This window comes from Flavihumibacter fluminis, assembly GCF_021491375.1.
GTDB classification, from domain to species: domain Bacteria; phylum Bacteroidota; class Bacteroidia; order Chitinophagales; family Chitinophagaceae; genus Flavihumibacter; species Flavihumibacter fluminis.
Genome location: NZ_JAKEVY010000001.1, coordinates 1,094,384 through 1,151,101 on the forward strand (window position 1 = coordinate 1,094,384; position 56,718 = coordinate 1,151,101).

The 56,718-nt window shown below is 45.2% G+C and carries 60 protein-coding genes, 1 tRNA gene and 1 riboswitch (2 of these 62 only partly in view); of the genes, 19 read left to right on the forward strand and 42 right to left on the reverse strand.

Translation table 11 applies throughout. The annotated features are described in order from the left end of the window. A protein-coding gene (locus L0U88_RS04840; RefSeq protein ID WP_234864483.1) for a sensor histidine kinase crosses the window boundary here: on the forward strand, positions 1-664 show its end. Its footprint begins 1,277 nt before the window's first position; 664 of the gene's 1,941 nt are visible here — the last part of the coding sequence; the start codon falls outside the window, past its left edge; its stop codon occupies positions 662-664. On the opposite strand, the gene L0U88_RS04845 is transcribed toward L0U88_RS04840, so the two are convergent. From L0U88_RS04845 to L0U88_RS04875, 7 genes are read right to left on the reverse strand one after another with little or no spacing between them, the layout of a single operon-like run. After that, complete coding sequence (locus L0U88_RS04845; RefSeq protein WP_234864484.1) at positions 644-1,036, reverse strand: DUF423 domain-containing protein; 393 nt, start codon at positions 1,034-1,036, stop codon at positions 644-646. The genes L0U88_RS04840 and L0U88_RS04845 overlap by 21 nt on opposite strands. Further along, positions 1,029-1,550 (reverse strand): shikimate kinase, encoded by a 522-nt coding sequence (locus tag L0U88_RS04850; RefSeq protein WP_234864485.1) that lies wholly within the window; start codon positions 1,548-1,550, stop codon positions 1,029-1,031. Before L0U88_RS04850 ends, L0U88_RS04845 begins: the two co-directional genes overlap by 8 nt. Beyond that, positions 1,537-2,715, reverse strand: coding sequence for an acyl-CoA dehydrogenase family protein (locus L0U88_RS04855; RefSeq protein WP_234864486.1), 1,179 nt, complete (start codon positions 2,713-2,715; stop codon positions 1,537-1,539). Before L0U88_RS04855 ends, L0U88_RS04850 begins: the two co-directional genes overlap by 14 nt. Before the next feature lie 35 nt (positions 2,716-2,750). Beyond that, entirely contained in the window at positions 2,751-3,554 is an 804-nt protein-coding gene (gene pyrF / locus L0U88_RS04860) for an orotidine-5'-phosphate decarboxylase (protein WP_234864487.1), read from the reverse strand. Between the two features lie 20 nt (positions 3,555-3,574). Continuing rightward, positions 3,575-4,831 (reverse strand): kynureninase, encoded by a 1,257-nt coding sequence (kynU, locus tag L0U88_RS04865; protein WP_234864488.1) that lies wholly within the window; start codon positions 4,829-4,831, stop codon positions 3,575-3,577. Positions 4,832-4,856: 25 nt separating this feature from the next. Further along, on the reverse strand, positions 4,857-5,642 hold the full coding sequence (locus tag L0U88_RS04870; protein ID WP_234864489.1) for an SDR family oxidoreductase: 786 nt from the start codon (positions 5,640-5,642) through the stop codon (positions 4,857-4,859). A gap of 9 nt (positions 5,643-5,651) precedes the next feature. Further along, a complete protein-coding gene (locus L0U88_RS04875; protein WP_234864490.1) occupies positions 5,652-6,746 on the reverse strand; it encodes an Mrp/NBP35 family ATP-binding protein in 1,095 nt (364 codons plus the stop codon). A gap of 96 nt (positions 6,747-6,842) precedes the next feature. Between L0U88_RS04875 and L0U88_RS04880 the strand changes: the two genes are divergently transcribed. The 3 genes from L0U88_RS04880 (at position 6,843) to L0U88_RS04890 (ending at position 8,720) form a co-directional block, all read left to right on the forward strand. Further along, positions 6,843-7,484 carry a carboxypeptidase-like regulatory domain-containing protein gene (locus tag L0U88_RS04880; RefSeq protein WP_234864491.1) on the forward strand — a complete coding sequence of 214 codons (642 nt, stop codon included), beginning with the start codon at positions 6,843-6,845 and terminating at the stop codon, positions 7,482-7,484. Positions 7,485-7,489: 5 nt separating this feature from the next. After that, on the forward strand, positions 7,490-8,383 hold the full coding sequence (locus tag L0U88_RS04885; RefSeq protein WP_234864492.1) for a 3-hydroxyacyl-CoA dehydrogenase family protein: 894 nt from the start codon (positions 7,490-7,492) through the stop codon (positions 8,381-8,383). Between the two features lie 157 nt (positions 8,384-8,540). Further along, the gene (locus L0U88_RS04890) at positions 8,541-8,720 is read left to right on the forward strand and encodes a hypothetical protein (protein WP_234864493.1); all 180 of its coding nucleotides are present in this window, start codon (positions 8,541-8,543) and stop codon (positions 8,718-8,720) included. On the opposite strand, the gene L0U88_RS04895 is transcribed toward L0U88_RS04890, so the two are convergent. The 4 genes from L0U88_RS04895 to L0U88_RS04910 are packed head-to-tail and all read right to left on the reverse strand — an operon-like array spanning position 8,717 to position 12,256. Next, a complete protein-coding gene (locus L0U88_RS04895) occupies positions 8,717-9,370 on the reverse strand; it encodes a hypothetical protein (RefSeq protein WP_234864494.1) in 654 nt (217 codons plus the stop codon). The two genes, L0U88_RS04890 and L0U88_RS04895, sit on opposite strands and share 4 nt — an antisense overlap. Further along, complete coding sequence (locus L0U88_RS04900) at positions 9,367-9,918, reverse strand: RNA polymerase sigma factor (RefSeq protein WP_234864495.1); 552 nt, start codon at positions 9,916-9,918, stop codon at positions 9,367-9,369. The genes L0U88_RS04895 and L0U88_RS04900 overlap by 4 nt, the downstream gene beginning before the upstream one ends. Next, a complete protein-coding gene (locus L0U88_RS04905) occupies positions 9,915-10,718 on the reverse strand; it encodes a hypothetical protein (protein ID WP_234864496.1) in 804 nt (267 codons plus the stop codon). Before L0U88_RS04905 ends, L0U88_RS04900 begins: the two co-directional genes overlap by 4 nt. Positions 10,719-10,738: 20 nt before the next feature. Further along, complete coding sequence (locus L0U88_RS04910; RefSeq protein WP_234864497.1) at positions 10,739-12,256, reverse strand: hypothetical protein; 1,518 nt, start codon at positions 12,254-12,256, stop codon at positions 10,739-10,741. A gap of 102 nt (positions 12,257-12,358) precedes the next feature. Between L0U88_RS04910 and L0U88_RS04915 the strand changes: the two genes are divergently transcribed. Continuing rightward, complete coding sequence (locus tag L0U88_RS04915; protein WP_234864498.1) at positions 12,359-13,099, forward strand: YdcF family protein; 741 nt, start codon at positions 12,359-12,361, stop codon at positions 13,097-13,099. Here L0U88_RS04915 and L0U88_RS04920 read toward each other — a convergent pair. From L0U88_RS04920 to L0U88_RS04940, 5 genes are read right to left on the reverse strand one after another with little or no spacing between them, the layout of a single operon-like run. After that, complete coding sequence (locus tag L0U88_RS04920) at positions 13,086-13,691, reverse strand: IMPACT family protein (RefSeq protein WP_234864499.1); 606 nt, start codon at positions 13,689-13,691, stop codon at positions 13,086-13,088. The genes L0U88_RS04915 and L0U88_RS04920 overlap by 14 nt on opposite strands. Before the next feature lie 47 nt (positions 13,692-13,738). After that, positions 13,739-14,776 carry a bifunctional diaminohydroxyphosphoribosylaminopyrimidine deaminase/5-amino-6-(5-phosphoribosylamino)uracil reductase RibD gene (ribD, locus tag L0U88_RS04925; RefSeq protein WP_255722961.1) on the reverse strand — a complete coding sequence of 346 codons (1,038 nt, stop codon included), beginning with the start codon at positions 14,774-14,776 and terminating at the stop codon, positions 13,739-13,741. A gap of 12 nt (positions 14,777-14,788) precedes the next feature. Then, entirely contained in the window at positions 14,789-15,505 is a 717-nt protein-coding gene (locus L0U88_RS04930) for an EcsC family protein (protein ID WP_234864501.1), read from the reverse strand. A gap of 12 nt (positions 15,506-15,517) precedes the next feature. After that, a complete protein-coding gene (locus tag L0U88_RS04935) occupies positions 15,518-17,233 on the reverse strand; it encodes a GMC oxidoreductase (protein ID WP_234864502.1) in 1,716 nt (571 codons plus the stop codon). Between the two features lie 2 nt (positions 17,234-17,235). After that, positions 17,236-17,733 carry a gluconate 2-dehydrogenase subunit 3 family protein gene (locus L0U88_RS04940; RefSeq protein ID WP_234864503.1) on the reverse strand — a complete coding sequence of 166 codons (498 nt, stop codon included), beginning with the start codon at positions 17,731-17,733 and terminating at the stop codon, positions 17,236-17,238. A gap of 106 nt (positions 17,734-17,839) precedes the next feature. Between L0U88_RS04940 and L0U88_RS04945 the strand changes: the two genes are divergently transcribed. Then, a complete protein-coding gene (locus L0U88_RS04945; protein ID WP_234864504.1) occupies positions 17,840-18,943 on the forward strand; it encodes a redoxin domain-containing protein in 1,104 nt (367 codons plus the stop codon). Between the two features lie 43 nt (positions 18,944-18,986). Continuing rightward, complete coding sequence (locus tag L0U88_RS04950) at positions 18,987-21,182, forward strand: B12-binding domain-containing radical SAM protein (RefSeq protein WP_234864505.1); 2,196 nt, start codon at positions 18,987-18,989, stop codon at positions 21,180-21,182. A gap of 4 nt (positions 21,183-21,186) precedes the next feature. Here L0U88_RS04950 and L0U88_RS04955 read toward each other — a convergent pair whose 3' ends face one another. The 8 genes from L0U88_RS04955 to L0U88_RS04990 all read right to left on the reverse strand — a co-directional run bounded on the left by L0U88_RS04955 (position 21,187) and on the right by L0U88_RS04990 (position 25,594). Further along, entirely contained in the window at positions 21,187-21,942 is a 756-nt protein-coding gene (locus tag L0U88_RS04955) for a Bax inhibitor-1/YccA family protein (protein WP_234864506.1), read from the reverse strand. 325 nt (positions 21,943-22,267) lie between these two features. Beyond that, positions 22,268-22,690 carry a VOC family protein gene (locus L0U88_RS04960; RefSeq protein ID WP_234864507.1) on the reverse strand — a complete coding sequence of 141 codons (423 nt, stop codon included), beginning with the start codon at positions 22,688-22,690 and terminating at the stop codon, positions 22,268-22,270. A 32-nt stretch (positions 22,691-22,722) separates the two neighbouring features. After that, entirely contained in the window at positions 22,723-23,025 is a 303-nt protein-coding gene (locus tag L0U88_RS04965) for a type II toxin-antitoxin system RelE/ParE family toxin (protein ID WP_234864508.1), read from the reverse strand. Beyond that, entirely contained in the window at positions 23,010-23,246 is a 237-nt protein-coding gene (locus L0U88_RS04970; protein WP_234864509.1) for a hypothetical protein, read from the reverse strand. The genes L0U88_RS04965 and L0U88_RS04970 overlap by 16 nt, the downstream gene beginning before the upstream one ends. A gap of 88 nt (positions 23,247-23,334) precedes the next feature. Beyond that, a complete protein-coding gene (locus L0U88_RS04975; RefSeq protein ID WP_234864510.1) occupies positions 23,335-23,652 on the reverse strand; it encodes a hypothetical protein in 318 nt (105 codons plus the stop codon). 27 nt (positions 23,653-23,679) lie between these two features. Further along, positions 23,680-24,279: an HPP family protein gene (locus L0U88_RS04980; protein ID WP_234864511.1), complete on the reverse strand. Its 600-nt coding sequence runs from the start codon at positions 24,277-24,279 to the stop codon at positions 23,680-23,682. Between the two features lie 16 nt (positions 24,280-24,295). Further along, positions 24,296-24,751, reverse strand: a complete 456-nt coding sequence (locus L0U88_RS04985) for a cold-shock protein (RefSeq protein ID WP_234864512.1) — start codon at positions 24,749-24,751, stop codon at positions 24,296-24,298. Between the two features lie 36 nt (positions 24,752-24,787). Next, positions 24,788-25,594: an SDR family oxidoreductase gene (locus tag L0U88_RS04990; protein ID WP_234864513.1), complete on the reverse strand. Its 807-nt coding sequence runs from the start codon at positions 25,592-25,594 to the stop codon at positions 24,788-24,790. A 62-nt stretch (positions 25,595-25,656) separates the two neighbouring features. Here L0U88_RS04990 and prmC point away from each other — a divergent pair, with 62 nt between their 5' ends. Beyond that, positions 25,657-26,502: a peptide chain release factor N(5)-glutamine methyltransferase gene (gene prmC, locus L0U88_RS04995; protein ID WP_234864514.1), complete on the forward strand. Its 846-nt coding sequence runs from the start codon at positions 25,657-25,659 to the stop codon at positions 26,500-26,502. A 3-nt stretch (positions 26,503-26,505) separates the two neighbouring features. On the opposite strand, the gene L0U88_RS05000 is transcribed toward prmC, so the two are convergent. The 4 genes from L0U88_RS05000 to pepT form a co-directional block, all read right to left on the reverse strand. After that, a complete protein-coding gene (locus tag L0U88_RS05000; RefSeq protein WP_234864515.1) occupies positions 26,506-26,910 on the reverse strand; it encodes an ExbD/TolR family protein in 405 nt (134 codons plus the stop codon). Between the two features lie 6 nt (positions 26,911-26,916). After that, positions 26,917-27,615, reverse strand: a complete 699-nt coding sequence (locus L0U88_RS05005) for a MotA/TolQ/ExbB proton channel family protein (protein WP_234864516.1) — start codon at positions 27,613-27,615, stop codon at positions 26,917-26,919. An 81-nt stretch (positions 27,616-27,696) separates the two neighbouring features. Continuing rightward, complete coding sequence (locus L0U88_RS05010; RefSeq protein WP_234864517.1) at positions 27,697-28,626, reverse strand: SPFH domain-containing protein; 930 nt, start codon at positions 28,624-28,626, stop codon at positions 27,697-27,699. A gap of 24 nt (positions 28,627-28,650) precedes the next feature. Then, positions 28,651-29,895 (reverse strand): peptidase T, encoded by a 1,245-nt coding sequence (gene pepT, locus L0U88_RS05015; protein ID WP_234864518.1) that lies wholly within the window; start codon positions 29,893-29,895, stop codon positions 28,651-28,653. A 43-nt stretch (positions 29,896-29,938) separates the two neighbouring features. Here pepT and L0U88_RS05020 point away from each other — a divergent pair, with 43 nt between their 5' ends. After that, complete coding sequence (locus tag L0U88_RS05020) at positions 29,939-30,739, forward strand: CPBP family intramembrane glutamic endopeptidase (protein WP_234864519.1); 801 nt, start codon at positions 29,939-29,941, stop codon at positions 30,737-30,739. Between the two features lie 36 nt (positions 30,740-30,775). Here the strand turns inward: L0U88_RS05020 and L0U88_RS05025 are convergent, their stop codons facing one another. After that, a complete protein-coding gene (locus L0U88_RS05025; RefSeq protein ID WP_234864520.1) occupies positions 30,776-31,231 on the reverse strand; it encodes an FKBP-type peptidyl-prolyl cis-trans isomerase in 456 nt (151 codons plus the stop codon). An 85-nt stretch (positions 31,232-31,316) separates the two neighbouring features. Here L0U88_RS05025 and L0U88_RS05030 point away from each other — a divergent pair, with 85 nt between their 5' ends. From L0U88_RS05030 to L0U88_RS05045, 4 genes are read left to right on the forward strand one after another with little or no spacing between them, the layout of a single operon-like run. Continuing rightward, positions 31,317-32,519 (forward strand): exo-beta-N-acetylmuramidase NamZ family protein, encoded by a 1,203-nt coding sequence (locus L0U88_RS05030; RefSeq protein WP_234864521.1) that lies wholly within the window; start codon positions 31,317-31,319, stop codon positions 32,517-32,519. A 22-nt stretch (positions 32,520-32,541) separates the two neighbouring features. Beyond that, positions 32,542-33,492, forward strand: coding sequence for a methionyl-tRNA formyltransferase (gene fmt, locus L0U88_RS05035; protein WP_234864522.1), 951 nt, complete (start codon positions 32,542-32,544; stop codon positions 33,490-33,492). A gap of 3 nt (positions 33,493-33,495) precedes the next feature. Further along, complete coding sequence (locus L0U88_RS05040) at positions 33,496-34,371, forward strand: bestrophin family protein (protein WP_234864523.1); 876 nt, start codon at positions 33,496-33,498, stop codon at positions 34,369-34,371. An 8-nt stretch (positions 34,372-34,379) separates the two neighbouring features. Continuing rightward, positions 34,380-35,798 carry a DUF4403 family protein gene (locus L0U88_RS05045; protein ID WP_234864524.1) on the forward strand — a complete coding sequence of 473 codons (1,419 nt, stop codon included), beginning with the start codon at positions 34,380-34,382 and terminating at the stop codon, positions 35,796-35,798. On the opposite strand, the gene L0U88_RS05050 is transcribed toward L0U88_RS05045, so the two are convergent. Further along, positions 35,799-36,182, reverse strand: coding sequence for an SET domain-containing protein (locus L0U88_RS05050; RefSeq protein WP_234864525.1), 384 nt, complete (start codon positions 36,180-36,182; stop codon positions 35,799-35,801). A 29-nt stretch (positions 36,183-36,211) separates the two neighbouring features. Here L0U88_RS05050 and mgtE point away from each other — a divergent pair, with 29 nt between their 5' ends. The 3 genes from mgtE (at position 36,212) to L0U88_RS05065 (ending at position 41,735) form a co-directional block, all read left to right on the forward strand. Beyond that, on the forward strand, positions 36,212-37,606 hold the full coding sequence (gene mgtE, locus L0U88_RS05055; RefSeq protein WP_234864526.1) for a magnesium transporter: 1,395 nt from the start codon (positions 36,212-36,214) through the stop codon (positions 37,604-37,606). A gap of 94 nt (positions 37,607-37,700) precedes the next feature. Beyond that, complete coding sequence (gene glmS / locus L0U88_RS05060; protein ID WP_234864527.1) at positions 37,701-39,536, forward strand: glutamine--fructose-6-phosphate transaminase (isomerizing); 1,836 nt, start codon at positions 37,701-37,703, stop codon at positions 39,534-39,536. Positions 39,537-39,545: 9 nt separating this feature from the next. Next, positions 39,546-41,735, forward strand: coding sequence for a DUF4954 family protein (locus L0U88_RS05065; protein ID WP_234864528.1), 2,190 nt, complete (start codon positions 39,546-39,548; stop codon positions 41,733-41,735). Positions 41,736-41,741: 6 nt separating this feature from the next. On the opposite strand, the gene L0U88_RS05070 is transcribed toward L0U88_RS05065, so the two are convergent. The 7 genes from L0U88_RS05070 to L0U88_RS05100 all read right to left on the reverse strand — a co-directional run bounded on the left by L0U88_RS05070 (position 41,742) and on the right by L0U88_RS05100 (position 48,174). Beyond that, the gene (locus L0U88_RS05070; RefSeq protein ID WP_234864529.1) at positions 41,742-43,823 is read right to left on the reverse strand and encodes a hypothetical protein; all 2,082 of its coding nucleotides are present in this window, start codon (positions 43,821-43,823) and stop codon (positions 41,742-41,744) included. 90 nt (positions 43,824-43,913) lie between these two features. Further along, positions 43,914-44,123 carry a hypothetical protein gene (locus L0U88_RS05075; protein ID WP_234864530.1) on the reverse strand — a complete coding sequence of 70 codons (210 nt, stop codon included), beginning with the start codon at positions 44,121-44,123 and terminating at the stop codon, positions 43,914-43,916. Positions 44,124-44,133: 10 nt separating this feature from the next. Then, positions 44,134-45,447, reverse strand: coding sequence for a ribosome biogenesis GTPase Der (gene der / locus L0U88_RS05080; protein ID WP_234864531.1), 1,314 nt, complete (start codon positions 45,445-45,447; stop codon positions 44,134-44,136). 146 nt (positions 45,448-45,593) lie between these two features. Continuing rightward, positions 45,594-46,463 carry a GTPase Era gene (era, locus tag L0U88_RS05085; RefSeq protein ID WP_234864532.1) on the reverse strand — a complete coding sequence of 290 codons (870 nt, stop codon included), beginning with the start codon at positions 46,461-46,463 and terminating at the stop codon, positions 45,594-45,596. A gap of 134 nt (positions 46,464-46,597) precedes the next feature. Beyond that, positions 46,598-46,672: transfer RNA gene (locus L0U88_RS05090), tRNA-Met, on the reverse strand. A gap of 55 nt (positions 46,673-46,727) precedes the next feature. After that, the gene (locus tag L0U88_RS05095) at positions 46,728-47,447 is read right to left on the reverse strand and encodes a head GIN domain-containing protein (RefSeq protein WP_234864533.1); all 720 of its coding nucleotides are present in this window, start codon (positions 47,445-47,447) and stop codon (positions 46,728-46,730) included. Positions 47,448-47,451: 4 nt separating this feature from the next. Further along, positions 47,452-48,174, reverse strand: a complete 723-nt coding sequence (locus L0U88_RS05100; protein ID WP_234864534.1) for a head GIN domain-containing protein — start codon at positions 48,172-48,174, stop codon at positions 47,452-47,454. A 102-nt stretch (positions 48,175-48,276) separates the two neighbouring features. Further along, a riboswitch (TPP riboswitch) is annotated at positions 48,277-48,380 on the forward strand. A gap of 62 nt (positions 48,381-48,442) precedes the next feature. On the opposite strand from L0U88_RS05100, the gene L0U88_RS05105 reads away from it, so the two are divergent. Then, positions 48,443-50,794, forward strand: coding sequence for a TonB-dependent receptor (locus L0U88_RS05105; protein WP_234864535.1), 2,352 nt, complete (start codon positions 48,443-48,445; stop codon positions 50,792-50,794). Positions 50,795-50,975: 181 nt separating this feature from the next. On the opposite strand, the gene L0U88_RS05110 is transcribed toward L0U88_RS05105, so the two are convergent. From L0U88_RS05110 to L0U88_RS05125, 4 genes are all read right to left on the reverse strand, one after another. Further along, positions 50,976-51,284 carry a rhodanese-like domain-containing protein gene (locus tag L0U88_RS05110; RefSeq protein WP_234864536.1) on the reverse strand — a complete coding sequence of 103 codons (309 nt, stop codon included), beginning with the start codon at positions 51,282-51,284 and terminating at the stop codon, positions 50,976-50,978. An 11-nt stretch (positions 51,285-51,295) separates the two neighbouring features. Continuing rightward, entirely contained in the window at positions 51,296-52,126 is an 831-nt protein-coding gene (locus L0U88_RS05115; protein ID WP_234864537.1) for a PASTA domain-containing protein, read from the reverse strand. A 45-nt stretch (positions 52,127-52,171) separates the two neighbouring features. Continuing rightward, positions 52,172-53,164, reverse strand: coding sequence for a D-alanine--D-alanine ligase (locus tag L0U88_RS05120; protein ID WP_234864538.1), 993 nt, complete (start codon positions 53,162-53,164; stop codon positions 52,172-52,174). A gap of 156 nt (positions 53,165-53,320) precedes the next feature. Then, entirely contained in the window at positions 53,321-53,668 is a 348-nt protein-coding gene (locus tag L0U88_RS05125) for a 4Fe-4S dicluster domain-containing protein (RefSeq protein WP_234864539.1), read from the reverse strand. A gap of 57 nt (positions 53,669-53,725) precedes the next feature. On the opposite strand from L0U88_RS05125, the gene L0U88_RS05130 reads away from it, so the two are divergent. After that, positions 53,726-54,727, forward strand: coding sequence for an acyl-CoA reductase (locus tag L0U88_RS05130; protein ID WP_234864540.1), 1,002 nt, complete (start codon positions 53,726-53,728; stop codon positions 54,725-54,727). Between the two features lie 152 nt (positions 54,728-54,879). Further along, positions 54,880-56,364: a trypsin-like peptidase domain-containing protein gene (locus L0U88_RS05135; protein WP_234864541.1), complete on the forward strand. Its 1,485-nt coding sequence runs from the start codon at positions 54,880-54,882 to the stop codon at positions 56,362-56,364. A 77-nt stretch (positions 56,365-56,441) separates the two neighbouring features. Here L0U88_RS05135 and L0U88_RS05140 read toward each other — a convergent pair whose 3' ends face one another. Beyond that, a protein-coding gene (locus L0U88_RS05140) for an alpha-amylase family glycosyl hydrolase (RefSeq protein WP_234864542.1) crosses the window boundary here: on the reverse strand, positions 56,442-56,718 show its end. Its footprint extends 1,013 nt past the window's final position; only the last 277 of its 1,290 coding nucleotides appear in the window; its start codon lies off the right edge, out of view; its stop codon occupies positions 56,442-56,444.

Here is a 56,718-nt window from a genome sequence, read left to right on the forward strand (position 1 = left end):
TGAAAAAGAAAGGCTGTTGCTGGAGTATGAAAAAAGTGCGATTGAACGAAAAATGGCCGTGCTTGCTGCCAAACAGGAAGAGAGAAACCGGATCTCTGCAGATATGCACGATGAACTAGGATCCGGCGTTACGGCGATCCGGCTGATGAGTGAACTGGCAAAAACCAAATTGAAAGATCATTCCCTTCCCGAACTGGAACGGATCTCCAACTCAGCCAATGACCTGATCAGTAAAATGAACACCATCATCTGGACCATGAAAAGTTCCAATGATACGGTAGACAATATGATCGCATATGTCAGATCCTATGCTGCAGAGTTTTTTGACACTACTGAAATCCGTTGTATAGTAGAATATCCTGAACAATTACCTGCTATTGAAATGAGCGGGGAAAAGAGGAGGAATGTCTTTCTATGCATCAAAGAATCACTTAATAATGCACTGAAACATTCCAGTGCCACAGAGGTACGAATCCTCTTTAAAATTGGCCCTCACCTGGTAATTCAAATTATTGACAATGGTGTTGGTGTGAAATCGATTAACATATCCGAATTCAGCAATGGACTAACGAATATGCGCAAACGAATGGAGTCCATTGATGGTCACTTCTCCATCCGAAATGAGAATGGAACCACTGTTACGTTAAGCATTCCGCTTCAATAAGGCAAGGAAGAGAAAAATCCAGCCGACTACCAGGAATACGCCGCCAATGGGAGTGATCAGTCCCAACTTCGAAAGGCCGACAGTATCAGTAGCTTTCAGCAGCGTTAACAGGTAAAGAGATCCACTGAACAGGAGGATGCCGACCAAAAAACACTGCGCGGCCCTTCTTAAATGGGCAGACTGAACATGCATTGCAATCAATCCGGTAGCAAGCAATGCAAACACATGATAAAAATGATAGCGCACACCGGTATCGAAGGTGGTTACAGTTTCCGGTGGTACAAGTTGCTTGAGTCCATGTGCTCCGAATGCGCCAAGAATAACTGCAAGTGCACCCAGCAGGGCAGCGCTGGATAGTATTGATTTACTCATGAATTATTGCTGCTTTAATCTGATCAAGAGAAAGTTCTTCTTCGTGCAAGGCGAGATGCGCCTGCTCATAATACATTTTACGGTCGTGCAGTTTCTTGATGATAAAGGATTTCATCTCCTCATCAGGAATATCTTTCAGTAAGGGGCGATGTTTTTTCTCTTTAAGCAATCTGTCAATCAATACCGGTGTAGCAGTATTCAGCCAGATCACTTTACCATGCTCCTTCATGTAATCAATATTTCCAAAGAAACAGGGAGTACCTCCGCCACTCGAGATCACAAAATCATCATGGTTTTCGGTCAGGTTGATCAGTGTGTCTTTTTCAAGCAGGCGAAAATACTCCTCTCCTTTTTCTGCAAATATTTCGGTGATGGGTTTGCCTTCTCTGAAAACAATCACATCATCCAGATCAAAGAATGGAATGTTCAGGGAATCTGACAGTTTTCTTCCCCAATGCGATTTTCCGCTCCCCATAAAACCAATCAGATAGATTTTCATATTAACTGAATGCATTCAGTCCGGTTACATCCATACCGGTTATTAATAAATGAATATCATGCGTGCCTTCGTAGGTGATCACACTTTCCAGGTTCATCATATGACGCATCACACTGTATTCTCCTGTAATACCCATTCCACCGAGCATTTGACGGGCATCTCTGCAAACATTGTGAGCTACTTCACAACCGTTGCGTTTTGCCATACTTACCTGGGCAGGTGTAACCTTGCCTTCGTTCATCAGCACTGCAACTCTCCAATTCAATAATTGTGCCTTGGAAATTTCAGTGATCATTTCAGCCAGTTTCTTTTGCTGCAACTGAAAACCTGCGATCGGCCGGTCAAATTGAACCCGTTCTTTTGCATAACGAAGAGCAGTATCATAACAATCCATTGCTGCTCCTACAGTACCCCAGGCAATCCCGAAACGCGCTTTTGTCAAACAACTCAGCGGACCTCTCATTCCTTTCACATTGGGAAGAATATTCGCCTTTGGAACTTTTACATTATCAAACACCAGTTCCCCGGTGGCAGAGGCCCGGAGGCTCCACTTACCATGCGTAGTGGGAGTGCTGAATCCTTCCATGCCTCTTTCAACAACCAATCCATGTACAACGCCCTCTTCATTTTTTGCCCATACCACTGCGATATCAGCAAAAGGGGCATTCGAGATCCACATTTTTGCTCCATTCAGGATCACATGATCACCCGCATCTTTGAAATTGGTCAGCATGCCAGCAGGATTACTACCATGATTGGGTTCTGTTAATCCAAAACATCCTAACCATTCACCACTTCCAAGTTTAGGCAGGTATTTTTTACGCTGCTCTTCATTTCCATATTCATAAATCGGGAACATCACCAATGAACCCTGTACAGAGGCAGTAGAACGAACGCCACTATCTCCTCTTTCCAGTTCCTGCATCATCAACCCGTAGGAGATATAATCCAGTCCGCCTCCTCCATATTCCGCCGGAATAGTGGGACCAAAAACACCCAGTTCTCCCATCTGCTTAACAATTTGGCGGGGAAACTCAGCTTTCTGTGCATACTCTTCAATGATCGGAGAAATCTCCTGTTTCACATAATTGCGGACAGCATCTCGGATCATTTTGTGTTCTTCGGTCAACAAATCATCCAGCTGCAAATAATCGGGAGATTGAAATAGGTCCTGGGCCATGGCATCGTTTTTTTTATCGTACTAATGTAATCAGTTTACTGTAAATAGTTGCTCATCTCTGCCTGGTACTGGCTTGCGATGATGCGGGCTTCTTCTGCGAAATCTTCTTTTTCGGAAGCATATATAATGGCTCTGCTGGCATTCACCAACAGTCCTGCATCTTTATTCAGCGCTTTCTCTGAAATCTCACGCAAACTTCCTCCCTGTGCACCAACTCCGGGTACCAGGAAAAAATGATCCGGCAACCAGGATCTGATTGCACTGAATGCTTCTGCCTGGGTAGCTCCCACCACAAACATCAGGTTACCCGGATTTCCCCAGGAAGCAACCGTCTTCATTACTTTTTCATAGAGGTATTCTTCACCCATCTTTTGCAATTCAAAATCGGCAGCACCTTTATTGCTGGTTAATCCCAGCACGATGGTCCATTTGTTGTCATATTCCAAAAATGGCTGTACACTGTCGGCACCCATGTAAGGCGCTACAGTGATCGCATCAAAAGGAAGTGCTTCAAAAAATGCTTTTGCGTATTGTGAACTGGTGTTCCCAATATCACCTCTTTTGGCATCCGCAATTTTCAGATGTGTGGAAGGGATGTAGTGCACCGTTTCTTCCATGATCTCCCAGCCGCGGGGTCCCATTGCTTCGTAAAATGCAGTATTGATTTTATAGCTAACGCAAGCGTCGAGCGTAGCATCAATGATGGCTTTATTGAATGCCAGTACAGCATCCGGCCTTTGTTTTAAATGCGCTGGAATTTTATCCGGGTCCGTATCCAATCCAACACAGAGATAGGATTTTTTCTTTTTTATCTGCTCAACCAGTGATTGCCTGTTCATGAGCACGAAGATAAGAAGGATTAGCCGCCCAGCACCTGAGCAAAGCGCCAGATTTCTTCATATCGGTTATATAAAGGCACTGGTGCCAGCCTGATTACATCTGGTTCCCGCCAGTCGACAAAAAATCCTTTCCGGGTTAATTCATCGAATAATTCCTTGCCTCCCTGTTTTACCAACAGCGATACCTGGCAACCCCGCGCTGTGGCAGCTGCAGGTGTCAGTATGTGGAACTTTCCCGGATTTGCTTCACTGATCTGCTCTAACAGAAACCGGAGATAAGCAGCCATCTGTTTTGCTTTTTGCAAACAGGAATCAAATCCGGCAGTTTCAAAAATTTCAAGAGAAGCGCGAAGGGATGCATACAAAATTGGCGAAGGGGTGCTGAGTTGCCAGCCCTCTGCAGACTCCATGGCCACAAAGCCTTTTTCCATTTTGAAACGCGTATTCTTTTCATAGCCCCACCATCCTGCAAAGCGATGCAGGGATTTATCCTGGTGATAACGTTCATGAATAAACGCAGCGCCAATAGCACCCGGACCGCCATTCAGGTATTTGTAATTGCACCAACAGGCGAAATCAACGTTCCATACATGAAGATGGAGTTCAATATTACCAGCTGCATGTGCCAGATCGAATCCCACTTTTGCTCCCACTGCATGGCCTGCGCGGGTGATGGCTTCCATGTCAAAAAGTTGACCGGTATAATAGTTCACACCGCCCCAGAGAACGAGGGCCAACTCCTCTCCTGTCTGCTGAATGGCAGCCAGTATATCTTCCTGATGAATGGTAACTTCTCCAGCACGCGGACTCACTTCAATCAACACATCTTCAGGATCATAGCCCAATGCTTTGATATGTGTTTCAAACATGTACTGATCACTTGGAAAAGCTTTGGCTTCACAAATAATCTTTACGCGTTTGTCTGCAGGCCGGTAAAAACTAACCATCAGGAGGTGCAGGTTTACAGTAAGCTGGTTCATCACCACCACTTCAGCAGAATGCGCACCCACGATCTTTGCAAGAGGGCCCACCAGGTGATCGTGGTAATTCAGCCAGGGATCCTCCCCCATGAAAAAACTCTCCACACCATATTTTGCCCATTGGTCGAGCACTTTCTGTATATATGGTCCGGTATTCTTTGGTTGCAGTCCCAAAGAGTTGCCAAGAAAATAAACCTGTTGCTGTCCGTGTTCTTCCGGAATGATAAACTGCTCGCGAAAACCCGCCAGTGAATCAGCAGCATCAAGGGATTGGGCATATGATAATTCCAAGTTCATAATTCATAATTCATACTTCTCACTTCTAAAGGCTTCCCGTTCGGCCACCATCCACCGGAATGCTTGTACCAGTTATATAGGCTGCTGCAGGACTAGCCAAAAACGCCACCAACGCAGCAGTTTCCTCTGCTTTTCCAAAACGCTTGAGCGGAACCTCTGCTGCCATGGAACGTTCCTGTTCTTCAACAGTTATGCCTTTGTCAGCAGCCAGGCTTTGGGCCAAACTTTTCAATCTTGCGGTGGAAGTAAATCCTGGCAATACATTGTTCACCGTAATTCCAAATGGTCCCAGTTCATTCGCCATGGTCTTTGACCAGGAAGCAACCGCACCCCGAATCGTATTGGAAACTCCCAGGTTATTCAGGGGAATCTTAACAGAGGTGGACACGATATTGATGATTCTGCCATAGCCCAGTCTTTTCATTCTAGGTACAACTGCCTGGGTTAACAACTGGTTGACGATTACATGTTGCTGAAAAGCATTCAGAAACTGGTCGGTATCCGCATCGATTATTGGTCCGGGTTTTGGCCCGCCGGTGTTATTTACCAGGATGCTGATGGTGTGCTTCAACAGAATTTCTTCAATCGATTTCTTAACTGCATCCGGACTGGAAAAATCAGCCACAGCAAAACTGTGCTGTTGCCCTTTGGATGTATCGAGTGAATTGACGGCAGTCTGCAAAGAGCCTTCATTGCGTGCCAGTAAAATACAATTAGCACCCAACAGGGCGAGTTCCCTGGCTGCAGCCAAACCAATGCCCTGGGTGCTTCCGCAAACCAGGGCAGTTTTATTTTCAAGAGATAATTGCATGATTTTTTTTTAGGCTACCACTTCAATCACGCGGGTGGCTTCCAGGCTGGCATTGCGCATCGCGATGCTGCGTGCTGCCAATCCGGCAAAATCAGAAAATGCTGACTTGGTAATTTCATCATCCGTCATCATGATCGGCATTCCTTTATCACCACCTTCGCGGATGGATTGCACCAGCGGAATCTGTCCCAGGAAGGGAATATCATATTCCTCGGCCAGCTTTTTACCACCTTCCTTACCAAAAATATAATACTTGTTATTAGGCAATTCTGCAGGCGTGAAATAGCTCATGTTTTCAACAATACCAATGATCGGTACTTTGATCTGCGCCTGGCCAAACATGGCGATTCCTTTTTTCGCATCTGCAAGGGCAACATCCTGCGGAGTGGTAACTACAATTACACCTGTAACGGGCACCGTTTGCATCAGTGTCAGGTGAATATCGCCGGTTCCGGGAGGCATGTCAATGACCAGGTAATCCAGTTCATCCCAGAAAACATCTGTAACAAATTGTTTGATGGCACTGCTGGCCATTGGTCCGCGCCAAACCACTGCATTTTTCTCATCCACCAATAAACCAATTGACATCAGTTTAATACCATAGCGCTCCAGAGGTACAATCAATCCTTTCTCTCCGCCTGCCATCATTTTCGGGCGTTCACCACGAACCCCGAACATAATGGGAACACTTGGTCCGTATATATCTGCATCCATCAGTCCAACTTTGGCGCCTCCCTGAGCTAGTGCCAGAGCCAGGTTAGCAGAAACGGTACTTTTTCCTACCCCGCCTTTACCACTGACAACTGCAATAATATTTTTTACTTTAGGTAAAATCTGGCCGGGATCTGTTCTCTTACTGTTGGTATTGGCAGTAAAATTCACCTGCACATTGGCTTCTTTATTCACGAGCAAACGAACCGCATTAATGGCTGCATTTCGCATCAGATCCTTCATCGGACAAGCCGGGGTGGTGAGTACGATAGTAAAACTCACGTCATTTCCATTGATCTGCACATCTTTAACCATGTTCAGGCTCACGATATCACTGCCCAGATCAGGCTCCTGCACATTTCCAAGCGCTTTTAATATGTCTTCTTGCGTCATTATTTATATGTATTGATTGGGAATTTTAGTGCAAAATTAACCAATGCGGTCGGTAAATTGTTGAAGCTGATATATTGATATCCTATATTTGGCATAATGAAGCGAATTCTACCACTTGTCATAATAAGTTTTTTTTGCATCTGTAAGCAGGCTTCCGCGCAGTTTGAAACGATGAAAGACTCTGTAGTGATGCTGTATGGAGTTGTGATGACGGCTGATAGCCTGGATGGTATACCGGCGGTAAGTGTCAGCATCAAAGGAAGCGGTCGTGGTACCATCACCAATGACCAGGGTGTGTTTTCCATCGTTGCATTAAAAGGAAATATAATTGAATTCACCAGTGTGGGATACAAGCCTAAAATAGTTGAGATTCCAAGAAACCTGGAAGGCAATCAATTTAGCATAGTGCAGTTAATGGTGGTTGATACGCAATACCTTCCTGCTACAATCATCCGGCCCAGACCTACCCGTGAACAATTTGAAAGAGATTTCGTCAATATGCAGGTGCCGGATGACGATCTGGAGATCGCGCGGAAAAATACTAATGAGCAAACCCGCAGGGCTTTGATGAACATATTACCCGCAGATGGTAAAGAAGCCGCGAACTACGCCCTGCGTCAGCAGGCAACCCGCTATTCCTACCAGGGAACTACACCTCCCATCAACCTGATGAACCCGATGGCCTGGGCAGAGTTTATCAAGTCCTGGAAAAGAGGTGATTTCAAACGTAAAAACTAGCGTGTATGTTTAATCAGATTGCTGTCATCGGTGCGGGCACCATGGGAAATGGTATTGCACATATTTTCGCTCAACATGGTTATAAAGTAAACCTGGTAGATCTGAATCCAGAGCAGTTGGAAAAAGCAATAGCAACGATCCGTAAAAATCTCGAAAGGCAGGTAGCCAAAGGAATTCTTTCAGCAGCAGAGAGCCAGCAGGCAATTGATAACATCACTACTACATCCGGATTGGGAGAAGGTGTAAACAGGGCAGATCTTATCATTGAAGCTGCCACTGAAAATACACAGTTGAAACTATCCATCTTCAGCGAGATTGATAAACTGGCTCCCGCGAATGCAGTATTGGCCACCAACACATCTTCAATTTCCATTACCCAAATAGCAAGTGCCACCCAAAGACCCGAAAAGGTGATAGGTATGCATTTCATGAATCCTGTTCCGGTTATGAAACTGGTGGAGGTAATCAATGGGTATTCAACCGAAAAGCAGATCACCCAACAAATTGTGGAGCTCAGCAAAAAGCTGGGAAAGGTTCCGGCTGTGGTAAATGATTACCCCGGATTTATTGCCAACCGGATTCTGATGCCCATGATCAATGAAGCTATCTACAGTTTATATGAAGGCGTAGCCGGCGTGGAAGAAATTGACACCATCATGAAGCTGGGTATGGCGCATCCCATGGGGCCTCTGCAACTGGCAGACTTTATCGGACTGGATACCTGCCACAGCATTTTGCAGGTGCTGCACGAGGGCCTCGGAAATCCCAAATATGCGCCCTGTCCACTGCTGACCAATATGGTTACGGCTAAAAAACTGGGGGTGAAGTCCGGAGAAGGATTTTATCTCTACACAGCCGGTTCCAAAGAACTGGTAGTTCATCCACGATTCAGACCCTGACTTACACAGTTTACTGATTCCTGTTGCGATTTAACCGCGCTTTCTGCTGTTTCATGCGGGAATTTAAGCGGTTAGTCGGATTTGTCTTGTTTACAGGCAGGATTAGGAGCATTTTTACATCCTAATTATTTACCAGGATATCATTAAACCTTTGATCATGAAACCGGTTACCGCTGTAAGTCTTCTACTAACAATCCTTCTGGCTACTGGAGTTACAGCCGGGGTCAAGTCGGATTGTTCTGGTAACCAGCGTTGCATATCTAAAACGTCCAAAGCCATCCAGCCGAAAGAAGTTGAAATGCTTGAACTTTCTGCATTGAGTGTGTTGGTGTATTAAGTACTATCCTTTTTCTCTTTTGGCGGTACAATCCGGTAGTCATCGGGACGAATTCCTTTGATACCGGATGGACGTTTTCTACCACCTACTGAATCAGGGCGCAGGTTATCAGGTTGCTTTATTGTAGGTTCTGCAATTGACTCCGGCGTGGTAGCTTTCACTTCAGGTGCAGCAGCATCCACCACTGGTGGTTGTAAAACAGCAGCAGAATCTGGTAAGGGGCCTGGTTCAGCACCAGGAACCGGACTGGAATCCTTAGTACTGTCATTTAGTACGGGAGACGATGACCCGGGAGAAGAGGGCCCGGGAGGAGATAGTCCCGGTGCAGTTGGTAACAATTCAACAGAATCAACCGGCTGGTTAATAACCGGAACAGTTTGATCCACAGGAAGATCAGATTTCTTTAACAGGTAAATCAATAGCGCGGCAATGCCTGCCAGCAACAGGAGCCAGCTCCAGCCTTTCCAGCCTGCAACCGGACTACCACCATGCGGACCAGGATCACCACCAAAATCATTGTCATCCGTAGGCAGTTCTCTGTCAAGCTCTGTGCTAATGCGCTGCCAGATGGAATCAGCCATTTCCGGTAAAGGAGGAAGTTCACCAAGTTTACGGGCGATCAGGTCTTCGTATGGAAAGGAAGCATTCATGAAAGATGCACCTGCTGTAATTTTTGAATGAGGAATTTTCTTGCTTCGCTGAGGTGCCATTTACTGGTACCCTCGCTGATAGCTAATTTTTCAGCTATCTCCCGATGGTTATAACCATCCACTGCGTATAAGACAAAAACCGCATGCGTAGCTGGTGGCAACTGCTGAATCATGGTCATCAGTTCCTTTGCATTCAATTGCTCTATCGCGGCATTATTGATATTGGGGGCGGCAACCGTTTCAAATTCCAGCTCCATTTCCTGGCTGAACTTTGATCTCGCCTTAATATGATCCAGGCCTTCGTTAATGGCGATTCTGCGCAACCAGGTTTGGAAGCTGGCAATGGAAGAATCAAAGGATTTTATACTCTTGAATACTTTAACGAAGGCCTGGCTCACAATATCAGCGGCGTCTGCATCATCCCTGGAGTACCGTTGTGCAATCACCATCGCATAGGAATAGTATTGCCTGTACAGGTATTCCTGTGCTTTCCGGTTGTTGGCGATACAACCATCAATTACAACCTGTATGTCCAGGGTTTCCGTCAACGATTGCTTAAATCTTTTTTCTGCTTTAAAAGTAAGGAAGCCGAAGCAGCTGCCAATATCATCTTGTAAGCCGGATACAACTCATTGACCATCCACACCTGGTTGTCCAGCATATCTACCACACCAACCACGCCATCTTCAAAACGAATTTCATATCCGGCAAAACTGGGACCGCCCAGCACTTTCATCTCCTTTCCTTTTTTATTGGTATAGGAACCAATTCTTAAGGTCTCAATGGTAAACTGAACATCTCCATTGGTAAGGTATCCCTGCTCCTCAACCATTTCAGCTCTTCCCTCTTTGTGTACCATAACCAGTTGCCAGGGCTCGGGTTGTTTTTCAGATACCAGCATGATAGCTGCAGAAAAAGCATATTGCAAATTGGTAGTAGCTGCCAACTCGCCCCAGCGTGGATTCCGGTTTTTAAATACGAGTTGTTTTTCACTGAGTTTTTCAAGTGCAAATACAGCTGCTTTTTCTTTTCCATTTTCAATGGTGAACTGCAGTTTGCTTTTCTCTGTGAGGCTGCGATTGTCGGTATTGATATCAAACACTTTCAGGATCTGGTCTTCCGGGCGAAAACTGATCCGGCTGGCCTGCCAAACCGAACTGAAATCCCAGCCCCGCTTAACGGGACTGGTTTCATATTCGCCAATTGTCAGGGTCTGATTGATCATCCATCCGTTGACACCTTTCACTTTCATAGCAGTTGCACCCTTTTCAAACTCACCGGGCACAGCAACTTTCGCTGCACTGCAGGATAACAGCAACACCCAACCGAACAGTATCAGATATTTCATAAAAGAGATTATTAAAGATATTAATTACTATAGGTATAAACAGTTTTCATGCGGTACATATCAGCGTCGCTTACATAAGATTTGTAATAGGTATACAATACTACCGGATATCCGTCTGCATTGTACTCATACTCATATTTGTAGGGAACAGAGGAAGGAATAGCACCGGAATAACCTGAATTTCTTCCTGCCACATTATTCTTCGAAACGTGCGACAGATACATATCCGGGAAGAGCTTGTTGGTAAACCTGGGGTTGATCATCTGATCATACTGAAATTTACCACCTTCACGACCGCCTGTTGAAGTAGCAGCAGTATAACTCACTTTGTTACCACCGGAGAAAGTTGCTGCATAATGAACTGTATGTCCATTGTCCAGAATCATGTATACATCTGTTACGCCACCTTCAGTTGAAATACCATTTTCAATTACACTGGTTGTGGTTCGATCATACATTTTCTCTATGATATGAGTAACCTGGCCATTGGCGTCCAGCTCATAGCGGGTTTCACCTACTCTTTTGTTAGCCGGATCGATACGATCTACTCCAATCAGTGTTGCTCCCTGGTAAACTCCCTTGTCAGAGAAAATATACTGCAAATCCTGGCTCTGCGGCTTCTTCTGGTAGTAGTTGACTTCCTTCAACTTACCATCGGCTCTTTGCTGATAAATAGTGATGGATTGTTTCTGCCAGTTACCCATGATTTCTAAAAAGGTTTCTTCCTGCTGCAACCATTTACGGTTCTTCTGTCCTTCCAGGATGATCAAATTGTCGCCCTCCACTTCTTCACGAGTCACAACTTTTTTCACAGGTGTATTCCAGACGTTTCCAGTAATATCATACTTAACAGCTTTCTCACTGAAACGAATCTCTTCTTCCAGACTGCTGCGCTCAATGGTACGGGTTACAGTTTCTCCATTGCTTAAGGTGGAAGTAAGGTTGAATTTTAAAACCGGTGCATCATACACAACACCACCGATGGTGATTGCTGCCTGCACATTTACCAGGATGCCATTCCGCTGAAATGCACCTTTGGAGTAGCCGAAATCTTGCGGACCAACTGTTTCATCTGTAATCAGCAACTGCGGACGAAAAACAGTAACTACATTGGTCAGAGCCTGCTGTTGTGGCAATCCGATCTGGATGTTCTGAGCCAATCGGGAAGTAGACAGCGGGGTAGCATAAAGCGCTTTATTCTCCTTTTTAACTACTAACTGCGTCATGGAGTAAGTTCCTTTATCAAGAACTATCTCCTGTGATCTCCACTGGTAGGCCTGCGGACCAATTTTTCCAATCCTGATAGGTTTGTTCTGCATTACAGGCTGGCGTTTATCATTCACCACTGTTATATAGGCATCCAGGCTATCTTCTGCATGCAATTCCTGCAATCCCAGCTCCAGCTGGAAAATGCCGGAATCTTTTACTGCAACGGGGTCTGTAGGTCCAGGTTTGGAAGGAATAATTACCTCATCGTCTTTCTGACAAGCGGTGAGAAAAAGAATACTCAAAAGGAAAAGGTTTAAGATCTGTTTCATGATTGTATATTGTTTTATTTAAAGACTATACCCCTGGTGGTTTCAAAACCGTTGGGTAGGGTTCTTGTGTTTTGAATAACTTTAACAATTATTGATTTTTTCATGCTTCCACTGCTTTCAAAAATTGTCACGTTTTTTCTTTCTCCCGCCAACTGGATATGGATTCTGGTTATACTGTTTTTAATAGGGAAACCCGGAAAATGGAAACGTCGCTATGGGATAGCCCTGATCACGATAACATTGCTCTTCACCAATCCTGCCCTTTTTTATTTCTGTCTCCAATCCTGGCAACCAGCTTTTGTGCCGGCTACTGGAAAATTTGAGGCAGTTATTCTGCCAGGCGGACTTTCCAGCTATGATAAAAATGGACAGGGATATTTCGGACAGGCTGCGGATCGATTCATTCAGGCCGCAAAGCTGGTGCATAGCGGTGTGGCAGAAAAGGTAATTGTGACCGGTGGAAATGGTTTTCTGAACCGGAAACTCCCGCCAGAAGCGGATTTTGTTAAAGCAGAATTAATCCATAATGGAATTTCACCGGTCCTCATTTTTGCGGAAAATAAAAGTCGAAATACAAAGGAAAACGCAGTCTTTACTAAGTCATTGATTGACAGCCTGGGAATGAAGGGACCTTTTATTTTGGTGACCTCTGCCATGCATATGCGTAGGTGTGAAGCTGAATTTAACAAAGTTGGAATCAAGACAACCAGGCATTGCGCCAACTATGAAGTGATCAACGGTTTTCAGCAATGGTACGACTGGTTATGGCCAGACTTTTCATTGCTTGATAAATGGAATCGTTTGAATAAAGAAGTGGTTGGCTATTTGGTCAGCAGGCTTTGACTTCCACTGTATGCAATTGCTTCAACCTATATAATACTTCCTCTTCGCGGTTGAGGGGAACTCCGATTTTATACAAACAGAATAATTGTACTTCCTGCTGCAGCAAGGTGCAATTGCATTGTTTGATGATCATCATTATCTCATTGATCATGGTATAATCAAACTGCAGTTGATAGGAACGTTCAATCGTTTTTTGAACAAAGGGGATGGTCTGCAATACCACGCTGGCGGTGGTCTTATACGCATTGATCAAACCCGGAACGCCCAGCATGGTTCCTCCGAAATACCGAACTACAACAACTCCCACATTTACCAGTTCCTTGGTGTCGATCTGTCCAAGGATGGGCTTACCTGCAGACCCCGAGGGTTCTCCATCATCGTTCACCCGGAAACTGTTTCCATCCAGGCCGATCCGGTAGGCAAAACAGTGATGTGTGGCTTTGGGATGTTCTTTTTTAATCTGTTCCAGTTCTTTTTTGAATTGCTCTACCGAAGCAGCCGGAAATGCATAACCGATAAAGCGGCTGCCTCTGTCGCGGAATTCGGCCGTACCTGATTTTTCAATTGTAGTATAAAAAGTCTTATTGTCCATAGTGTACACTGGAAACAGCGCGCAAAGGTACAGCTTTACGGGGGAGATCAGGGGCGATAATAAATCAACTGGTCGGTTCCCAGGGAGCAGGACTTCAGCTCTCTGGCATCCGTAATAACAGGGGCGGGATAGCCTCCCTCCAGCACCACCGACCTGGATTGAATCCTGCGGATCTCATCCCAGTAGCCTGCAGTCATAAATTCCTGGTGGGTTTTGGCACCTCCTTCCACCAGAATGGAAAGGAGTTTGCGCTTGTACACATCCTCCAGTAACTGGTCGAGTAAAGGTGTTTGTCTGTCCAGTTGTACCCATTCAATCCCTTCCTCCTTCCCGGATTGATGGTAATTAAATATAATAGTAGGTGCTTCAGCAGAAAACAAACGATTGGTGCGTGGCACTCTTAATTCAGGATCTATGAGTAGGCGAACCGGATTTTTTCCAGCAACCAACCGTACCGTTAATGATGGGTCATCCATAAGCGCAGTAGTGGCGCCTACCAGGATGGCAGCTTCTTCCGCCCGCCACTGGTGAACCAGCCGGTTGGTTTGGGCAGAACTGATCGCAGCCGGCTTTTTTTCATTCGTGGCTATTGCCCCATTTACAGATTCCGCCCATTTTAAAATAATATAAGGGCGATGGGTTTCATGAAACTGTAAAAAACGTTTGTTGACTTCCCGGGCCGCCTCCTGTTCCACACCTAATATCACTTCTACTCCCGACTCCTGTAATTTTTCAATTCCTTTTCCATCTACCGCATCAAATGGATCCCGGATAGCAACTACCACTTTTTTGATCCCGCTTCGAATGATCAGGTCTGCACAGGGCGGTGTTTTCCCAAAATGCGCACAGGGCTCCAGTGAAACATACAGGGTACTTTCAGGGATGAGTAACCGATCTTCTTCTTTAACAGCAGCAAGACAATTTACTTCCGCATGTGCCTGTCCGTATTGTTCATGATATCCTTCTCCTATGATCCGGTTCTGGTACACCAATACAGATCCTACCATTGGATTGGGTGCCACCTTGCCCGCACCTAATGCTGCGAGTTGCAGGCAACGTTTCATATATAGATTATCCTTGTGCATGGGGATGCTAAATTAAGGCAGAATGCGCATGCGGTAGGCATTCATGGCAGTTACTCCCAGTTTGCGAACCAGCCGATAATTCACAACCAGGCCTACCGGTGCGCCAATGATAGGGATCAGTTGAGCCAATTTGGCAAGATCCAGGTAATCGCGGTATTCCTGCTGGAACCGGCGCCAGTCGAATTGATGAATATCATCCGGCAGCAAAGCTGCTTTTTCTTTCCAGTTTACCATTTTCTGATATACCTGGTTACGGTGTTCCTGGCTGGAAAAGGCAAGCTCGAGAATGTGCAGTATATACACCCGCTCCTTGTAGTCTTTTACATCAAAGCCATACAAACTGGCGATATCAAAAAGCAGTTTCAGTTTTAATCCCAATAAAATAGGAAAATCAGCCAGCCCGAGTAATAAGCCGCCGGCACCTGTTACGGCGCCTTCTACAGAAGCAGTTTTCTGATAGAATTCAATGCGTTCTTTCACTGCCATTTCTCTTGCCCAGAAAGATTCCGATTGCAATGGAGGGGCGCTGGTGTATTTCGCGCCAAACAATACCGCGCGAATCATTTGTTTGATCGTAGTCGTAACTACCTGGTGTACTTTTTCAGGTATCCAGGAGTTTACTTTGTTCTGCCAGGATTTGGAGAGACGATTAAAGAAACCTGGTGAGGACTGCATTTCCTGCTGCCATACCCATAGTTCTCTTGTGATATCCTGCTCATATCCCTGCATGCAGGCAATTTCCTACAAATCTCCGGTTTTTAGTGCTTTGAATGCATAATCAGCTGCCCGGGCAGTTAACGCCATATAGGTCAAACTGGGATTCTGCGTTGCCGTAGAGGTCATACAGGCGCCGTCTGTTACAAATACATTTTTACAATGATGCAATTGATTCCATTTATTCAGCAGTGATGTTTTAGGATCATGCCCCATGCGAACGCCCCCCATTTCGTGAATATCAAGTCCGGGTGCCTGCTTGGAATCCACTGTTTCAATATTCTTGAATCCAGCAACAGTAAACATCTCCGTCAGTTGCTCCAGGTAATCCTTCACCATTTTTTCATCATTGTCGTCATAGTCCACGTTGACATGCAGTAAAGGAATGCCCCATTCATCTTTGTTGCTGGCATCCAGGCTTACCTGTCCGCTTTCTTTGGGGATGGTTTCTCCCATCATGTGAGAGCCTACATACCAGGGACCCAGGGTTGGATTCAACAGGCTTTTTTTCAGGTCCTCACCCCAGCCTTCTGCACCCTGGTTGTACCGGGAGGCACCAAAGCCGGCAGCATAACCACGTAAGAAATCTGTATCCTGCTTTTTGACATTCCGGAACCTTGGAATATATCCACTGTTGGGTCTTCTTCCACCGGAGCTGGTTTTATCCAGGTGCCCTTCGTATACAGCGGATACCCTAGCCCGGTAGTTGTGGAAGGCTACATATTTACCCAGCAATCCATTATCATTCCCCAGCCCATTCGGAAACCGGGAGGAGGTGGAGTTTAATAAAATCAAATTGGTATTGAGAGCCGCTGCATTTACAAAAATCACTTTGGCAAAATACTCAGTAGCCTGCTTGCTAACGGCATCGATCACCCGAACACCGGTTGCTTTCTGTTTGGCATCATCATAAATAACGGAATGCACTACAGAATTGGGTTTCAGTGTCAGCTTCCCGGTTTTCATAGCCCAGGGAATGGTGGAGGAGTTACTGCTGAAATAACCTCCAAAAGGGCAACCACGCTGACACAAATTTCGATTCTGACATTGTGCCCTGCCCTGGTCGAGATGAATCTGTTGTGGCGAAGTTATATGAGCAGCTCTGCCTATAATAACTGGCCTGTTTCCGTTATAGGAAGCTGCCATCTTTTTGGAGAAATAATCTTCCACACAATTCATTTCCATCGGCGGAAGAAACTCTCCATCAGGGAGAATATCCAAGCCATCTTTATTTCCGGATATGCCTGCAAATTTCTCAACATAACTGTACCAGGGTGCGATATCCTTATACCGGATCGGCCAGTCGACCGCAAAGCCATCACGAGCCGGACCTTCAAAATCATATTCACTCCAGCGTTGGGTTTGCCTGGCCCATAAAAGCGACTTCCCTCCTACCTGGTATCCACGGATCCAGTCGAATGGTTTATCCTGCACATAGGGATGTTCTTTATCCTTCACGAAAAAATGCAGCGCATCTTCCCGGAACGCATAACATTTACTCACCACCGGATTCTCTTCAATCAGCTGACGTGTTAGCTGTCCGCGATGTTCAAACTCCCAGGGCATTTTATTGGTAGTAGGATAATCTTTCTGATGTTTCACATCCCGGCCTCTTTCCAGCACCAGGGTATTCAATCCTTTTTCTGTGAATTCCTTGGCGGCCCAACCACCACTGATACCAGATCCAATCACAATAACATCAAAGGTATTTTGATCCACTCCTTTTGTATTCAGATAACCCATACTTATGATTTTGAAGTAGTACTGTCAACAGGCACACACCCGTAATATTTACCGGGCACCAATTGATATGGCAATAGGTTGGTCATTACATATTCCGATTGCGTATAGCCTTGAATTATCAGGCGGCGAAAGGCTTTCATAAAGGCAAGCGCGTCTTCGTCCTTTTCCTGCTCCGCGGCACTCATGAGGGTAGCCGGATTGGGTTCTTTTCCCTGCAGCTTTTTTAATCCCGCCATGAATTTATCCTGCTCCTGTTTTTCGAAACAGTCGTCCACCATTTTCAGTGCAAACAGATGGCTTCCCAGTTCCGCTGCACCCGGTGTATCAGTTGGGGGAATAATGGCATCCGCGAGCTGCTTTAAAAAGCTTTCCTGATCAGGATTGATTTGAATGGATTGCAGTTGAATGGAAACTTTTCCATCCTTGTAAACACAGGAGGACATGAAGGCCAGTCCCGCTCCAACTACTAAAAAATGCCTGATAACCTGTCGTCGATCCATAACATGCAGATTCGTTGATCAATTGGTAGAACTGGAAGTTATGTTATTTTAAATCCACCTTGTAGAATTGTCAAATTTTTGATACCTTCTGTTAAAATCATATTGAATGAAAAGTCTGCTTTACCTGCTTTGCCTGGTCTTTTCATTTGGTCCGCAACAACCTCCTGTATTACCAATCGGCGCCAGCGCGCCAGATTTTTCCTTACCGGGTGTGGATGGAAAACAACATCGCCTGAGTGACTATAAAAAAAGCAAGTTGCTGGTGGTAGTATTTACCTGTAATCATTGTCCCACTGCACAGGCTTATGAGGATCGCCTCATCCAGCTCACACACGATTACCAACCCAAAGGAGTAGCTGTTATTGCGATTTCTCCCAACGATCCAAAAGCCATCCGCCTGAATGAATTGGATTATACTGATTTGAACGATAGTTATGAAGAAATGAAAGTCCGCGCGGAAAGAAAAAAGTTCAATTTCCCTTATCTCTACGATGGTGATCTGCAACAGGTTTCCCGGGCATATGGTCCGGTAGCAACGCCCCATGTTTTCATCTTTGACCAGGATCGTAAACTGCGGTTCCAGGGGCGCATTGACAATGTAGAGAAGCCATCCGGCAAACCAACTATACAGGACACCCGTGCTGCGTTGGATGCCTTGCTCAAAAATGAACCGGTTGCAACTCCCACCACCAAGGTTTTCGGTTGTTCCATTAAATGGGCTGAAAAGCAGGACTGGCGGGAGAAAGCCATGAAGGAATGGGCAGCAGAAAAAGTAAGCCTGGAAGCAATCGATTCAATGGGTATACGCAAGCTCTTGCAAAACGATTCCAAAAAACTGCGACTCATCAATGTATGGGCCACCTGGTGTGGTCCCTGTACTAGGGAGTTTCCTGATTTCATCACCATCCATCGGATGTACCGGGGAAGAGCATTTGAGTTCATCAGTATCAGTGCCGATGATCCGGAAAAAAGGGCCAATGCGTTGGAGTTTCTGCAAAAGCAACAGGCATCCGGCACAAATTATATTTTCAATTCCAGTGATAAATATGCCCTGATTGAAGCCATCGATCCCAACTGGCAGGGAGCCCTTCCTTACACCCTGGTGGTAGAGCCCCGAGGCAAGATTGTATATGCCAAACAGGGCACTATTGACCCGGATGCGATGAAAACTCTGCTAATCGACCACCCCTTACTTGGACGATATTTCTGATACTGGTCGCTATGCGGTAAATTTGCCCGCTAAACTGGAATCTTTGAGCACACCGGTATTTCTTGTTACGCCTCCCTTTACACAGTTGAACACGCCTTACCCGGCCACTGCTTACCTGAAAGGATTCCTGAACACTAAAGAGATTGCATCAGAGCAGGCGGACCTGGGTATTGATCTTACACTGGCCTTGTTCAGCAGACAGGGATTGGAAGAAGTTTTCAGTACAGTGGAGCCTGCCTCCATTGAAAGTCCCAACTCCAAAAGGATTTACCGGCTTCGCAACCAGTACATGGAAACCATTGATGAAGTCATCCGCTTTTTACAGGGAAATGAACCTACCCTGGCGCATCGCATTGCCGGAAGAAATTTTCTTCCCGAGGCAGGCAGGTTCGCCCAATTGGATGACCTGGTCTGGGCTTTCGGTAAAATGGGCACACAGGACAAGGCCAAACACCTGGCCACCCTATACCTGGAAGATTTATCCGATTTCATTAAGGAAAACCTGGATGAACATTTTGGTTTTAGTCGGTATGCAGAAAAGCTGGCGCGTTCCGCCAATCGGTTTGATGAACTGTATGCCGCATTACAAAATGCACCGGGTTTTATTGATCAGAAAATGACGGCCTTACTGGAAGACTACATTCAGCGTTATCAACCTTTACTGATTGCCTTTTCTGTTCCTTTCCCAGGCAACCTCTTTGCGGCCCTGCGTTGTGGTCAATATATAAAACAGCAGCATCCTGCCATCAAGATTGCGATGGGTGGAGGCTTTGCCAATACCGAATTGCGCTCCTTAAAAGATGCCCGCATCTTTGAGTTTTTTGATTTCATCACACTGGATGATGGAGAAGCCCCCATCGAACAACTGCTCGCTTATGTGAGAAAGCAGATTGATGCGGCTGAATTGAAACGAACCTTTCTGCTTGCCGAAGGCGCGCTGACCTATATTGAAAACAAAGCCTGCCGCGATTATAAACAGGCAGAGCTGGGCACCCCCGATTACAGCGGCCTGCGACTATATGAATACATTCAGGCCATTGAGATCATCAACCCGATGCATTCCTTGTGGAGTGACGGGCGTTGGAACAAACTAACGATGGCGCATGGTTGCTATTGGGGCAAATGCACGTTCTGTGATATCAGCCTGGATTATATTCGGTTATACGAGCCTGTTGCAGCTTCTCTGATCGTTGACAGGATGGAAACCATCATTCAGCAAACCGGCAACAATGGATTTCATTTTGTGGATGAAGCAGCGCCGCCTGCCCTGATGCGCGCGGTTGCATTGGAGATCATCAGGCGTAAACTAATAGTGAGCTGGTGGACCAATATCCGTTTTGAGAAAAGCTTTACAAGGGATCTCTGTTTGTTGTTGAAAGCATCTGGTTGTATAGGCGTATCAGGTGGATTGGAAGTTGCATCGGACCGTCTGCTGGCATTGATTGATAAAGGAATCACTGTTGCACAGGTAGCGCGGGTGAACAAACATTTCACGGAAGCGGGTATCATGGTACATGCGTACCTCATGTATGGCTTTCCAACTCAAACGGATCAGGAGACTATTGATTCGCTGGAGATGGTGCGACAATTATTTGCTGCCGGGGTATTGCAGAGTGCTTTCTGGCATCAGTTTACGATGACGGCTCATAGTCCGGTTGGACTGGAACCTGAAAAATTCAAGGTAAAAGCGCTTCGTCCGGCTGAAATTTTATTTGCCGATAATGATGTGGAACACGAAGATCCAACCGGTGCAGATCATGCTGCGTATGGATATGGGTTGAAAAAATCCCTACTGAATTTTATGCATGGAGCCTGCCTGGATTTCCCCCTCCATAAATGGTTTGATTTTAAAGTGCCGAAAACAAGTATTGCACCGGATTATATAGAACGAATTTTGAAGGAAGAAGATTTTTCAGCGACCAAGCCAACTACTAAAGTTGTTTTCATTGGCAATCTGCCATCATCTGAAATAGTTGTGAAGTCAAAAAAAGGGCAGCAATGGGAATCCATGGAGTTATCATTTGAAACCCTGCAATCTGACCTAACCATTCGCCTATCAAAAGAAGAGGGAGCATGGTTGGTAGCCATACTCCCTCAACTGCAATTAGATAATCCCAAAACGATGACCCGGCAGGAATTGAAAACTTCGTATGAAGCAGCCGGACTACCGGATTTCGAGCTCTTCTGGGATAATAAGCCAATCAGCAACCTGTATAAAGCAGGCCTGCTGCAGCTGTAAAATATTAATCGCGACTGCTAAGCTTACTCAGCAACCGGAGGATTTCAATATAGAGCCAGATGATGGTCACCATCAATCCGAAGGCGCCAAACCACTCCATGTATTTTGGAGCACCCATCTTTACTCCGTTTTCAATCATATCAAAATCGAGGATGAGGTTAAGTGCTGCGATGGCAACCACAAAAAGTGAGAAGCCAATGCCCAGCAAACTGCCTTCGTGCAGGAAAGCCAGTTCAACGCCAAATAATCTCAGTACCAGTGCGATGAGGTAAAAAACCGCAATACCTGCTGTAGCGGTGAATACGATAGATTTAAAACGCTGGGTGGCTTTAATAACACCGGTGCGATATAAAACATACATGGCGATAACAGTTCCGAAAGTGAGTGCCACTGCCTGCATCACCAGCCCGGGAGCCACTTCTGAGAATGCATCCGCGTATATGGCAGAGATACCTCCCACAAAAACACCTTCTACCAAACCATAGGCAGGTACAGTGTATTGTCCGTATTGAGGACGAAAACTGGTAACCAGAACCAGGATCAAGCCAACAATTGCGGATCCGATTACCCAGGGCATTACATTAACCCCTTCGAAATGGGCTTTCCAGGTAAGTAAAGCAGAAGCCATCAACAGGAAGAAGAGGAAGATAAATTTGTTCATCGTGCCTCTTTCGGTCATGGTTTCGGTACCAGCACCGGTAAGAGAAGCTTCAAAACGTTTTTCAGAAAGTGCCGGGTTTCCGGACTTAAAAATTGCCATAGGTCTGAGTTTAGGGGATCAAAGTAGTAAATACTGGTTGAAAATCAAAACATTCGAGGCATGAGCCAATTATAGGGTTTTATGAGCCAATTATTGGCAAAAATGAGTCTTTTAGGGGATAAAATGAGCCAATTATCAAAAAGCATGACCCCATTAAAAAAACACAATTCATTGATTTTCATTTAAATATCTGAAATTTTCAAAAATCAAAACCCGTAATCCTCCGCAATCCTTCGCCATCCTCCGTCTTCCTAGGATATTGAACCAGCCCAGCTTCGACCCACCACCACCCATGGTCCGATAAAGAACACCCACACGGCCCCTCTCACGTCTCACGTCTCACATCTGACGTCTCACTTCTTCCATACTCAATCAAATCCCAAAGATTTCCATACAAATCTTCGAAAACGGCTACTGTTCCGTAGGGTTCAATACTTGGTCCCCGGACTATTTTAATCTTATTGTCAAGCAGGTTCTGATAATCTCTCTCGAAATTGTCCGTGCACAAAAAAAGAAATACACGTCCGCCTGTTTGATTTCCAATCCTGCTTTTTTGTTCATCTGTTGCCGCTCTGGCTAACAAGATTGAACATTCGGTTGCACCCGGTGGACTTACTAAAACCCAGCGTTTGGTATCTGAAAGAACAACATCTTCCAATAAGATGAAATGCAATTTTTGTGTGTAAAACTCAATGGCTTTATCATAATCGTCAACTACAATTGCTATGTGCGCTAAGTGCTGTTTCATTTGCATTATGATCCAAAAACAGAAAATGTATTTTAGTATTTCAATTGACCTGGATCCTGTCTGGTATTCCAAAAGCTTAAAAGGATGATTTTCTTTCGAGTAGTGTAATACCGATAATATAGTGTAGTATATTTATTGAGACGCGCTCTTCGAACTTGTTTTTGCTTTAACGATGGATTATATGACTCTGGATATTCTTGTAAACGACTAATTACATATTCTGTTTGCTGAATAAAACGCTTAACTTCCTTTTCTGACCATTTTCTGAGCAAATAAGAGACTATTTCATCAAAGGTTTTCTTCGCTTCCTCAGACCATGTTACTTCGATAGCCATTTGCGGTATTTTTTCATTACCACATCATGTGATATAACACGACCCGCTCTTGCGTCTTTTAACCCTTGCTCAATGGAAGCTTTCGTTTCGTCCCCCAAATCATCCCACCAATCGCTTTCATGTTCCACTTCCAGCATGGCATGTATCATCTTTACCACCTTTTCATCTGCCATGTCTATATATTGCTTTACTTCTTCGCGTAAAATGGATACTCCCTTCATAGCAATTATACTTTGAATAAAATTACTTTTAAAAAAACTTTTATCCAAATGAGCAGTTGCTCCCTACAATTGCCCACTATTAATTCTGCTAAGCCGCTTCACCTACTGATTTTTGCAAGGCTTTCTGCTGACGGCGCAATTCTTTCTCCTGGCGTTTTTTTTCTTTATCCTGACGTTTCAATTGCTTCTGGTGTTGCTTTTGTTGTTTATCCAATTTCTTTTGCGACTTCTTCAGCTTCTTTTGTTTTTTTTTCGCCTTTTTAGCATGCTTCTGCGTTTTCCTATGCTGCTTAGCCATCTCTTTCTGTCGTTTGATAGCCGCATTATCGGGAGCCTGCGCATGTACAGTTCCTGCGACTGTAAAGAACAGGGTCAATAGCAGTAAAATCTTTTTCAACTTATTCATACCTGAGATTTCATATGATTAAATCAATCAGCTCCTTTGCCTGATAAAAAAGAGACGCTTTAATCTCTTTTTGTAGTTGTTGCTCACAGGATATTTTCGATTCGGTGTAATATTATTGAATATCAGCGCCACCAGCAAAAGTACGAGTGCCCCGCTTAATACAGGAAACAGGATGTAATTATACCCCAATAACTTTATTTTATCCGAACCGATTACCGCCAATAAGGCGGTAGCACCACCAGGAGGGTGCAGAGTTTTGGTGAATTGCATCGCAATGATAGAAAGCGATACTGCCAGGGGTGCAGTCAGCCAAATGATTTCAGGAAGCAGCGACTGCACACTAACGCCCACGAATGCAGAAACGAGATGGCCTCCAATTAAATTACGGGGTTGCGCCAACGGACTTTGGATCAAACCAAACACCAGTACACTGGATGCCCCGAATGATCCAATTAAAAATAAACTGTCAGAATCTTTAAGTAAAAAAATTTGCCAGAAAGCAATCAGTCCAATTCCGATGAAAGAACCCAGGAAGGACCAGAACTTCTCTTCCCGGTTTACTAAGGTTTCTCTGTAATAAATGTATCTGGTGTAGCGTAGTGTTCTTTTGACTCTCTTTTTCAGCATAGACGGGTATCTGTGCTTATTTCATTTTTCTTACGTTGATCGCACTATACCCTTTTGGTCCGCTTACTACTTCAAAATTTACTTTATCATTCTCAACCAGCCGGGTTTGCATCTCATTTACATGCACGAAAATGCTTTCCTGGCTTTGTAAATCACGTATAAAGCCAAACCCTTTTGCCTCATTCATAAAGGAAATGATACCGGAGCGAATCAAATCTTCCGGGGAAGGTTCTGCCTGCTTGGGAACACCGATCTGGATATCTTCCAGATTTACTTCCACCATGGTAGAAGGATCAGGCGGAGTGCTCACAATATTGCCATCGGCATCTATATAAGCCATCATATCCTCGAGGGACTTACCTTTTTTTGCATCATTCTTCCTTTCTTCCTTGCGTTCTTCCTTCTCCTGCTTCTTTTTCGCCCGCTTTTTCTCCATCTCCTTTTTATTAAACGAATCCCTCGACCTAGCCATAAGCGATGTATTTGATGAGGTATAAAGGTCGGCTTTTTATCCGCCATCAGCAAAACTTTCATAAACGGCCATACCTCCGTCGATGAAAATGCTGGTGCCAGTTATATAGTCGGAATCGTCGGAAGCCAGGAATACCGCGAGTTTGCCTACATCATCCGGCTCACCAATCCGGTTGTAGGGAATCAGGCTCATGAGCGACTGATAAGCTTCTTTTGTCTCCCAGGCTTCCCGGTTGATTGGAGTACGAATGGCACCCGGACAAATACTATTAACCCGGATTTGCTGCGGACCGTATTCCTGCGCCAGGCTCTGCATCAGCATTTTAATGGCTCCTTTGGAGGCGGCATAGTTTACATGTCCGGCCCATGGAATTAATTCATGCACAGAACTGATACAGATAATCTTTCCGCAAGCTTTGGATCTTTCGGGCTGATGTCCCCTTCTCAAAAACTCCCGGATCGCTTCCCGGGCACAGAGAAACTGTCCGGTCAGGTTTACATCAATCACTTTCTGCCATTGCTGCAAGGTCATTTCGTGAAAAGGAGCATCCTGCTGCAGGCCTGCATTATTGATCAAAATATCAAGTGTGCCATATTGTTGAATTATTTCCCCAAACATGGAGAATACATCCTCTTCCTTACTGACATCTGCTTTAATGGCAATGGCATCAGAACCATTTGTACGAATGGTGCTAACGACTTCCTCAGCTGCTTCCGCACCGGAATAATAATTCACAATAACTGCGGCACCGGCTTCGCCGAGGGCGATCGCGATGGCTTTTCCTATGCCGGAACTGGCCCCGGTAACCAGGGCGATCTGGCCTTTTAATTTTTTCTCACTCATACGATAAGATACAAAAAAATTGCGCCAGCCTCCAGTACCTTTGACACCTACAACAACAAATATTGCCTACACCCAGAACACATATTATCCGTCAGCTGGAATCCATTTATGGCAACACAGAAGCCAGTTACATCGCGGACCTGGTGTTAGAAAAACTAACCGGACTGCCCAAACGCGAGGTAAGAACCCTGGAGGTTACCAATCTTTCGGATCAACAGCAATTGTTACTGGAGGAAATGCTGGCGCAATTACAAAAGCACCGGCCGGTTCAATATGTAATCAATGAAGCCTGGTTCCAGGAAATGCCTTTCTATGTAGATGAGCGGGTGCTCATACCCCGGCCCGAAACAGAAGAGTTGGTGGAATGGGTGGTAAAAGATCTCAAAACCGAAAAAGCGCCCACAATTTTAGACATTGGTTCCGGCAGTGGCTGTATTCCTGTGAGCTTGGCTAAAAAACTACCCACTGCGGAAGTGCACAGTTGTGATATCAGCAGTGAAGCCTTATCGGTAGCACAATTGAATGCGGCACATTTACAAGCCATTGTACACTGGCATGAAATGGATTTTCTGGATGCAGGCAACTGGGAGCGATTGCCTGTGCCTGACTGCATCGTCAGCAACCCGCCCTATATTCCTAAAAAAGGGGCAGCTGAAATGAGTGCGCATGTGGTGAAGTATGAACCAGGCATTGCCTTGTTTGTGCCTGATGAAGATCCCTATGTATTTTATAAAGCCATTGCAAGCTTTACGCAATCGAGATGCCAACCCGGAACAGCTATCTACCTTGAAATACATGAAGACCTTGCTGCTGGCGTACAGGAAACACTTCAGCAAGAAGGTATCAACAACATTGAAATCCGCAGGGATATGCAGGGAAAGGAACGCATGATCAAAGCGATCCGCTAATGATTACTGAACACCGTTTTTATCTACCGCCAATACAGATCTGGCACCTAATTCTCTTGCCACGCGCATAACAGCCACCACATTCTCCACCGGTACATTTTTATCGGCATTGATCACCACGGAAGGCTGATCGGTTTCTTTTGCCAGGATGGGTTGAAGTTTGGCTTTCAGTTCTTCCAGGCTCACTTTGGAGGTTCCTACATAAAACTGGTTATTCGCGTCAATGGATACCACCACTGTCTGTTTGGCCTTGGTATCACTCTTAGCTTTCGGCTGTGAGAGTTTGATCACGTTAGGATTGGCCAGCGTGGATACAATCAGGAAGAAGAGCAACAGAATGAACAGAATGTCATTCAGTGCTCCGGTATGAACTTCGGCATGTCCTCTTAATCGACGTTTTAAATTCATGTTCGCTTATCTGGTAGGTTCCTGAAGGGTATCAATAAAATCGGAGCTGGCAACTTCCATGCGGTTCACGGTTTTATCTACCTGGGCATTTAAAAAACTATGTCCCACATAAGCCAGCAAACCAATGATCAATCCGGTTGCGGAGGTGATCATTTTCACATAAATACCACTAGCAATGGTACTGAGGGTATATTCACCGGTAGAAGAAATTCCGTAGAACAACTGCACCATCCCTACGATGGTACCAAGGAATCCAAACATGGGAGCAATGCCCGAAACCAGCGATAACACTGAAAGATTTTTTTCCAGTTTATACATTTCCAATCGCCCTACATTTTCCATGCTTTTTTCAATCGCATCAATGGGTTTACCAATACGCTGAATCCCCTTGTCAATGATTCTTGCAACGGGGTTATTGGTATTCTTGGCCAGTGATCGGGCTGCAGCCACATTACCACTCAGGATATGATCCTTAATAATGCTCATGAAGTTCTCATCGATCTTACTTGCTTTATTGATGGCCAGGTAACGCTCGAAAAAGAAATACACAGCAACTACCAGCAATAAAAACAGGGGAATCATCAGCGGGCCGCCCTGGAAGAGCAGATTGATCATACTGAGATCTTTGTTTTCATTGGTAGCAGCCTGGGCAGCATTGGCGATCTGTTGGGCCGTATCTGCAATCTGAAGAAGAAACAAATTCATCTGGTTGGTTTATTCTTTTGTCGGGTGTGAAAATAAGGCTATTATTTGCTAAGGAATTCTAAAGATTCTACCACAACCGGATCAGGCGCCTACCTGCTTTACCATCATGGCCTGTATTTGCTTCATGGTTTTCTCCATTCCTTCGGCACTTCCGTCCAGGAAAATAACATTCCCTTTACCATATTCAGCAAAGTTTTTCACGGCTTCGGTCCACATACTGAAGAGAATCACATTGGTATCAAGGTTGGCCTGGCGCATGCGATCTGCTGCCTCGCTCATACCCTTGGCCACTTCTTCTCTGAAGAGTGCCACACCCTGGCCTCTCAGGCGGGCTGCTTCTCTTTCCGCTTCTGCGGCAATTTTGATGGCATTACCTTCTGCTTCCGCACCCTTGGTTTTGGTGATCAGCAAAGCCTGTCCCTCGTTTTCAGCAGCTGCTTTGAGGTTATGCGATGCCACCACGCGGCTCATGGAATCCATAATTACCTGGTCAAACGTGATATCATTGATCTGGAGATCGAGCAGGTGATAGCCCCATTCTTCCAGTAGTTGGTCGATCTGATCTTTAACATATTCCACGATTTCTTTTCGCAGGGCAAGAATTTCTGCCTGGCGTTTGGTTGCCACAAAGGAACGGATGGTCCCTTCAATCGTGCGACTTAAAGCCTGCATCAGATCGCGATCGCTGATGAATTTAAAAGCCACTTTTTTGATGGTATCTTCCTGTTCATTCTGCACGGCATAGAGCAACATGTTTTTAAAATAAACATTTGCCTGGTCTGCCGTAACCGCCTGGAACTCCAGTTCCACCGAACGGTTCTGCACAGACACCCTTTTGGAAATCTGTTCAATAAAGGGAATGATGAAATTAAGTCCGGGTAAGAGGATACGCCGGTACTTACCAAACATCGTAACCACCCCAATCGTACCCTGGTTAATGGTTTTCAATCCGGCGAATACCACCAGGATTACTATAAGAATCCACCAACTGGAAGTAAGAAAATCTAACATATTCGAATTTTGAGTTTAATATAACTATTCTGCAGCGTTCTTTTCCCAAAGCTGCACCAATTCTACCAATACTGCTAATGATTTTTCCATATCCTGCACACTTACATATTCCTGTTTGCTATGAAGCGACATTTCTCCCGTGAACAGATTCGGACAGGGAAGTCCCATAAAGGAAAGTCGCGCACCATCTGTTCCACCTCTTATTGGAAATTTCCGGGGCTGAACGCCACAGTTGAGCATAGCTTGTTCTGCAAGGGCTGTCACCTGCGGATGATGCTGCAGTACTTCTTTCATGTTGCGGTATTGTTCCTTCACTTCATACGTAGTTCGGGAACCGGGGTATTTCAATACGATTTCATCTGCCAGGTGTTGCAGCAAAAATTCATGTTCACCCAGTTTCTGCGTGTCAAAGTCGCGGATGATAAAATCCACCTGGGCTAATTCTGCGGAGCCGGTGATGCGTACCGGATGCACAAAACCTTCTCTGCCTTCAGTCAGTTCAGGGGCCAGTTTTTCTTTGGGCAGCGACGCAACAAATTCTCCTGCCAGTTTGATGGCATTGATTAGTTTACCTTTCGCGGAACCGGGATGAGCTGCGATACCGTGGAAGTAAACTGTCATGCCATCTGCGGAGAAGTTCTCATCTTCCAGGCTGCCGAGTTCACCGGCATCCAGGGTATAGGCGATATCGGCACCCAGTTTTTTCAAATTCACTTTATCTACTCCCCTGCCGATTTCTTCATCCGGGGTAAAGAGGATTTTAATTTCGCCGTGAAGCAGCTGCGGGTTGGCTACTAAGTAGGCTGCCAGCTCCATGATGATGGCTACACCAGCTTTATCATCTGCGCCTAACAAGGTAGTACCTGAGGCAGTAATGATATCGTCCCCGATTTTTTCTTTCAGGTAGGGATGCTCTTCAATAGTAATTACCTGGGAAGGATCCTGGGGCAATACGATGGGTGCACCAGTATACGCTGTATGCACAATTGGCTGTACGCCTGTACCACTGCAATCGGGAGCTGTATCCACATGCGAGCAAAAACAGATCACCGGAACTTTTCGGGTACTGGTAGCCGGGATCGTCGCATATACGTAACCGTATTCATCCAGGTGAGCGTCTCCGATGCCCATGTCCAGTAGTTCCTTCACCAGCAAACGCGACAGGTCTTTCTGCTTTTCCGTGCTGGGCTGGGTTGGACTAAGCGGATCGCTTTGTGTATCAATCTGAACATAGCGAAGCAAACGATCTTTTACAGCTGGTCGATCCATTTCCGGCATGATTGGTTAATTTTCGCCCCAAATTACAGTATTGATGGCAAAGCATTGGCGAGCAATCATTTTCACCTTACTTTTTTTAAGTGTATTAATAGGTGCTGGATGGATCGGCACCCTGCTGGGACTGGATATCTATACCACTACCATTTTCCTTGGGGTACTATCCACCCTGCTTGCATTTGGTATGCGAAAACTCGTAGACCGGGAAAGCATTGGCTCCATGGGCTGGAAGTGGAAAGGATATGAAACTGATTTTGCAGTAGGGAATTTAATCGCGATAGCAATATTAGGAACAGGTACCTGCGGACTACTCTTATTTGGTGCCATTGAATGGGCTGGAGCTGAAATGAACAGCAGCGCTTTTTTTTATTCGCTGCTATTGATGATCGTAGTGTCTCTATATGAAGAACTGGCCTTTCGGGGATATATCCAGCACAACCTGATGGAAAGTATACATCCTGTGAAAGCCTGGGTAATCACGGCGGTGATCTTTGCATTTTTTCATGGCACCAATCCAAATGGATCCTTACTGGGCACCTTTAATGTATTCCTTGCAGGTTTGTTATTAGGCGTGAATTATCTCTATACACGCAACCTCTGGTTTGGAATCGGGCTGCATTTTACCTGGAATTTTTTACAGGGCCCCGTATTAGGATATGGGGTAAGTGGCTTGCGTCTGCCATCGGTGTTAAGTCAAAACCAGCAGGGCGCTGAACTATGGACAGGAGGAAAATTCGGATTTGAAGCATCTTTACTCAATACCCTGTTATGCCTAACGGTAACGGCTGTGTTATTTTGGGTTTACGGAAAGCAGCATAACAAAAAATGGTTGCCCTAAGGACAACCACTTTTTAATTACTTGAATCAAACCGGATTAGGGCATGATGATGCGGGAAGGTGCACCAACAATCTCAACCAGTTCGATGTCGAAAACCAAATCTTCACCAGCCAGCGGATGATTGGCATCCAGCAGGATAGCAGTTTCCTGGATCTCGGTGATAACAACAGGAACCACCTGGCCCTGGCTGTTATTCAGATTCAGACGCATACCCACTTCGAGTGGCATATCAGCAGGCACCTGCTCTTTTGGAAATTCGATAATCATATCCGGATTCTTGGGACCATACGCATCGTCAACAGGAATATGCACGGTTTTCTTATCTCCCACAACCATCCCCATCACACCGTTGTCGAAACCAGCGATTACCATTTGGCTCCCAACCTGAAACTCCAATGGATCCCGACCTTCTGAACTATCGAAAGTGGTTCCATCGGTAAGGCGACCATGGTAATGAACCTTTACGGTATCGCCAGACTGTACTTGTTGCATAAAAAAAATTTAAATTGATCAAATCAGGGCACAAGGTAAGGGAAAAGCGGCAGAGCGCCTGCTACCAAACCGTTATATTTGAGCCATGAAAAGGATTTTTTTTGTACTGCTTTGCTGCCTGTTTGCCGGCGCTGATCTTTTTGCACAAAGGATTGAACCGGGCGCTGAACAATTCGACCAATACCTGCCCAAACTAGCCGGGCTGCGGGTTGGAATTTTTGCCAACCAGACCACCGTTGTATATGACACCCTCCACCTGGTGGATGTATTGAAACAAAAAGGCGTTCGCATCACCCGCCTCTTTTCACCTGAACATGGATTCCGCGGAACTGCTGATGCAGGAGAAAAAGTGGGCAATACAGTTGATCCTAAAACTGGCATCCCGGTGATTTCACTCTATGGCAAAAACCGGATTCCCAAGAAAGAAGACCTGGACGCAGTGGACATCCTGATATTTGATATTCAGGATGTTGGCGTTCGATTTTATACCTACATTTCTTCATTGGAAGAATTTATGGAGGCAGCGATTGCAGCTAAAAAACCACTCCTGGTGCTGGACCGCCCCAACCCGAATGGTTTTTATATTGATGGCCCCATTCTTGAAAAACCCTATCGCTCTTTTGTGGGCATGCAGCCCGTACCTGTGGTGTATGGTATGACCATTGGAGAGTATGCCAAAATGCTGCTGGGTGAAAAATGGCTGAACACCAACCTGTCTACAGAAGGCTTCCAGCTCACGGTGATCCCCTGTAAAAATTATACACACGAGAGCAAGTATCAATTGCCGGTAAAGCCCTCTCCCAACCTGCCGGATATGTCATCCATATACTGGTATGCATCAACCTGTTTTTTTGAAGGAACAGTATTAAGTGAAGGCCGGGGAACCGATTACCCTTTCCAGGTATTTGGTCATCCATCTCTTCCAAAGAATTTGTATTCCTTCACGCCGCGTTCCAAAGAAGGTGCTAAAAATCCCAAACTGAAAGATCAGTTATGTTATGGCTGGAACCTTGCTGCGGAACCAGCTGTGGTGCTTTCAAAAGTTGGCAACCAGATGCAACTGGATTACCTGCTGGAAGCTTATCGCCTGTTTCCTGATAAAGCCAGCTTTTTCCTGGGCAAACCAAATGCTGAACCAACCGCTTATTTCTTCAATAAACTGGCGGGCAACAGTCAGTTGATGCAACAAATAAAAGAAGGGAAAACCATGGAAGAGATCAGGGCATCCTGGCAACCGGGATTGGAAAACTTTAAAAAGATTCGCGCCCGTTACCTGATTTATCCCTAACCCTTCTTACTAAATTCATAGTATGGATTATCGCTCTCTGCGAATTGTTTTTATGGGCACGCCGGAATTTGCAGTTGCTTCCCTGGATGCACTGGTGCGTGCGGGATGTAACATCGTTGGAGTTGTAACAGCACCCGATCGTCCGGCTGGCAGAGGATTGCAATTGCAGCACAGCGCCGTGAAAGCATTTGCGCTGACTCATGATATCCCTGTTTTACAACCTGAAAAATTGCGCGACCCACATTTCCTGGAAGCACTTGATCACTTGAAAGCAGATCTGCAGGTGGTAGTTGCTTTCCGGATGTTGCCTGAAATGGTATGGAACCGGCCACCTATGGGAACAATTAATGTACATGGGTCTTTACTTCCGAACTACCGGGGAGCTGCACCCATCAACTGGGCTGTGATCAATGGAGAAAAAGAAACCGGTGTAACCACCTTTAAACTGCAGCATGAAATTGATACCGGCAATATTTTATTGCAGGAACACATGCCCATAGGTGAAGAGGAAGATGCCGGCTCTGTACATGACCGGATGAAAGAACTGGGAGCCAAATTGCTGGTGAAAACCATTGAAGGACTTGCTAATGGAAGCATCAATGAGATACCACAGACCAAACTGGTGGATAGCACCCACCCTCCCAAACACGCACCCAAGATCTTTACAGAAACCTGCCATATCAACTGGTTTCAGCATGTAGATGCGATTCACAACCTGGTAAGGGGATTATCACCCTACCCTGCTGCCTTTACTTCATTGGAAGGAAAGACTCTGAAAGTATTTAAAACCAAAAAAGAAAAAACCCAACCGGCAATCGCACCCGGACAATTTGAAACCGACCACGCTACTTACCTGAAATTTGCTACACCGGATGGATACATTCATTTGGAAGAAGTGCAATTGCAGGGCAAAAAAAGAATGGGCATCCAGGATTTTTTACGCGGCTATCGCTTTACTACCCAACCCAATTAACCAATGATATCTTATAACACCAAAGACTGGCTCTCTGTCCTGTTTAAGTTTCACAAGGCAGATACAATCCGGCAATTGTTACCATTAATCGCATTGATATCATTGTACTCATGGGGTGTTGCCTATGTAGAAGTGGAAGTATTGAAATTATCACAAAATAGTCACCTGAAGCAGATATCTCTCATGCATAGTCTGCTGGGTTTTGCGATATCCATGTTGCTGGTATTTCGCACCAATACAGCTTATGATCGTTGGTGGGAAGGAAGAAAACTCTGGGGAGCATTGACCAACAATTCCCGCAACCTTGCATTGAAGCTGGATAGTATGTTAGCTGTGGATGATCATGTAACCCGAAATTTTTTCCGTAAGTCCATTGCGCTTTATGCCAGCATGCTCAGAGATCATCTTCGCTCCGAGAAAACAAGGCTGGCACTGGATGAAATTGATCATCCGGAATTGGCAGTAGATCAATCCAGGCACCTACCTAACCAGGTAGCAGCATTGATGATGCGAAGAGTGCAGGAGCTCTACCGGAAAAATGTAATCACGGGAGATCAGCTTATCACCATTAATACAGAACTGCAATCCTTTACCGATATCTGTGGCGCCTGTGAACGAATCAAGAATACACCGATCCCCTATTCCTACAGTGTGTTTATTAAAAAATTCATCTTCATTTATGTGATCACACTGCCCATTGGGTTTGTATTCAATATGGGCTACCTGGTGGTTCCGGTTGTGGCATTTATCTTTTATGTGCTCGCCAGTCTGGAGCTGATCGCGGAAGAAATTGAAGACCCATTTGGTGGCGATGCCAATGATGTACCAACCGAAAAAATAGCTGAGAATATCCGTATCCATGTAAACGAAATCCTTTGATCACGACTATGAATAACCGAATCCTTCTTCTTGGAATCCTTCCCTTGTTTGCATTGTTTATCTCTTGTGGAAGCAGTAAGAAAACAGTAGCACCTGAAGTGCCCCCTGTTGTGAAAACATTACCTCCGCTCACAGAATCTGTCATACATATACCAGTCAAAATTGTAGTCAAACCTTTTTTACAGCAGGCAGAACAATTAGCGCCTACTACCATCACCTCGGATGGATGGCCGGCTTATCTGCAGAGTGGTTGCGATTTCCGGTACAAGTATCGCTTTCTTCGATCCGGCTTTCAGTTTAGTTGTGTGAACAACCGGGTAACCATGACCATGAATGGGCGGTACCAGATCGCCGGAAGCAAAACCGTATGTGTGTTGGGGCAATCGGTTTCTCCCTGGATCAATGGAAGTTGTGGCTTTGGTGATGAACCGATGCGAAGAGTGAATATTCAGTTGGTATCCGATTTAAAGTTTACTCCTGATTATCGGTTGCAAACCAGCACCCGGGTAGAGAAAGTGCAGGCCATTGACAAATGTGTTGTAACCATTTTCAATAATGATGTTACCCAGCAGGTAATGGACAGCATCGCAGCAGCGGTTAATTTTTATGGCACCACAGTAGATCAGAATATGCGCAACCTTCGGTTTGATGAAGTATTAAATCCGGTTGCGGAAAAAGCAGGAAAGAAAATCCCGCTCAGCACGTATGGGTACATGAAATTAAATGCCAACTCTATCAAACTGGGTGCTATCAATTTAACTGGAGATACGTTGAAATTCATTGCCGGATTATCCTGTTTTCCGGAGATCAGTTCCGACAGCATCAATACGGCAGTGACGCAGCACCTGCCTCCTTTAAGCGGCACCGTAAATGGAGATGGGTTTAATCTAACTACCAATGCGATCTATGATTACCGTACGATTGACACCTTATTGACCAGAACCTTAAAGGGCAGAGAGTTTGATGTAAAAGGAGAAAAGATACGTATCTCTGGAGTGGAGGTATCCGGGCTCGACAATTACAAAGTTCGGTTTAAGGTTGATTTTACCGGCACCAAAAGAGGCACGCTGTTTCTCACCGGAACACCGGAGCTTGACATACTAACACAGCAATTACAGGTGCCGGACCTGGAATATGATTTGAACTCCTCCAGCCTGGTACTGGCAGTCGGGAAAACATTCTTCAACCGGCAGATCCTGGAGAGTTTACGTCAGCAGGCAAAGATCAACGTGCGTGAGCTCTACCTGAAAAATAAAATGAAGATTGATACCCAGCTCAATCGGGCTATTATGGATGGAATCCAGATGACAGGCAATACGCAGGAACTTCGGTTAACCGGCCTTGTTATCAACAAAGACAATGTTAAGGTGCAAGCGCAGGTGAAAGGGCAGGTGAATCTTGTCATCACCAAATTGCCGATGCAATAATCAGAGGGCGTCAAACCACAAAGGTTTGGGATCATTCCAGTCGCCATTGTAATTGATAAACAATTCCTCTCCGGCATTGATCGCGCGTACTGTTTTGATACGGATCATTTGGGATTCCATATCCATTTCATATTCGCAATTACTCTGAAAACTGTGGTTGTACAAAGAGACATATCCGAGTGCCACGCAACAGGCTTTGTTATCTTCTCCCCATTCAAAAATATAGTAGTGCAGCAGGGTCTTGTCCAGTAACTGGCGGTCCGTTTCAGAAAGCACAATAACCGGACTGATCTCTACCAGGGTATCGGCCTCCAGTGGCTCGAGGGTGAACACACCTCTGCCCATGGAGGGGGTTGGGGCAATTATCAGGCAGGGTAAAATCATCCTGCAATATAAAAATGTATTTTTACCGCATGACCGAAGATCTGGAAACCCCTGCGTCTATCAGTGAACAATTTGCTTCCATCATTCACCTGGAAGACAAACTGCGCATACGCGAGTTTCTGAACAATCAGAACATCAGCGATGTGGCTGAACTGGTGGATGAGTTTGATGAATTTGCCAGCCAGATCATCGGCAATATGAGCACGCACCGGGCCGCCAGTGTATTCAAGATCCTGGACACTTCCGTACAGAAACAAATCATACAGGAGCTGCCGCCATTAAAGTCGGCCGAACTACTGAATGAACTACCTGCGGATGACCGGACCTCCTTCCTCGAAGAGTTACCCAGTGAAGTGGTAAAAGAACTGATTAAAACACTGGATCCGGAAGAAAGAAAAATCACACTCTCATTGCTTGGGTATCCTGAAGGTAGCGTAGGGCGATTGATGACTCCTGATTATATCGCGGTGAATGCAGACTGGACCATGACCGAAGTGTTGGATCATATCCGGGAAGTGGGACGTGAATCGGAAACAATTGATGTGATCTATGTGGTGAATGATAAGGGAGAATTTGTGGATGACATGAGAATCCGGGATGTGATCATGACGAGTCCGGATAAAGTGGTAAGTGACATAATTGATTATAGATACATCGCACTAAATGTAAATGACGACCAGGAAGTAGCCAACCAGACATTCAAGATGAATAACCGGGTGGCCTTGCCTGTGCTGGATGATCAGAACATATTGCTGGGTATTGTAACCATTGATGATGTGTTGTGGGTAGCCAATGAGGAATTCAGTGAAGACATGCAACGGATTGGTGGTACGGAGGCATTGGATGAGCCTTATCTTGAAATGCCCATCTTCAAATTATTCCAGAAACGCATCGTGTGGATGGTGGTACTCTTTATCGGAGAAATGCTGACAGCCTCGGCGATGGGGTATTTTGAAGATGAAATCGCGAAAGCGGTAGTGCTGGCCTTATTTGTTCCATTGATCATTTCAAGTGGAGGGAACAGTGGATCACAGGCCTCCACCCTGATTATCCAGGCGATGGCGGTGGGAGAAATTACCATTTCGGATTGGTGGAGGGTACTCAAGCGTGAAATCATATCAGGATTATTGTTGGGAACGGTGCTGGGCATCATTGGTTTTGCAAGAGTAATTGTGTGGTCGCAGTTTTTCCCGGAAGTATATGGCATCTATTATATTCAGTTGGGAGCTGCTGTTGGAATATCCCTGATGGGCGTGGTATTATGGGGTACGATCAGCGGATCCATGTTACCCATCTTCTTAAAAAGAGCTGGTGCAGATCCGGCTGTTTCCTCCGCACCCTTTGTTGCAACATTGGTTGATGTAACCGGGTTAATCATCTATTTCAGCGTTGCTTATCTCTTTTTGCGGGGCCTCATGCTCTGAGTCTACCGGCTTACGCAAACGATTGCTTAAAAAATAATTTAACTATGTTTGCGTTTTATTGCCGGCACCTTATAACAAAAAAAGATAATAAATTATGTGTGGAATTGTCGCTTACATCGGACACAGAGAAGCTTATCCTATTATTTTAAAAGGGCTGAAAAGATTGGAATACAGGGGGTACGACAGTGCGGGGGTGGCTCTTTTGAACAATGGAATGAAAGTGTATAAAAAGCAGGGAAAGGTTGCTGACCTGGAAGAGACGCTGATTGGAAAAGACCTGCATTCGAATATCGGAATTGGTCATACCCGATGGGCAACACATGGTGAACCCTGCGATCGGAATGCTCACCCTCATACCTCCAAAAATGGCAAGTTATCCATGATCCACAACGGGATCATTGAAAATTATGCCCAGATCAAAGGAGAACTTATCAAAAAAGGATACAGCTTTCAGAGTGATACGGATACGGAAGTGCTGCTGAAATTCATTGAAGACATCTATGTGAACAATGAAGGAACACTCGAAGAAGCAGTACGAATTGCATTGAAACGGGTGGTGGGCGCTTATGTGATTGTATTACTGGATGAAGACAATCCGGATACCCTGATTGCAGCAAGAAAAGGATCACCACTGGTAATCGGAATCGGCAAAGGAGAACATTTCCTGGCATCGGATGCCTCTCCTATTATTGAATACACCAAAGAAGTGGTGTATGTAAATGACTATGAAGTGGCGATTATTCGTCCGGATGAACTGATCCTGAAAAACCTGGGTAATGAAAAGATAACCCCCTTCATTACCAAACTGGATATGGAACTGGCAGCCATCGAAAAAGGTGGCTATGATCACTTCATGCTGAAGGAAATTTTTGAACAACCGCATACCATATTTGACTGTTTGCGTGGCCGACTGGATGCCAGTGCCGGAACCATCACGATGAGTGGTATACAGCAATATGCAGAGCAACTGATGACCGCCAACCGCATCATCATGATAGCCTGTGGAACCAGCTGGCATGCGGGACTGGTAGCAGAATACATATTTGAAGAGCTGACCCGGATACCGGTTGAAGTGGAATATGCTTCTGAATTCAGGTATCGTAATCCTGTAATTAATAAAGGAGATGTGATCATTGCGATTTCACAGAGTGGTGAAACCGCAGATACCCTGGTAGCCATTGAGAGTGCGAAAGAAAAAGGAGCCATCATATTGGGAGTAGTGAATGTGGTAGGATCATCCATCGCCCGTACCTCTCACGGCGGGGCCTATACGCATGCTGGTCCGGAGATTGGAGTAGCCAGCACCAAAGCCTTTACAGCGCAGTTGGCGGTATTAACCATGATGGCATTGAAGTTAGGTTACATGAAGGGTTGCATCAGTGAAAAACGCTACATGCATTTGCTGAATGAATTGAATGATGTACCTGAAAAAGTGGCTACCGCTTTATTGCAGAAAGATGCCATTCATGAAATCGCGCTTAAATACAAAGATGCTTCAGATGCACTCTATCTGGGTCGCGGTTATAATTTCCCGGTAGCGTTGGAAGGTGCGTTGAAACTGAAAGAGATCTCTTATATCCATGCGGAGGGTTATCCGGCTGCAGAAATGAAACATGGTCCCATTGCATTGGTAGATGACAAACTGCCGGTATTCTTTGTGGCAACAAAAGACAGTTTCCATGAGAAAGTGCTGAGCAATATGCAGGAGATCAAAGCACGTAAAGGAAAGGTGATTGCTGTAGTAAGTGAGGGTGATGATGCAGCCAATCAACTGGCAGATGACCTGATCGTGGTGCCATATGCAGATGAGCTGATCGCGCCTATTATCAATGTAATTCCCATGCAGCTCCTCGCCTATTATATCGGTGTAGCAAAAGGACTGGATGTTGACAAGCCCCGGAATCTCGCCAAAAGCGTAACAGTAGAATAACTGTCTCTTATGAATTTGATCAAAAAAAATCCCCTTCAATCCCTGGGATATGGATTTGTAGAAAATCAATATCTCAAGGAAGGGAAGGATGAGTATTTCCATAGAAATCGCCAGAACAACAGTGGCATCAAATACCGGCAGCTGACAGCTTATGAGATCGAGGTATTGGTGCGCAACCGCAATCAAAGTGACGACTGGAATAAGTTACTGGTATCTGATGCCTTCAATCCGGAGCTGGTGAAGAACTGTAAGTTTTACGGACTGGTTAGGATTGGTAAACTTGAGCCTTATTGCCTGGAGTTTAATAACCTCAAGATGGCAGTGGGCTTGTATAACAGCACCATCATCAGTTCTGACTTTGGAGATAATGTGGTAGTGGATAATGTAAACTATCTCTCTCATTTCATCATTGGAAATGAAGTGATGCTGGTAAATATCAACGAGCTGGCTACTTCGAGTCACTCTAAATTCGGAAATGGGATTTTGAAAGAGGGCGAAGAAGAGAAAGTGAGGATCTGGCTGGAAGTCTGCAATGAAAACGGTGGTCGCAGAATCCTCCCCTTTGATGGCATGTTACCAGGAGATGCTTATTTATGGAGTCGGAACAGGCAGGATGACCAGTTGCAACAGCGCTTTGTAGAGATGACCAACAATCGTTTCAGCAAAGAAAGAGGTCAGTATGGTCAGATTGGTGACAGAACTGTGATTAAGAATTCCAGGATACTGAAAGACGTATACATTGGAAGTGATGCCTATATCAAAGGCGCGAATAAAATCAAAAATGTAACTATACATTCCAAACCCGATGCCCGCAGCCAGGTTGGTGAAGGGTGTGAACTCGTGAATGGCATTATTGGAGAAGGCTGCAGGATCTTTTATGGAGTGAAGGCGGTGCGCTTTATTATGGCAAGTCATTCGCAATTGAAATATGGTGCGCGACTTATTAACTCCTATCTCGGAAACAATGCAACGATCTCCTGTTGTGAAGTATTGAATTCCCTGATCTTTCCGGCTCATGAACAGCACCACAACAATTCCTTTTTATGTGCTGCACTGGTAATGGGGCAATCCAATATGGCGGCGGGCGCAACAATAGGATCCAATCATAACTCAAGAGCAGCTGATGGCGAACTCATTGCTGGCAGAGGATTCTGGCCAGGTTTGTGTGTTAGCCTCAAACACAATTCACGATTTGCTTCTTTTTCCATATTAGCCAAAGGGGATTATCCTGCTGAATTGGATATCCGGCTACCCTTTTCACTCATCAGCAACGATGTAACACAGGACCAGCTGATTGTGATGCCGGCTTACTGGTTTGAATACAATATGTATGCGCTGGCAAGGAACTCCTGGAAATACGTGGCGAGGGATCAGCGCATTGAAAAACTCCAGCACATCGAATACGATTTTCTGGCACCGGATACAGCAAATGAAATGCTGGAGTCGTTGGATATTTTAACACTTGCAACCGGAAAAGCTTGGTTTAAGCAGCAGGGAAAAGAAGCAACAGCAAGGCAGTGCCATACAAAAGGAAAGAGGTTATTGGAGGAAGGGGAAATGGCAATACAGGATCTTACCATAGAATTAGAACTGGCTGAAAACAGTCAACGTCCTGTAGTGATAAAAAAAGCGGCGATGGCCTATCAATGGTTCAGCCGCTTGCTTGATTATTATGCAGCCAAAGAGATCCTGCTTGCCTTTGAGAGAAATCCATTGAGTACACTGAACCGCATGGTAGCAAAATTGCCCAAAGCAGGAAAGGTTTCCAGGTGGACCAATATCGGAGGTCAGTTAGTAGAAGCTGCAACAGAAGAACAATGGTTATCTGCTATCCGGTCGGGCAAATTAAAAAGCTGGGAAGAACTGCATGCCCGCTACCAGCAGGAAACGGATCAATATGCTGAGCAAAAACTAAAACATGCGCTGGCCATATACAAGCAACGACATGGGGTAGATTTATCAACAAGTTCAGCCCAGGTTCGTCAGCTACTTGAAAATGCCATCAGTACCCGTCAACTCATGACCGAAAAGATTTTCGAAAGCAGGGCCAAGGATTACCAGAACGAATTCCGAAAGATGGTATATGCAAATGACGAGGAAATGGAAACCGTAGTGGGCAAACTGAAAGAAAACAGTTTTATCTCGGATGAGCAGAAAGGATTCCGTCAGTTTAAAAAGAAAGTGGAAGGTTTGTTATAATTCCGCTTACCAAATTTGTTTCAGAATAGTACTATTTCCTTTTTGATCCGTAAGGCGAATCAGGAGCCATTGGTTTGATTTGCGTGGCAAAGGAATCCAATGATTGGCTATTCCCGCTGGTTGATCAATTGGATGGCGCAGCAATAGTTGTCCGGCTGCAGTGTAGACCTCCAGTAAATAACGCCCCGCTTCCCTGCTCTCAATTTGAATAGACGAAGCTGTTGCAATCAAACGAAGCTGGTTCTGCAACGGAACTATGTTGCCTGGAAATCTTAGAACCTTCGAATACTGTTGAGTGCCATTGCCCTCAATCAATTTCACTCTGCACATGGCGCTGGTTTGGCGGATTGGTAAAGTATGGTAATAGACTTTTTGTCCGGGTATAGGCTGAAGCGTCGCAATAGCTTTAAACGGTTCACCTTTTTCAGCCAATTCTACTTCCATGGCTGCTGGTTCAATTCCACCAGCCAGTTCCCAGTTAACGCTCCAATAACCTGCATTTCTGCTGATCCAGAAGGACTCCACCAGCACAGGTAAAATATTTATACCACCTGTTTTATTGGCCAATGCAAACCTGGAAGCACTCAACAGGTTTCGGTCCAGTGCAATAGTTCGGATCCTGCCCTGTTCATAATTTGAACCAGGTGTTAGTCCATCCCTGACAGAGCTCCATTGATTATTAGTAAAAGCAGCGATACTAAGTGCTGCCGTATCCTGGAGGGTTCCACTATGTGTTCCGGAATAACTAAACTCAAAAACAGGATCGGGAGAATTGAGATCGGGCACACTGATAATATTCCAAAACTCAAGAGAAGAAATTGTGCTGATACCGGCCGATAGTTGTTGTCCTTCCATGTTGGCATCTTCACGATGATAAGAAAGATGCATAGTGCCGGAAAAGTTGGCAACCTGAACCAAGCTAACAACATCTTTATCAATGAGAGGGAAGCTGATAGTATCATTTGCATTAAATCGCTTTTGAATAGTGCCTGCGATTCCCGTACCAACAGTTCCAACGGCATGGGTAAATCCGGCTTTTTCACTTAATACCAACTGATGCGCCATCGTACGAATGGGTCCCTTTTTAAGAGTTAAACCATAAGGCAGGATAAGATCTGACAACAATTGCAAACCAGCAGTATTGTCAATCATCAACAATATACTATCCAGCAGTTGCCCGGATGAATAAATTGTTTGTACAGAATTACCTCCAAATAAGAGGCAACCGGTAGACCCGGATAGATTTGTTTCGAGGATACGGGAGTTAAGCTGTTCCAGGTTCCCCATTAGCTTCAGGCAGGAACTCCTGTTACCTGTTGACATATTTAAGGTGGCATCTTTGAGATGAAGTGTACCATTCACCTGAATGGTATCACTGAAATGCAGACTGAAAACAGTTCCGCTGTCCAATACCAGATCACCTCTGATCAGTGAGGAATTGGTACCGGAAGAGGAATAGGTACAAATACCAGCCGGACTCGCATCTGAAGACAATTCCAGGCTACCGAAGACTCTGCCACTGATAGACAAAGTAGAAGCAGCATCTGTGTTTTCCATTCGGAACACCCCTTTTTCTGTGCCAACAGATCTGCTCAGTTGATTAATCAGGTCAGCATGCCCGGTTCTGCTACGATGGATATATTTTGCGCCATTTTCTACCCGGATGGAATCACTGATCCGAATAGAGTAACCACTGTTGCTACCCGAGGCGTTTATAAATTCGGCATTGTTATGTAGTATAAGGGAATAGCCTTCTCTCAAAGTTGTAAATCCTCTTGGCAAAATTGACCCGCTTGTACTTGTAACCGTATTGGTAACAGGCAGGAGTAACCGAATGAAGGAAGTACCAGCCGGATGAATCTCAAGCGACTGTATAACAACGCCTGTATCGGGGAGAATCACTTCATAACTGCCTGCAAGAAAGCTGTTATCCAGCAAGATCTGATCCAGAGAATCAGGAACTGTCTCCCCTTCCCAGTTAAGAGGATTATTCCAATAGGTTGTATTACCATTGCCGGTCCACTTTTTTTGGGCATAACTGCATGGGACCACAAGCAGCCAGACAATACCCCAACACCACCTTTTCATAACACACTGTTTGTCCCGACCAAGTTACAGTTACCTGGTGGTACAAAAAGCGCGTTAAAGTGGAATGGGTGAAAAAACGGTGGCAGAATTTTATTGCGCGGAACTATCAACCGCGGTAGAATCAAGCGCTGCCTGCACGGTAGAATCTATCGCTTTTGCAGCATCTCTTGCTACCCTGGCTGCAGAGTCAGTTGCCGCTTGTATTGCAGTGCTATCAACAGTTGTTCCGGAAGAATCTGAACCATTGGAACAGGCAACCATACATGCAGTCAATCCAATTACAAGCAATACCGTTTTCATACTAAAGGATTTATTTTTTACGGAAGAAAATACGAACCGGCACTCCTTTGAAATCAAAGGTTTCACGCAACTTGTTTTCGAGATAATTGCGATACGGCGTTTTTATATCATCCGGATAGTTACAGAAAAACGCAAAAGAGGGCACATGCGTAGGTAACTGGGTTACGTATTTGATACTAACCGGATTACCTCTTACAACCGGCGGATGATACGCTGCGATCGCTTTCAGCATTACATCGTTTAGCTGGGAAGTAGGGATTTTTTTCTTTTTATTCTCTACCACTTCCAGTGCAATTTCAATTGCCTTGAAGATGCGCAATTTGTCTTTGGCGGAAATAAATAAAACAGGTACATCTGTGAAAGGCGCCAGTCTTTCTTTCAACTGCTTTTCATAATCTCTTGCCGTATTGGTTTGCTTTTCAACCAGGTCCCATTTGTTTACGAGGATAACAATCCCCTTTCCTTTTCTTGCAGCCAGGCTGAAGATGCTGAGATCCTGGGCAGAAATTCCTTTCTCCGCATCCAGCACCAGCAAACAGACATCGGCTTCATCCATCGCTTTAATAGCACGAATCACGGAATAGAATTCCAGGTCTTCATGTACTTTTTGTTTTCTGCGAATACCCGCTGTATCGATCAATACAAATTCCTTCTGGAACATATTGTAGTGGGTATGGATGGTATCTCTGGTTGTTCCGGCGATATCACTCACGATGGTTCTCTCCTGCCCCACCAGCGCATTCAACAAGGAGGATTTACCAACATTGGGCTGTCCGATGATAGCAAACTTTGGAATGTCCGCTGTTTCATCATCCGCCAGGCGATCTTCGGGAATTGCTTCCACCACAGCATCCAGGATTTCACCTGTTCCACTACCGCTGATGGCGGATACAAAAAATATCTTTTCGAAGCCCAGGCTGTAAAATTCAGTAGCCTCAAGCATTCGCTGATTATTATCCACTTTGTTGACAACCAGGTAAACCGGTTTGGTAGTGCGACGTAACACATCTGCCATTGCTTCATCCAGGTCTGTGATACCGGTGGCGGTATCGGTCATAAAGATGAGGGCATCGGCTTCATCCAGTGCGATCAGCACCTGCTTTTTGATCTCCTGTTCAAACACATCATCACTCTTGGGCACAAAACCGCCGGTATCAATGACGTTAAAGGTTTTGCCATTCCACTCTGCAATACCATACTGACGATCGCGGGTTACGCCACTCACATCATCTACGATTGCTTTTCGCTGCTCCAGCAGCCTATTGAAGAAAGTACTCTTGCCAACATTCGGCCTACCAACTATTGCTACAGTATATCCTGACATGGGAATTATGAATTATGAATTAGGAAGTATGAATTGGGGACGCTCACATTATAAACACCAAATCCAACTCCTACTCTATGATTATTTTGTTTTTAATTTTTGTTTTGTCTTTCTCACGTCTCACTTCTCACTTCTCACATCTCACTTCACTTATATCCATATTCCCTCAAATACAAATCATTATCCCTCCATTTCGGACGCACTTTTACAAACAGCTCCAGAAACACTTTTTGTCCGAGGAACTTTTCAATTTCAACCCGAGCTCTTGTGCCGAGCTCCCGAATCATTTTACCACGTTCCCCCAGGATGATTCCCTTTTGGGTATCGCGATGAACAATAATATCAGCCATAATTTTCACCAGGGTTGATTTCTCCTTGAATTCCTGCACCAATACAGCCGCATGGTAGGGTATTTCATCCTGGTATAACTGGTAGATCTGCTCGCGAATCAGTTCCCCCACAAAAAAGCGGGTAGGCAGATCCGTTAGGTTATCCTCGTCGAAGAAGGGCTCACCTTCCGGCAGGTAACTCAGGATTTTTTCCAGCAGCGCCGGCAAGCCGGTTTTCTTCAGGGCTGAAATCATCAGTATCTCCCGCACATAAGGTTTGTTCTCAAAAAACTGCTTGGCAACTGTCAGTTTCTCTTCCGGGATACCATCAATTTTATTGAGTACCAGCAGCGCCGGAACCTTCAATCGCAAGGCAGTGAAAATAGCATCACTTTCCTCCAGGTTGTCAGAAACATCCACCAGCAGAATGGCCAAATCAGCATCTTCCAGGGCGCTTTTAACGGCCTGCATCATGCGCTCATGCAACTTGTACTTTGGTTCAATAATACCGGGCGTATCCGAAATGATAATCTGGTAACCGGGTTCTGTCAGAATGCCCTTGATACGATGGCGGGTGGTTTGCACTTTGTGTGAAACAATAGCCAGTTTTTCACCCAGCAGTGCATTAAGGAGGGTGCTCTTACCGGCATTAGGCCGACCAAAAATATTTACAAATCCAACTTTCATCTTTAGCATTTAAGACAGGAGTTTACGCTAAAGAAGATCAGGGAGGTAATCAAATTCCAGCGCGAACATCCGGTCGCATAGAATAAACGAGTATAAAGCTACAATAAAAAACCAGCAAGTCTCCTTGCTGGCTTTGGTTGCGAAGGGAGGGATCGAACCTCCGACCTTCGGGTTATGAGCCCGACGAGCTACCGCTGCTCTACTTCGCGATTTGGATTGCAAATGTACAGCGATAACTCTTCCCTTCCAAAAAATTCTTTTAAATCATCCATCCTTACGCGAAATGGAGCTTGCTCCACTGCTTTTCATATCCCGGATCAGTCCTTCGCCTTTAATTCTGATATCTGATGCGCCGCTTGCTTTGGCTGAAATTTCTTTGTTCACAACAACATTGATAGAAGATGCACCACTGGCATCGAGCTCACAATAATCTGTTACCAGGTCCCAGCCTTTTACTGAGCTGGCTCCACCTACGCTGGCTGCCAGTTTTCCGATCTTGCCTTTCAGACGGGTATCACTGGCACCTCCCAGGTTCATGGTCAGTTCACGGCATTCCAGCTCTCCTTTCATATCACTGGCACCTCCCAGTTGAATATTCAGGACATCCTGTTTTAATACCCCCATAATGGAAATATCACAGGCACCATTTGCCTTTATCATAGTAAGGGTTTTAACAGACACATAGGCTTTCATTTTCTTATCACCTCTCCAGTCGTTCCATCCTTTTCCATCAAACCAGATTTTCAGCACGCCATCCTTCACCTCGGTCCGGATCCTGTCATTCACTTTTTTATCAACAGAACTAACCGCTACACCAGTTTCATCTCCCTGGGATATATATATATCAATGGCGCTGCTTGCATCAATAGCAGTAAAGTTGCCTACAGATCGTTGTTCCGCATTCGCATCATTGATCAAAAATTTCTGAGCCTGACCGGCAACTACACTCATTACCAGTCCCATTAATAGCAGGTATTTTTTCATATGCTTATTTACTTTGAGATTTTACACTTCCGCCGCTACCGGTACGTAAGTTACGGATCAATCCACCACCCTTGTAATGAATAGCGCCCCCGCTGCTGGCTTCGGCATTTAATTCTTTGGTAACAGTAATATCAACTACACCACCGCTGCTGACATCAGCAGAACAATAATTGCTGGTTAAACCATATCCTTTGAAGATCGCGCCACTGCTGGCTTCTACAGACAATTTTTCTGCAGAACCGCTTATTTCTGTAATGGCTCCACTGCTGTTATCAGAACTGATTTCGGAAGCATTGAAACTGGCTTCAATAATGGCACCGGAGCTGGCGTCCAATTTAATTTTAGCTCCTTTAATGGTACTGGCAGTTTTTGCGATAGCGCCGGAGGAGGCACTCAATTCAGTCAGTTCACGAACAGAAACATAGGCTTTAAACTTCAGGTTCTTCCTCCATTTCCAGTTACCATCGGTATGGTCAATATATACTTTCAGCACCCCATTATCTACCACTGTTTTAATGCGGTCAGTATATTCCGGATTAGAACAGCTTACTGCCACCGCTTCTTTATCTCCCTGTTGTAACAAGAGTTCAATGCCGGTAGATACTTTAACCCCGGTAAACCTTCCCACAGAACGCTCGCGGGCATTGTTATCAGTAATGGTTGTGGTTTGGGCCAGGAGGCTGGAGCTGACAAAAAGCAGCAGGAAAAGGTTTATCAGTTTACGCATGACGGTTGTATTTTCAGTAGGACGGATCAAATCTCCAAAATGTTACAGCTATTTTATTTTTTTTGGCCTTAACTTGCAGCCAGATTACGGCCGTAGTCAAATATCAGTTTCCCGGGGTGCTGAGGATCTCCGATCCAAGGCTGAGATAATACCCGTTGAACCTGGTCAGGGTAATGCCTGCGCAGGGAAGGTGGTTGAATAACGTTTATTCCTCCTTTTGCTTTCGCAGCATTTCTCTCAAATCATTTTTTCAACTTAATGAAACACAATGAAAAAAATGTTTTTGGGGATATGCGCATCCATGTTATGTATCCCTCTTTTTGCTCAAATCAGACCAATTGTTATTGCCGACCAGCAAACCCGTAAGCCACTTGGCAGGGCCAGCCTGGAATGGCCAGACGGTTCTGGCAGGATCAGTGACGAACAAGGCAAAATCAGCCTGAATGCACCATCCGGCTCTGCTGTAATTTCCAGTGTGGGGTACCGTCCTGCTCTTATTCAGTTTCCAATCAATGGCGACACAATTTTTCTGGACCCCCTGAATCTTTTTCTTGAACCGGTTGAAGTGACTGCTCTGAGGGCCGGCGACAAAGCCCCCTTTGCACGAACGAATATTTCTGCCAAAGACCTGGCAAAACAAAACCTGGGACAGGACCTCCCCTTTCTTCTGAACCAGACGCCTTCCGTGGTGGTCAGTTCAGACGCCGGGAATGGCGTGGGTTATACAGGCATCCGGATTCGCGGTTCAGATGCCACCCGCATCAACATGACCCTGAATGGCATTCCGTATAATGACGCGGAAAGCCAGGGTATGTTCCTGGTTAACCTGCCCGATTTTGCCTCTTCCGTGGGGAGCATCCAGGTGCAACGCGGGGTTGGTACTTCCAGCAATGGAGCCGGTGCATTTGGCGCCACGCTGAACCTGAGTACGAATGAATTCCGCGAGGAACGGTATGCTGAAATCAACAACAGTTACGGTTCTTTTAATACCTGGAAAAACACGGTGAAACTGGGCTCCGGATTAATAGGGGATCATTTTACCATTGATGCCCGCCTCTCCCGGATCAACAGCGATGGCTATGTAGACAGGGCCAGTACCGATTTGCAATCCTTTTATCTTTCGGGTGCCTATCTCACTGAGAAATCAAGCCTGCGACTGAATATTTTTTCCGGGAAAGAGAAAACGTACCAGGCCTGGAATGGTATCCTTCAATCAGAAGCCAGAGGTCCCAACCGCCGGTTTAACAGTGCGGGTACTGAGAAACCAGGCAGCCCTTACAACAATGAAACTGATAATTACCAGCAGGATCATTATCAACTCTTCTTTAATCATTCCGTATCAGAGCAGCTTTCCTTTAATACAGCTGCCTTCCTGACCCGCGGTCGTGGTTACTATGAGCAATACAAAGCAGAAGAAGATTATGGAGATTATGGACTAAGCAACCCGATCATCAATGGGAGTCCGGTTACCAGCACAGATCTCATCCGGCAGCTCTGGCTGGATAATTATTTCTATGGCGGCATTTATTCAGTTCAGTATAAAAAGAAAGGAACCGGAATTACAGTAGGTGGTGCCATTACCCGGTATGATGGCGATCATTATGGCAGGGTTATTTGGGCCGATAAAGGCATTCGGCCCGGGCACGAATGGTATAACAATGATGCCTTGAAAAATGATTTTAATATGTATGCCAAGTGGACCCAGCAACTGGGATCCAGATGGCAGAGTTTTCTGGATATCCAGGGCCGCACTGTTAAGTATAAGATCAGTGGATTCAGAAACAATCCCGGCATTAGTACGGATAACAGCTATCAGTTTTTTAATCCCAAAATCGGAATCAGTTATTCTCACCAGGGTTGGCAGGCATTTGCTTCTTATGCAATCGCCAATAAGGAACCCAATCGGGATGATTTTGAAGCAGGACTAACACAACAACCCAAACCAGAACGTTTACAAGACCTGGAAGTTGGAATAGAAAGAACATCCGGTCGATATAGTTGGGGCGCCACGCTGTATTACATGAATTACCGCGACCAACTGGTACTAACCGGACGAATCAATGATGTGGGAGCTTATGCAAGAACCAATATCGACAAGAGCTATCGCCTGGGATTGGAATTGCAGGGTAGTTTCAAAGCAAGTTCCTGGCTGAAGCTTACCGGTAATTTGACGCTCAGTGAAAATAAGGTGATCGACTTTGAAGAATTCTATGACGACTATGACGAAGGCACTCAGAAATCAGTAAAGTATGAGAAAACAGATATCTCATTTTCTCCTGCTTTGATGGGTAGTGCAACAGCCATCCTTACTCCAATCAAGAATGGAGAAATAGCCCTGATCGGTAAATATGTTGGAAGGCAATACCTCGATAATACATCCAACAGGAACAGAAGCCTGGATGCATTTTACACACAGGATCTTCGGTTGTCCTATACTGTGATAGGCAAAGCGGTGAAGGACCTGACGATGATCTTCCAGATCAACAACTTGTTCAACAAACTATATGAACCAAATGGTTACACATTCAGTTATATTTTCAACCAGGAACTGATCACGGAAAATTACGTATACCCTATGGCGGGAATTAACTTTATGGGTGGCGTAAATATCAGGTTGTGAGTTGTACGAGGTAAATATCCCGGTATATTTCCTATATAAAAATTTGGCATTTGGCACTATTTAGGATAGTGCTAAATGCCAAATTCCGTATCTGATGAAAAAAACCATTGTAATCAATGTATTGATCATCCTGATCTTTTACATCCTGTTCAGTCTTGCAGCCGGAAAGTAACGGTGAGGCTTAGCTGCCGAATTTTTCCTGCCAGGCCAGCATACCGCCTTCCACGTTCTTGGTATTGGTGAAGCCCATCGAATCAAGAATCAGGCAGGCGGTCATGCTTCTTTTACCACTTCTGCAATGAACGATAACTTCTTCGTCTTTAAGAGGCATCAACTCATCCACATCCATCATCTGGAAACGTCCCAGCGGAATAAGTTTCGCCCCAATATTAAAGGCTTCAAACTCTTCCGGCTCACGAACATCTATGATATGCAGTTTCTCACCTGCATCCATTCTTGCTTTTAATTCTTCAACGCTGATTATATCCATATGGCAACAGTTTAATAATTATTTTCTACAGGAGTAACAACCCTGGGAGTTGTTACAGTGGTATCCCGTACCGGTTTTTTAGTACTCAGCCAGATATCAATCATTTGTCCGGGCCGGATTCTGTTTGCTCTGCGGTCGGCAGTTAATCGATCCGGGCTTTGCCTGTACACAAAAGCAGTAGCAGTATCCTTAACATCCGGATCCAGAACGATGGCACCAAAATTAATGCCACTGGTTTGCAGCAGATCACGGGCACTTGAGTAAGTTAGACCAAATAAATTAGGAACAGCCATATCCACATTGGAAAGGCCACTGCCCAGTACCAATGAAATCGGTGTACCCATAGGCAGTTTGGTTCCTGCCTTGATTTCTTTTCCGTCATACTTCTGAACCAGCACGGAATTTTTGGCAAAATCTGGCCGATAACTGGTATCTCCCATCTTTAATCCAAATTGTTTCAGCACGATAGCAGCATTGCGTACACTCATCCCAACCAGGTTGGGCATCACTACTTCAGGAGGTACCGCCCGGTTTACAGTGAGGTAAATGGTACGATTGGATTTTACTTTGGATTCAGACTCCGGGAACTGGCGGATTACAGCCAGGGGCTTAACAGTGTCTCTGTAAATAGAGTCCTGGATTACCACTTCAAAACCTTCGGCCTCCAAAGAAGAAGTTGCTTCCTCCAATAGTTTCCCGGTTACATTGGGAACCTCAACCTCTTCACCATGGCGGGTAAAAAAATCAAGGGAACTGAAAAATGCCAGTACGATTACTGCAACAATTGCAAAAGCTATTAAAAGGCTAACCCAGAGTGGTTTTTTTGTAATGGATTGGAACACGAATTAGTATATTTTTTAAAGGATCGGATTCAAAGAAAAGTAAAATTATTTAACCGTCAAGGCTTCTTCAATAAGAGCCGAGTAAAAGTCGCGCAATGTCCAACCCATTGCCCTAACCTGCTGGGGCACAATACTGGCCTCACTTTGTCCGGGTACCGTATTAATTTCCAGCATATAAGGTTCTGCTTCCAGTTCATTATAAATGAAGTCGATCCGGATAATTCCCCGGCAGTTAAAAACTTCATAAACCCGGCGGGCAGCCGAACGGATTTTAACTGCAACATCCTCATCTACCTGGGCAGGTGTGATTTCTTCACTGAGTCCCTCGTATTTGGCTTCAAAATCGAAAAACTCTTTTTTGGTAATGACTTCTGTGAAGGGCAGGGTTACAATCTCACCCTTTTGGCGGAAGACGCCGATAGTGAATTCCCTGCCGGAGATAAACTCTTCCACCAGCACCTGCTCATCTTCCCGGAAAGCTTTTTCGAGCGCATTAGCCAGGTCACCCGGATCTGTCACCTTACTCATCCCGATACTGCTGCCACCATTGTTTGGCTTAACAAAAACCGGCATCTGTAGATGAGCCGCAATGCTGGCCGGAGCCATTGAACGATCTTTAAATAGGTGCAGTGATCTTGCTACTTTAATACCGGCAAATGCAGCTACAGCAACTGTATAGCGTTTGTTGAAAGTAAGTGCTGATGTGGCAGCATCGCAGCTGGTATAGGGAATTCCCAGCATATCAAAGTACCCCTGCAGTTTACCATCTTCTCCTGGCGTACCATGGATACCAATCAGGACTGCATCAAAATGAATACGTTTGGTTTCCAGAGGAATCGTGAAATCATTTTTATCAATTGCAATTTCAACGCCAGCTGCTGTTTTATACCACCAGCCATCGGGTCGGATATCTATCTGGTAGACATCAAATTTATCGGTATCAACATTCTTTTCAATTGTGAGGGCAGATTTGTAAGAAATTTCAGCTTCTCCGGAATATCCACCGGTAAGAAATGCGATCACAGGTCGCGTGTTCATGAATTTTTCAGTTGGATGTTAAGAAAAAGGTGAAGGACTGTTTCCTTCACCCGTTACCCGGCGGGAAATATCACCCACCTATAAAAAGTAGCATAGCTACTAGTAAACGCTTTCAGTTCTAAGTTCGAAAATTACCCTGAAACAGGAAAATAAATTTTAGAGATGCAGGCGTTCTTTTTTAGCCATCAGTTCATCAACAGTTTCCTGGTACATTTCATCCGGTACGCAGCAGTCAACCGGACAAACTGCAGCACACTGAGGTTCTTCGTGGAAACCCTGGCATTCGGTGCACTTATTGGGAACAATATAATAGGTATCTACGCTGATTGGAGAATTCCGCTGGTCAGCATCCATGACAGTTCCATCCATCAGGGTAAAACTTCCCTTTACAGAAGTGCCATCGCTAAGGGCCCATTCAACGCCACCTTCGTAAATCGCATTATTGGGACATTCCGGTTCGCAGGCACCGCAATTGATACATTCTTCAGTTATTTTGATTGCCATGTTTTATAGATTAATGGGTTCGAGATGAGTTAACTTTGCACGCAAATTTAGAGGTACATGTTGAATTTACAACACCGGATTGATTTATTGGTTCAGCTGGGGGCATTTATATTGGCAAATACACCGGAATGGCAGGAGGCAAAAGCACGTGCGCATGCTGCGAATGCCTGGTTCATCCCGCAATTCACGGACTTGGCCTCAAATGCCATTGCCACGCAGTTTTTAAGTCGCCCGGTGCTGGAAGCCATCGCAACCGAATATGCAGTACCTGATCTGCCGGTCAGCCCCAAAACAGTTGGGCTTGTAATGGCCGGAAATATTCCAATGGTAGGCTTTCACGACTGGTTATGTGTTTATCTGGCGGGGCACAACGCCCGGGTAAAATTATCTTCCCGGGATTCCATACTCCTGTCTTTTCTGATTGCAAAGCTGAATGAATGGGATTCCTCAGACCAAGGAACAACTGAATTTGCTGACCTATTAAAAGGCTGTGATGCCTATATCGCCACCGGGTCTGATAACAGTGCCCGCTATTTTGAATACTATTTCAATAAATATCCTCATATCATCCGGCGGAACCGAACCTCGGTAGCCATAATGGATGGCTCAGAAACCAAGGCGGAGCTGGATTTGCTGGCTGATGACACGCATCTCTATTTCGGATTGGGCTGCAGAAATGTGACCAAATTATACGTTCCAAAGGACTATAATTTTGAGTCCATGCTGGATTCTATGAGGAAGTATGGTTACTTTTTTGATCATTCCAAGTATAAAAACAACTACGATTACCAGTTGGCGCTTCACCTGCTAAACAACCAATACTATATGACCAATGGGTCGGTCCTGCTCTCAGAAAACCAGGCCTTGTATTCTCCCATCAGCCAGCTGAATTATGAATTCTACGAGGAAAAAACAGCGGTTGAGGAGCTGCTTAAGAATAATCAGGGTGTACAATGCGTTGTAGGACATGGACACACGGCTTTTGGTCAGGCTCAATGCCCCGAATGGAAAGATTATGCCGACGGAATTGACACAATGACATTTTTGGTAACTTTATAAGTATGTCCTGACAAGGTTCCAGTGATCTACGAAGACCTTAGTAAAACTTCTGTTAAACTGGAAGGCCGTGCAACTGAAAAGGTGTCGGCTTCGTTATTTTGTAAGAGTCAGGCATATGCTTTGACGAACAAAAAGAAAAAAGGAAGAATCATATGAAACTACAGCAAATTGTACCCGTAATCCTGATCAGCGCGGTTACATCGGTAGGAAGCATGTGGGCCTACAACAAATATGTAGGTGTGGAGAAAGTGGTTTATAACAGCTCCGACAGTAATCGTATCCCCTCTAATTATGCCGGATTTTTTGATGGCATAAACAACTCCCCAACCGATTTCAGCCAGGCTGCAGAGGCAGCGATTCCAGCTACGGTACACATAAAGACCAAAGCTACCCGAACTGCCAGCAATAACCTGCCCAGGAGAAGTCCCCTGTTTGACCTTTTCGGGTTTGACTGGGATGAGGGAATGACACCTCGCAGTATGCCACAAATGGCATCTGGTTCCGGGGCCATCATCAGTGATGACGGATATATTGTTACCAATAACCACGTTATTGATGGGGCCGATGAAATTACGGTAACCATGAGTGATAAGAAGACACACAAGGCCCGCCTCATTGGTGCTGATCCAAGCAGTGATTTGGCTGTTCTGAAAATAGAAGCAAAAAATCTGCCATTCCTGCTGTATGGAAATTCAGATGATGTGAAAGTGGGACAATGGGTACTGGCTATCGGTTATCCATTGAACCTTCAGACCACTGTAACAGCAGGTATTGTAAGTGCGAAAAGCCGTACACTGGAGATCAACCGCCGGCAGAGCAATACACCAATAGAATCATTCATTCAGACAGATGCTGCGGTGAACCCTGGAAACAGTGGTGGTCCGCTGGTAAATACAGCTGGTCACCTGATTGGTATTAACTCAGCCATTGCCTCCCCTACCGGATCCTATGCAGGTTATTCTTTCACGATTCCGGTGAACATGGTGAAGAAAATTGTTGCTGACCTGATGAAATTCGGAACTGTTCAGAGAGCTTATCTGGGTATTAACTATGCACCGGATAACCTGAGCGAAGAAGTGAAAAAGCAGGAAGGCATCACCAGTGGAAATGGTGTATATGTACTGGATGTAACGAAGGACGGAGCAGCTGCTGCATCCGGCATTAAAAAAGGGGATATCATCACCCGCATCAATAATGCTCCTGTAACATCTGGTGCTGAAATGGTGGGACAGATTGCAACGTATCGTCCTGGCGACAGGGTGAAAATTGGATTTGTTCGCGATGGCAAAGAAATGATCAAGGAAGTTACTCTGCGTAACAGCAGTGGCACCACTGAGATAGTAAAAGTAAGTGTGCTGGATAAACTGGGTGCCGAGTTTGGTAATATCGACGCTAAACTGGCCAAGGAAATGGGCGTTCGTGGAGGCGTGATCGTGAAAAGCATTTCCGAAAGTGGCGCCTTTAGTAAGACCCGGATGGAAGCTGGTTTTGTTATCCTGAAAGTAAATGGAAAGGAAGTGAGCAGTATTGATCAGTTCCGGGCAGAATTGGAAAAAGCAGGGAATTCGGTAACACTGGATGGAATGTATCCTGGATACGAGGGCGTGTTCCGGTATCCGATGAAGATAGTGGAGTAAGGAAAGTGAGACGTCAGACGTGAGACGTGAGACAAGAAAAAATTCGGGCGATCCTGGTTGGATCGCCCTTTTTTTGCTTAACGTTTTAAAGCGAAAACTTTGTAACCCCAGGCATTCAGCTGGAAATAGCGATATCCCGGATGGAAAACAAAATTCCCCCCGTCTAAAACATCTTCATAAGAGCCATCAATAGCTGCATCCAGAAAGCCAAATCCTACATTGTCATGTGGCGAAAGATTAAGCATGACCAGCACCTGGTCATTTTCCGAGGTACGCAGAAAGGCGAAAATATGCTGATTGGCACTGGTTTTCACTCTGAATGTATAATTGTCCTGGGATCCGGCCTGAAGGCAA

Excerpts from the sequence above, each read along its gene's own strand:
- L0U88_RS04940 (WP_234864503.1), bottom strand. The coding sequence starts at position 17,733 with ATGGATCGACGACAGGTTATCAGGCATTTTTTAGTAGTTGGAGCGGGA.
- L0U88_RS05100 (WP_234864534.1), bottom strand. The coding sequence starts at position 48,174 with ATGCGTAAACTGATAAACCTTTTCCTGCTGCTTTTTGTCAGCTCCAGC.
- L0U88_RS04965 (WP_234864508.1), bottom strand. The coding sequence starts at position 23,025 with ATGGCTATCGAAGTAACATGGTCTGAGGAAGCGAAGAAAACCTTTGAT.
- glmS (WP_234864527.1), top strand. The coding sequence starts at position 37,701 with ATGTGTGGAATTGTCGCTTACATCGGACACAGAGAAGCTTATCCTATT.
- der (WP_234864531.1), bottom strand. The coding sequence starts at position 45,447 with ATGTCAGGATATACTGTAGCAATAGTTGGTAGGCCGAATGTTGGCAAG.
- pepT (WP_234864518.1), bottom strand. The coding sequence starts at position 29,895 with ATGGATCGACCAGCTGTAAAAGATCGTTTGCTTCGCTATGTTCAGATT.
- L0U88_RS05130 (WP_234864540.1), top strand. The coding sequence starts at position 53,726 with ATGTTGAATTTACAACACCGGATTGATTTATTGGTTCAGCTGGGGGCA.
- L0U88_RS05005 (WP_234864516.1), bottom strand. The coding sequence starts at position 27,615 with ATGAATTTGTTTCTTCTTCAGATTGCAGATACGGCCCAACAGATCGCC.
- L0U88_RS04875 (WP_234864490.1), bottom strand. The coding sequence starts at position 6,746 with ATGACGCAAGAAGACATATTAAAAGCGCTTGGAAATGTGCAGGAGCCT.
- L0U88_RS04910 (WP_234864497.1), bottom strand. The coding sequence starts at position 12,256 with ATGAAACAGATCTTAAACCTTTTCCTTTTGAGTATTCTTTTTCTCACC.
- L0U88_RS04880 (WP_234864491.1), top strand. The coding sequence starts at position 6,843 with ATGAAGCGAATTCTACCACTTGTCATAATAAGTTTTTTTTGCATCTGT.
- L0U88_RS05030 (WP_234864521.1), top strand. The coding sequence starts at position 31,317 with ATGAAAAGGATTTTTTTTGTACTGCTTTGCTGCCTGTTTGCCGGCGCT.
- L0U88_RS05125 (WP_234864539.1), bottom strand. The coding sequence starts at position 53,668 with ATGGCAATCAAAATAACTGAAGAATGTATCAATTGCGGTGCCTGCGAA.
- L0U88_RS04955 (WP_234864506.1), bottom strand. The coding sequence starts at position 21,942 with ATGGCAATTTTTAAGTCCGGAAACCCGGCACTTTCTGAAAAACGTTTT.
- L0U88_RS04885 (WP_234864492.1), top strand. The coding sequence starts at position 7,490 with ATGTTTAATCAGATTGCTGTCATCGGTGCGGGCACCATGGGAAATGGT.
- L0U88_RS05040 (WP_234864523.1), top strand. The coding sequence starts at position 33,496 with ATGATATCTTATAACACCAAAGACTGGCTCTCTGTCCTGTTTAAGTTT.
- L0U88_RS04850 (WP_234864485.1), bottom strand. The coding sequence starts at position 1,550 with ATGCATTCAGTTAATATGAAAATCTATCTGATTGGTTTTATGGGGAGC.
- L0U88_RS05070 (WP_234864529.1), bottom strand. The coding sequence starts at position 43,823 with ATGAAAAGGTGGTGTTGGGGTATTGTCTGGCTGCTTGTGGTCCCATGC.
- ribD (WP_255722961.1), bottom strand. The coding sequence starts at position 14,776 with ATGCACAAGGATAATCTATATATGAAACGTTGCCTGCAACTCGCAGCA.
- L0U88_RS05025 (WP_234864520.1), bottom strand. The coding sequence starts at position 31,231 with ATGCAACAAGTACAGTCTGGCGATACCGTAAAGGTTCATTACCATGGT.
- L0U88_RS04855 (WP_234864486.1), bottom strand. The coding sequence starts at position 2,715 with ATGGCCCAGGACCTATTTCAATCTCCCGATTATTTGCAGCTGGATGAT.
- L0U88_RS04945 (WP_234864504.1), top strand. The coding sequence starts at position 17,840 with ATGAAAAGTCTGCTTTACCTGCTTTGCCTGGTCTTTTCATTTGGTCCG.
- L0U88_RS05010 (WP_234864517.1), bottom strand. The coding sequence starts at position 28,626 with ATGTTAGATTTTCTTACTTCCAGTTGGTGGATTCTTATAGTAATCCTG.
- L0U88_RS04915 (WP_234864498.1), top strand. The coding sequence starts at position 12,359 with ATGCTTCCACTGCTTTCAAAAATTGTCACGTTTTTTCTTTCTCCCGCC.
- L0U88_RS05135 (WP_234864541.1), top strand. The coding sequence starts at position 54,880 with ATGAAACTACAGCAAATTGTACCCGTAATCCTGATCAGCGCGGTTACA.
- L0U88_RS04985 (WP_234864512.1), bottom strand. The coding sequence starts at position 24,751 with ATGGCTAGGTCGAGGGATTCGTTTAATAAAAAGGAGATGGAGAAAAAG.
- L0U88_RS05095 (WP_234864533.1), bottom strand. The coding sequence starts at position 47,447 with ATGAAAAAATACCTGCTATTAATGGGACTGGTAATGAGTGTAGTTGCC.
- L0U88_RS04920 (WP_234864499.1), bottom strand. The coding sequence starts at position 13,691 with ATGGACAATAAGACTTTTTATACTACAATTGAAAAATCAGGTACGGCC.
- L0U88_RS04890 (WP_234864493.1), top strand. The coding sequence starts at position 8,541 with ATGAAACCGGTTACCGCTGTAAGTCTTCTACTAACAATCCTTCTGGCT.
- L0U88_RS05075 (WP_234864530.1), bottom strand. The coding sequence starts at position 44,123 with ATGAAAACGGTATTGCTTGTAATTGGATTGACTGCATGTATGGTTGCC.
- era (WP_234864532.1), bottom strand. The coding sequence starts at position 46,463 with ATGAAAGTTGGATTTGTAAATATTTTTGGTCGGCCTAATGCCGGTAAG.
- kynU (WP_234864488.1), bottom strand. The coding sequence starts at position 4,831 with ATGAACTTGGAATTATCATATGCCCAATCCCTTGATGCTGCTGATTCA.
- L0U88_RS04960 (WP_234864507.1), bottom strand. The coding sequence starts at position 22,690 with ATGAAACAGCACTTAGCGCACATAGCAATTGTAGTTGACGATTATGAT.
- L0U88_RS05120 (WP_234864538.1), bottom strand. The coding sequence starts at position 53,164 with ATGAACACGCGACCTGTGATCGCATTTCTTACCGGTGGATATTCCGGA.
- L0U88_RS04990 (WP_234864513.1), bottom strand. The coding sequence starts at position 25,594 with ATGAGTGAGAAAAAATTAAAAGGCCAGATCGCCCTGGTTACCGGGGCC.
- L0U88_RS05065 (WP_234864528.1), top strand. The coding sequence starts at position 39,546 with ATGAATTTGATCAAAAAAAATCCCCTTCAATCCCTGGGATATGGATTT.
- L0U88_RS05105 (WP_234864535.1), top strand. The coding sequence starts at position 48,443 with ATGAAAAAAATGTTTTTGGGGATATGCGCATCCATGTTATGTATCCCT.
- L0U88_RS04970 (WP_234864509.1), bottom strand. The coding sequence starts at position 23,246 with ATGAAGGGAGTATCCATTTTACGCGAAGAAGTAAAGCAATATATAGAC.
- L0U88_RS04845 (WP_234864484.1), bottom strand. The coding sequence starts at position 1,036 with ATGAGTAAATCAATACTATCCAGCGCTGCCCTGCTGGGTGCACTTGCA.
- L0U88_RS04895 (WP_234864494.1), bottom strand. The coding sequence starts at position 9,370 with ATGAATGCTTCCTTTCCATACGAAGACCTGATCGCCCGTAAACTTGGT.
- L0U88_RS04975 (WP_234864510.1), bottom strand. The coding sequence starts at position 23,652 with ATGAATAAGTTGAAAAAGATTTTACTGCTATTGACCCTGTTCTTTACA.
- L0U88_RS05000 (WP_234864515.1), bottom strand. The coding sequence starts at position 26,910 with ATGAATTTAAAACGTCGATTAAGAGGACATGCCGAAGTTCATACCGGA.
- L0U88_RS05020 (WP_234864519.1), top strand. The coding sequence starts at position 29,939 with ATGGCAAAGCATTGGCGAGCAATCATTTTCACCTTACTTTTTTTAAGT.
- pyrF (WP_234864487.1), bottom strand. The coding sequence starts at position 3,554 with ATGAACAGGCAATCACTGGTTGAGCAGATAAAAAAGAAAAAATCCTAT.
- mgtE (WP_234864526.1), top strand. The coding sequence starts at position 36,212 with ATGACCGAAGATCTGGAAACCCCTGCGTCTATCAGTGAACAATTTGCT.
- L0U88_RS05050 (WP_234864525.1), bottom strand. The coding sequence starts at position 36,182 with ATGATTTTACCCTGCCTGATAATTGCCCCAACCCCCTCCATGGGCAGA.
- L0U88_RS04935 (WP_234864502.1), bottom strand. The coding sequence starts at position 17,233 with ATGGGTTATCTGAATACAAAAGGAGTGGATCAAAATACCTTTGATGTT.
- L0U88_RS05045 (WP_234864524.1), top strand. The coding sequence starts at position 34,380 with ATGAATAACCGAATCCTTCTTCTTGGAATCCTTCCCTTGTTTGCATTG.
- fmt (WP_234864522.1), top strand. The coding sequence starts at position 32,542 with ATGGATTATCGCTCTCTGCGAATTGTTTTTATGGGCACGCCGGAATTT.
- L0U88_RS04870 (WP_234864489.1), bottom strand. The coding sequence starts at position 5,642 with ATGCAATTATCTCTTGAAAATAAAACTGCCCTGGTTTGCGGAAGCACC.
- L0U88_RS04905 (WP_234864496.1), bottom strand. The coding sequence starts at position 10,718 with ATGAAATATCTGATACTGTTCGGTTGGGTGTTGCTGTTATCCTGCAGT.
- L0U88_RS05110 (WP_234864536.1), bottom strand. The coding sequence starts at position 51,284 with ATGGATATAATCAGCGTTGAAGAATTAAAAGCAAGAATGGATGCAGGT.
- L0U88_RS04930 (WP_234864501.1), bottom strand. The coding sequence starts at position 15,505 with ATGCAGGGATATGAGCAGGATATCACAAGAGAACTATGGGTATGGCAG.
- L0U88_RS04980 (WP_234864511.1), bottom strand. The coding sequence starts at position 24,279 with ATGCTGAAAAAGAGAGTCAAAAGAACACTACGCTACACCAGATACATT.